The 57,671-nt window shown below is 70.9% G+C and carries 45 protein-coding genes and 1 pseudogene (1 of these 46 running past the window's edge); 27 read left to right on the forward strand and 19 right to left on the reverse strand.

The window, feature by feature from the left end:
• The first annotated feature begins 308 nt into the window (after window positions 1–308).
• From WBN91_RS11900 to WBN91_RS11910, 3 genes are read left to right on the forward strand one after another with little or no spacing between them, the layout of a single operon-like run.
• Window positions 309–1,499: an ABC transporter substrate-binding protein gene (locus WBN91_RS11900; protein WP_337724050.1), complete on the forward strand. Its 1,191-nt coding sequence runs from the start codon at window positions 309–311 to the stop codon at window positions 1,497–1,499.
• Complete coding sequence (locus WBN91_RS11905) at window positions 1,496–2,380, forward strand: carbohydrate ABC transporter permease (protein WP_337724049.1); 885 nt, start codon at window positions 1,496–1,498, stop codon at window positions 2,378–2,380. The genes WBN91_RS11900 and WBN91_RS11905 overlap by 4 nt, the downstream gene beginning before the upstream one ends.
• Entirely contained in the window at window positions 2,380–3,195 is an 816-nt protein-coding gene (locus WBN91_RS11910) for a carbohydrate ABC transporter permease (protein WP_337724048.1), read from the forward strand. The genes WBN91_RS11905 and WBN91_RS11910 overlap by 1 nt, the downstream gene beginning before the upstream one ends.
• A 144-nt stretch (window positions 3,196–3,339) precedes the next feature.
• Here the strand turns inward: WBN91_RS11910 and WBN91_RS11915 are convergent, their stop codons facing one another.
• Window positions 3,340–6,057 carry an AfsR/SARP family transcriptional regulator gene (locus tag WBN91_RS11915; RefSeq protein ID WP_337724047.1) on the reverse strand — a complete coding sequence of 906 codons (2,718 nt, stop codon included), beginning with the start codon at window positions 6,055–6,057 and terminating at the stop codon, window positions 3,340–3,342.
• 67 nt (window positions 6,058–6,124) lie between these two features.
• On the opposite strand from WBN91_RS11915, the gene WBN91_RS11920 reads away from it, so the two are divergent.
• Window positions 6,125–6,559 (forward strand): hypothetical protein, encoded by a 435-nt coding sequence (locus WBN91_RS11920; protein ID WP_337724046.1) that lies wholly within the window; start codon window positions 6,125–6,127, stop codon window positions 6,557–6,559.
• 22 nt (window positions 6,560–6,581) lie between these two features.
• Here the strand turns inward: WBN91_RS11920 and WBN91_RS11925 are convergent, their stop codons facing one another.
• Complete coding sequence (locus WBN91_RS11925) at window positions 6,582–7,487, reverse strand: SMP-30/gluconolactonase/LRE family protein (protein ID WP_337724045.1); 906 nt, start codon at window positions 7,485–7,487, stop codon at window positions 6,582–6,584.
• A 76-nt stretch (window positions 7,488–7,563) separates the two neighbouring features.
• On the opposite strand from WBN91_RS11925, the gene WBN91_RS11930 reads away from it, so the two are divergent.
• On the forward strand, window positions 7,564–8,013 hold the full coding sequence (locus tag WBN91_RS11930; protein ID WP_337724044.1) for an Lrp/AsnC family transcriptional regulator: 450 nt from the start codon (window positions 7,564–7,566) through the stop codon (window positions 8,011–8,013).
• 116 nt (window positions 8,014–8,129) lie between these two features.
• Here the strand turns inward: WBN91_RS11930 and WBN91_RS11935 are convergent, their stop codons facing one another.
• The 4 genes from WBN91_RS11935 to WBN91_RS11950 form a co-directional block, all read right to left on the reverse strand.
• The gene (locus WBN91_RS11935) at window positions 8,130–9,569 is read right to left on the reverse strand and encodes a PhoX family protein (protein WP_337724043.1); all 1,440 of its coding nucleotides are present in this window, start codon (window positions 9,567–9,569) and stop codon (window positions 8,130–8,132) included.
• Window positions 9,570–9,712: 143 nt separating this feature from the next.
• Window positions 9,713–10,687 carry an ATP-grasp domain-containing protein gene (locus tag WBN91_RS11940; RefSeq protein ID WP_337724042.1) on the reverse strand — a complete coding sequence of 325 codons (975 nt, stop codon included), beginning with the start codon at window positions 10,685–10,687 and terminating at the stop codon, window positions 9,713–9,715.
• Between the two features lie 92 nt (window positions 10,688–10,779).
• On the reverse strand, window positions 10,780–11,262 hold the full coding sequence (locus tag WBN91_RS11945) for a DUF1772 domain-containing protein (RefSeq protein ID WP_337724041.1): 483 nt from the start codon (window positions 11,260–11,262) through the stop codon (window positions 10,780–10,782).
• A gap of 34 nt (window positions 11,263–11,296) precedes the next feature.
• Entirely contained in the window at window positions 11,297–11,662 is a 366-nt protein-coding gene (locus tag WBN91_RS11950) for a hypothetical protein (protein ID WP_337724040.1), read from the reverse strand.
• Here WBN91_RS11950 and WBN91_RS11955 point away from each other — a divergent pair.
• On the forward strand, window positions 11,655–12,257 hold the full coding sequence (locus WBN91_RS11955) for a hypothetical protein (RefSeq protein ID WP_337724039.1): 603 nt from the start codon (window positions 11,655–11,657) through the stop codon (window positions 12,255–12,257). The genes WBN91_RS11950 and WBN91_RS11955 overlap by 8 nt on opposite strands.
• Before the next feature lie 46 nt (window positions 12,258–12,303).
• Window positions 12,304–12,933 carry a TetR/AcrR family transcriptional regulator gene (locus tag WBN91_RS11960; protein WP_337724038.1) on the forward strand — a complete coding sequence of 210 codons (630 nt, stop codon included), beginning with the start codon at window positions 12,304–12,306 and terminating at the stop codon, window positions 12,931–12,933.
• Window positions 12,934–12,937: 4 nt separating this feature from the next.
• On the opposite strand, the gene WBN91_RS11965 is transcribed toward WBN91_RS11960, so the two are convergent.
• Window positions 12,938–13,888, reverse strand: coding sequence for a cyclase family protein (locus tag WBN91_RS11965; RefSeq protein ID WP_337724037.1), 951 nt, complete (start codon window positions 13,886–13,888; stop codon window positions 12,938–12,940).
• A 149-nt stretch (window positions 13,889–14,037) separates the two neighbouring features.
• On the opposite strand from WBN91_RS11965, the gene WBN91_RS11970 reads away from it, so the two are divergent.
• The 5 genes from WBN91_RS11970 to WBN91_RS11990 all read left to right on the forward strand — a co-directional run bounded on the left by WBN91_RS11970 (window position 14,038) and on the right by WBN91_RS11990 (window position 21,137).
• Window positions 14,038–16,035, forward strand: a complete 1,998-nt coding sequence (locus WBN91_RS11970; protein WP_337724036.1) for a glycoside hydrolase family 31 protein — start codon at window positions 14,038–14,040, stop codon at window positions 16,033–16,035.
• A gap of 272 nt (window positions 16,036–16,307) precedes the next feature.
• Complete coding sequence (locus WBN91_RS11975) at window positions 16,308–17,549, forward strand: ABC transporter substrate-binding protein (protein ID WP_337724035.1); 1,242 nt, start codon at window positions 16,308–16,310, stop codon at window positions 17,547–17,549.
• Window positions 17,546–18,466: a carbohydrate ABC transporter permease gene (locus WBN91_RS11980; RefSeq protein ID WP_337724034.1), complete on the forward strand. Its 921-nt coding sequence runs from the start codon at window positions 17,546–17,548 to the stop codon at window positions 18,464–18,466. The genes WBN91_RS11975 and WBN91_RS11980 overlap by 4 nt, the downstream gene beginning before the upstream one ends.
• 12 nt (window positions 18,467–18,478) lie before the next feature.
• The gene (locus tag WBN91_RS11985; protein ID WP_337724033.1) at window positions 18,479–19,357 is read left to right on the forward strand and encodes a carbohydrate ABC transporter permease; all 879 of its coding nucleotides are present in this window, start codon (window positions 18,479–18,481) and stop codon (window positions 19,355–19,357) included.
• Window positions 19,358–19,517: 160 nt separating this feature from the next.
• Window positions 19,518–21,137 carry a carboxypeptidase-like regulatory domain-containing protein gene (locus WBN91_RS11990; RefSeq protein ID WP_337724032.1) on the forward strand — a complete coding sequence of 540 codons (1,620 nt, stop codon included), beginning with the start codon at window positions 19,518–19,520 and terminating at the stop codon, window positions 21,135–21,137.
• Window positions 21,138–21,203: 66 nt separating this feature from the next.
• Here the strand turns inward: WBN91_RS11990 and WBN91_RS11995 are convergent, their stop codons facing one another.
• Complete coding sequence (locus WBN91_RS11995) at window positions 21,204–21,404, reverse strand: hypothetical protein (RefSeq protein WP_337724055.1); 201 nt, start codon at window positions 21,402–21,404, stop codon at window positions 21,204–21,206.
• 224 nt (window positions 21,405–21,628) lie between these two features.
• Between WBN91_RS11995 and WBN91_RS12000 the strand changes: the two genes are divergently transcribed.
• Entirely contained in the window at window positions 21,629–22,609 is a 981-nt protein-coding gene (locus WBN91_RS12000; RefSeq protein ID WP_337729376.1) for a helix-turn-helix domain-containing protein, read from the forward strand.
• Between the two features lie 20 nt (window positions 22,610–22,629).
• Here WBN91_RS12000 and WBN91_RS12005 read toward each other — a convergent pair whose 3' ends face one another.
• From WBN91_RS12005 to WBN91_RS12020, 4 genes are all read right to left on the reverse strand, one after another.
• A complete protein-coding gene (locus WBN91_RS12005) occupies window positions 22,630–26,430 on the reverse strand; it encodes a S8 family serine peptidase (protein ID WP_337724031.1) in 3,801 nt (1,266 codons plus the stop codon).
• 184 nt (window positions 26,431–26,614) lie between these two features.
• The gene (locus WBN91_RS12010; RefSeq protein ID WP_337724030.1) at window positions 26,615–27,256 is read right to left on the reverse strand and encodes a lamin tail domain-containing protein; all 642 of its coding nucleotides are present in this window, start codon (window positions 27,254–27,256) and stop codon (window positions 26,615–26,617) included.
• 86 nt (window positions 27,257–27,342) lie between these two features.
• Window positions 27,343–27,693 carry a helix-turn-helix domain-containing protein gene (locus WBN91_RS12015; protein WP_337724029.1) on the reverse strand — a complete coding sequence of 117 codons (351 nt, stop codon included), beginning with the start codon at window positions 27,691–27,693 and terminating at the stop codon, window positions 27,343–27,345.
• Between the two features lie 117 nt (window positions 27,694–27,810).
• Window positions 27,811–28,305: a lamin tail domain-containing protein gene (locus WBN91_RS12020; RefSeq protein ID WP_337724028.1), complete on the reverse strand. Its 495-nt coding sequence runs from the start codon at window positions 28,303–28,305 to the stop codon at window positions 27,811–27,813.
• Window positions 28,306–28,649: 344 nt separating this feature from the next.
• Here WBN91_RS12020 and WBN91_RS12025 point away from each other — a divergent pair, with 344 nt between their 5' ends.
• Window positions 28,650–28,823 carry a CBS domain-containing protein gene (locus tag WBN91_RS12025; RefSeq protein ID WP_337724027.1) on the forward strand — a complete coding sequence of 58 codons (174 nt, stop codon included), beginning with the start codon at window positions 28,650–28,652 and terminating at the stop codon, window positions 28,821–28,823.
• 312 nt (window positions 28,824–29,135) lie between these two features.
• Window positions 29,136–30,617, forward strand: a complete 1,482-nt coding sequence (locus WBN91_RS12030; protein ID WP_337724026.1) for a non-reducing end alpha-L-arabinofuranosidase family hydrolase — start codon at window positions 29,136–29,138, stop codon at window positions 30,615–30,617.
• Window positions 30,618–30,682: 65 nt separating this feature from the next.
• Here the strand turns inward: WBN91_RS12030 and WBN91_RS12035 are convergent, their stop codons facing one another.
• Window positions 30,683–31,594 carry a LysR family transcriptional regulator gene (locus WBN91_RS12035; RefSeq protein ID WP_337724024.1) on the reverse strand — a complete coding sequence of 304 codons (912 nt, stop codon included), beginning with the start codon at window positions 31,592–31,594 and terminating at the stop codon, window positions 30,683–30,685.
• Between the two features lie 218 nt (window positions 31,595–31,812).
• Here WBN91_RS12035 and WBN91_RS12040 point away from each other — a divergent pair, with 218 nt between their 5' ends.
• Window positions 31,813–32,919 (forward strand): PrpF domain-containing protein, encoded by a 1,107-nt coding sequence (locus WBN91_RS12040; RefSeq protein WP_337724023.1) that lies wholly within the window; start codon window positions 31,813–31,815, stop codon window positions 32,917–32,919.
• 18 nt (window positions 32,920–32,937) lie between these two features.
• The gene (locus WBN91_RS12045; protein WP_337724022.1) at window positions 32,938–34,257 is read left to right on the forward strand and encodes an SLC13 family permease; all 1,320 of its coding nucleotides are present in this window, start codon (window positions 32,938–32,940) and stop codon (window positions 34,255–34,257) included.
• A gap of 5 nt (window positions 34,258–34,262) precedes the next feature.
• Here the strand turns inward: WBN91_RS12045 and WBN91_RS12050 are convergent, their stop codons facing one another.
• Window positions 34,263–35,639, reverse strand: coding sequence for a leucine-rich repeat protein (locus WBN91_RS12050; RefSeq protein ID WP_337724020.1), 1,377 nt, complete (start codon window positions 35,637–35,639; stop codon window positions 34,263–34,265).
• A gap of 90 nt (window positions 35,640–35,729) precedes the next feature.
• Here WBN91_RS12050 and WBN91_RS12055 point away from each other — a divergent pair, with 90 nt between their 5' ends.
• Complete coding sequence (locus WBN91_RS12055; RefSeq protein WP_337724019.1) at window positions 35,730–36,074, forward strand: L-rhamnose mutarotase; 345 nt, start codon at window positions 35,730–35,732, stop codon at window positions 36,072–36,074.
• A 143-nt stretch (window positions 36,075–36,217) separates the two neighbouring features.
• Here the strand turns inward: WBN91_RS12055 and WBN91_RS12060 are convergent, their stop codons facing one another.
• Window positions 36,218–39,316, reverse strand: a complete 3,099-nt coding sequence (locus WBN91_RS12060; protein ID WP_337724018.1) for an RICIN domain-containing protein — start codon at window positions 39,314–39,316, stop codon at window positions 36,218–36,220.
• A gap of 582 nt (window positions 39,317–39,898) precedes the next feature.
• On the opposite strand from WBN91_RS12060, the gene WBN91_RS12065 reads away from it, so the two are divergent.
• From WBN91_RS12065 to WBN91_RS12075, 3 genes are read left to right on the forward strand one after another with little or no spacing between them, the layout of a single operon-like run.
• Window positions 39,899–41,173 (forward strand): RICIN domain-containing protein, encoded by a 1,275-nt coding sequence (locus tag WBN91_RS12065; protein ID WP_337724017.1) that lies wholly within the window; start codon window positions 39,899–39,901, stop codon window positions 41,171–41,173.
• A gap of 40 nt (window positions 41,174–41,213) precedes the next feature.
• On the forward strand, window positions 41,214–43,277 hold the full coding sequence (locus WBN91_RS12070) for a family 43 glycosylhydrolase (RefSeq protein WP_337724016.1): 2,064 nt from the start codon (window positions 41,214–41,216) through the stop codon (window positions 43,275–43,277).
• 33 nt (window positions 43,278–43,310) lie between these two features.
• Window positions 43,311–45,221, forward strand: a complete 1,911-nt coding sequence (locus WBN91_RS12075; RefSeq protein ID WP_337724014.1) for an alpha-L-fucosidase — start codon at window positions 43,311–43,313, stop codon at window positions 45,219–45,221.
• 58 nt (window positions 45,222–45,279) lie between these two features.
• Here WBN91_RS12075 and WBN91_RS12080 read toward each other — a convergent pair whose 3' ends face one another.
• Window positions 45,280–46,731 carry a glycoside hydrolase family 43 protein gene (locus WBN91_RS12080; protein WP_337724013.1) on the reverse strand — a complete coding sequence of 484 codons (1,452 nt, stop codon included), beginning with the start codon at window positions 46,729–46,731 and terminating at the stop codon, window positions 45,280–45,282.
• A 17-nt stretch (window positions 46,732–46,748) separates the two neighbouring features.
• Complete coding sequence (locus tag WBN91_RS12085) at window positions 46,749–48,146, reverse strand: family 43 glycosylhydrolase (RefSeq protein ID WP_337724012.1); 1,398 nt, start codon at window positions 48,144–48,146, stop codon at window positions 46,749–46,751.
• 404 nt (window positions 48,147–48,550) lie between these two features.
• On the opposite strand from WBN91_RS12085, the gene WBN91_RS12090 reads away from it, so the two are divergent.
• Window positions 48,551–50,041 carry a cellulase family glycosylhydrolase gene (locus WBN91_RS12090; RefSeq protein ID WP_337724011.1) on the forward strand — a complete coding sequence of 497 codons (1,491 nt, stop codon included), beginning with the start codon at window positions 48,551–48,553 and terminating at the stop codon, window positions 50,039–50,041.
• A 74-nt stretch (window positions 50,042–50,115) separates the two neighbouring features.
• On the opposite strand, the gene WBN91_RS12095 is transcribed toward WBN91_RS12090, so the two are convergent.
• On the reverse strand, window positions 50,116–51,840 hold the full coding sequence (locus tag WBN91_RS12095; RefSeq protein WP_337724010.1) for a cellulase family glycosylhydrolase: 1,725 nt from the start codon (window positions 51,838–51,840) through the stop codon (window positions 50,116–50,118).
• A gap of 140 nt (window positions 51,841–51,980) precedes the next feature.
• Here WBN91_RS12095 and WBN91_RS39155 point away from each other — a divergent pair.
• Together WBN91_RS39155 and WBN91_RS12100 are read left to right on the forward strand one after the other, a co-directional pair.
• Window positions 51,981–52,373: pseudogene (locus tag WBN91_RS39155) on the forward strand (universal stress protein); the annotation flags it as partial.
• Window positions 52,374–52,476: 103 nt separating this feature from the next.
• The gene (locus WBN91_RS12100; RefSeq protein ID WP_337724009.1) at window positions 52,477–52,614 is read left to right on the forward strand and encodes a hypothetical protein; all 138 of its coding nucleotides are present in this window, start codon (window positions 52,477–52,479) and stop codon (window positions 52,612–52,614) included.
• A gap of 130 nt (window positions 52,615–52,744) precedes the next feature.
• Here WBN91_RS12100 and WBN91_RS12105 read toward each other — a convergent pair whose 3' ends face one another.
• Window positions 52,745–53,404 carry a response regulator transcription factor gene (locus WBN91_RS12105; RefSeq protein ID WP_337724008.1) on the reverse strand — a complete coding sequence of 220 codons (660 nt, stop codon included), beginning with the start codon at window positions 53,402–53,404 and terminating at the stop codon, window positions 52,745–52,747.
• A 305-nt stretch (window positions 53,405–53,709) separates the two neighbouring features.
• Here WBN91_RS12105 and WBN91_RS12110 point away from each other — a divergent pair, with 305 nt between their 5' ends.
• From WBN91_RS12110 to WBN91_RS12120, 3 genes are all read left to right on the forward strand, one after another.
• Entirely contained in the window at window positions 53,710–54,045 is a 336-nt protein-coding gene (locus WBN91_RS12110) for an ArsR/SmtB family transcription factor (protein WP_337724007.1), read from the forward strand.
• Window positions 54,042–55,643 (forward strand): SulP family inorganic anion transporter, encoded by a 1,602-nt coding sequence (locus WBN91_RS12115; protein ID WP_337724006.1) that lies wholly within the window; start codon window positions 54,042–54,044, stop codon window positions 55,641–55,643. Before WBN91_RS12110 ends, WBN91_RS12115 begins: the two co-directional genes overlap by 4 nt.
• 121 nt (window positions 55,644–55,764) lie before the next feature.
• Window positions 55,765–57,671, forward strand: the 5' portion of a protein-coding gene (locus WBN91_RS12120) for an NACHT domain-containing protein (protein ID WP_337724005.1). It continues 529 nt past the right edge of the window; the window shows 1,907 of its 2,436 coding nt (coding positions 1–1,907); it begins with the start codon at window positions 55,765–55,767; its stop codon lies beyond the right edge, outside the window.

A 57,671-nucleotide genomic window follows, 5' to 3' on the forward strand; every position in this document is an offset into this window, starting at 1 on the left:
ATCTGTGGTAGCCCTTCGGGCAGGCCATACGGGGATGACACAAGCAAGAAGCCCAAGTTGCGCTGTGTCCTCCTCGGCGGACTGCCCACTCGCCGGCTCCGCCGAACCGCGCTGCGCGCGGAGAAGGACTTGTTGGGCCGTCTGGGCGGTTTTCGAGTGATCATGGGTTTGGCCGGGAACCGAGTCGGTGATGCGGCTCCGGGGAGGCGGTCGTGCGCTGGTTACTGATCGGCTCGGTTCTGGCCTTGGTCGCGGGCTGTGGTGGGTTAGGAGCTACGCCGGCCGATGCGCCCAACACCCTGGTGACGATGGGTTTCGGGTTACCCGACGAGCACGCCACCGCCAGGGTCGCGGTGTTCCGATCGGCCAACCCGACCGTAGACGTCCGGATCAACGAAGGTGCCTTCGACGAGCAGCAGTTCCTCTCCGCCGTAGCTGCCGGAGACCCTCCCGACCTCGTCTACGCCGAGCGCCGCAAGCTCGGCAGTTACGCGGCACGGGGAGCGGTGGTGAGCCTCGACGATTGCGTCCGTGAGCACGGCGTCGACCTCACCGAGTTCCGCGAAGCCGCGTTGCGCCAGGTCACCCACAACGGCCAGGTCTACGGACTGCCGGACTTCGCCACCGTCCGCGTCCTGATCCTGAACAACCCCGTCCTGCGCGCCGCCGGCATCGACGCACTGTCCACAACGGACTGGAGCGCACTCGCCGACATCACGGCCAAGCTCACCCGCCCCCGTCACATCGCCTTCGACCCCAAGGTACCGGAGTTCCTGCCCCTCTGGGCCAAGGCGAACGGCGTGGACCTCATCGCTACCAGGTTGGATGACCCGCGTGTCGTGGAGGCGGTTCGTTTCACCACCGATCTTGTACGTGCACAAGGCGGCTGGGCGGCGTTCAAGGCGTTGCGTGACACCTTTGACCAGTTCGGTGCCCAGAACGCCTACGTGACCGGACAAGTCGCCGCGATGCCGATGGAAGCGTGGTACCTCAACACCCTCGCTACCAACTCGCCCGACGCGGACGTGACCATCGCGCCCTTCACCGACCGCCGAGGCGAGCCGCTGACCGAGTCCTCCGGCCAAGCCTGGGCGATCCCGAAAGGCGCGCGCCACCCGGACCTGGCGTGTCGGTTCCTCGTCACGATGACCGCTGCCGACACCTGGGTGACGGCGGCGACGGCACGGAGGGATGCGCTTGCGGCCAAGGGCAAACCATACGGCGGGACGTTCACCGGGAACCGGGTGGCGGACGAGAGGATCTTCCGTGACGTCTTCGACCCGAAGGGGAACCGCATCCTGGAACGCGGTGTTCCCCAGCTACTCGCCTTGCAGGACAAGGCGTTCGCGCTCCCGCCCAGCCCTGCGGCCAGTGAACTGGTTCGGGCGTGGGAGGGCGGGGTGAACCGGGTGCTGACGGGGCGGCAGAGTCCGGAGGACGCGATGGCGCAGGCCCAGAGGGAAGCCGAGAAGGCGCTGCACAGGGTGGGGTCGCGGTGAAAGGCCGGGCTGGGTGGCTGTTCCTGTTGCCGTGGATCGTCGGGTTCCTGGCCTTCACGGCCGGGCCGATGGTGTTCAGCCTGTGGCTGTCCCTTCACCACTACGACATGCTCAAACCACCCCAGTACATCGGCCTCGACAACTACCGCGAAGCCCTGACCGACGAACGGGTCGCGACCGCCCTGGGGAACACGCTCTTCTTCACCGCCCTCCACGTACCCGCCCAGGTCGTCCTCGCCCTGGCCCTCGCAGGGCTCCTGCGCCGCGCCGGACGGGCGGCGGGGTTCTTCCGGACGGTGGTGTACCTGCCGGTGATGACGCCGCCGGTGGCGCTGGCGGCGTTGTTCCTGTTGTTGCTCAACGGGCAGAACGGGGCGGTCAACGCGTTTCTGGGCTGGTTCGGGTTCACCGGGCCGAACTGGACGACCGACCCGGTGTGGATCAAGCCCGGCCTGGTGGTGATGAGTCTGTGGACCGTGGGCAGCACGGCGGTGCTCTACCTGGCGGCGCTGACCCGTGTGCCGCTGGAGCGCTACGAAGCCGCGCGGCTGGACGGGGCTAGCCCGTGGCGGCAGTTCTGGCACATCACGCTGCCGGGTATCAGCGGGACGGTGTACTTCACGGTGGTGGTCAACACGATCGCCTCGCTTCAGGTGTTCACCGAGGCGTACACGATGTTCTTCGGTGCGCGTGGTCAGCAGTCCGGTGAGGGGGACGCGGCGCTGTTCTACGTGATCCACCTGTTCCGCGAGGCCTTCGAATCGCTGCGGATGGGGTACGCCTCGGCGTTGGCGTGGGGGTTGTTCGTGGTGATCGCGCTGGTCACGGCGGTGCAGGTGCGGTTGTCGCGGCGGTACGTGCACTACGAGGGCGAGCGGTGATGAAACGGGTCGCGGTGTGGTCGGGGTTGCTCGTCGTCGCGCTGGCGTTCGGGTACCCGTTCTGGTGGCTGGTCAGTGCTTCGCTGAAGGACCGGGCGCACGTGTTCGACAACGCGTTGCTGCCCACGCCGTTCTCCCCGGGCAACTATGTCGAGGTCTGGCACGCCGTGCCGCTGCCGACGTGGATCTTCAACAGCGTCGCGGTGGGGGTCGCGGCGGCGTTGGCGGCGACGGCGGGGAGCGCGGTCGTGGCGTTCGGGTTCGCGATGTTCCGGTTCCGCGGGCGTGACCTGCTGTTCGGGGTGGTGCTGGCGACGATGATGCTGCCCGGCGCGGTGACGATGGTGCCGGTGTACTTGGAGTGGCACGCGTTGGGGCTGGCGACCACCCAGATCCCGTTGTGGGCGCAGAACCTGTTCGGGTCGGCGTTCTACATCTTCCTGCTGCGCCAGTTCTTCCTGGCCCTGCCGCGCGAGGTGTTCGACGCGGCCCGGGTGGACGGGGCGAGCGCGTGGCGGCTGTTCACGAGCATGGCGGTGCCGCTGGCCCGACCGGGGTTGATCGTGGTGTTCGTGTTCGAGCTCAAGGCGGCGTGGACGGACCTGATCAAGCCGCTGATCTACCTGCGAGACCCGGACCTCTACACCCTGCCGCGCGGGCTGAAGACCGTGCTGGACCGGTTCGGCGAGGGCGGTGAGGCGCAGTGGGAGCTGGTGCTGGCGGCGAGCACCGTGGCCACCGTGCCGATGATCGCGTTGTTCCTGGTGGCGCAGCGGCACTTCGTGCGGGGCACGGTCACGCAGCACGTCGAGTGACAGCGTCCGCGCGGCAGGCCGGGCGTGGCCTCCGGCCCCCGTCTCCATTGTCCCACGGAGGTACGACAATCCTGGGCGGCGGAGGTCGCCAGTGGGGTGGGTCGCCGGTGGGGTAGTGGGGTAGGTCGCCAGTGGGGTAAGTCGTCAGTGGGGGAGGTCGTCGAGTTGGCGGCGGACGCGGGAGGCGTCCAGGTCGCGTTCCTGGCGGCGGTAGAGCTCCAGGGCCTCCAGCCACACCGTTCGCGCTTGCTCGACCTCGCCGAGCGCCAAGTGGGGGTGGCCCAGGGCGTCTAGGTTGTTCGCGCACTCGTAGGTGTCGTCTACGTTTCGACGCAGTGCCAGGGCTTCCTGGTAGTGCTGGATGGATCGGCGGTGGTCGCCGCTGCGGTGCTCGATGTAGCCCAGGCTGTCGAGAGTCGTGGCCACGCCGCGGGGGTTGCGGTGGCTTCGGTGCAGCTCCAGGGCCGCCTCGCAGTGGTCGCGGGCGGTGGCGTAGTCGCCCAGGCGGGAGTGCAGCCAGCCCACGTCGTTGAGCGCGTCGGCCTCCCACACCGGCTGGTCGAGCGACCGGTGCAGGCGCAGGGCCTCGGTGGCGTGCTCCAACGCCGTGCGCTCGTCGCCGGACTGGGCCCACGTCCAGGCGAGGGTGCGGTGGACGTGGGCCATTTCGGTGGGCACGTCGTGCCGGGCGGCCAGTTCCAGCGCCTGGTGCAGGTGGGTGACGGCGTCCTCGTGCCGGGGCAGGTCGGCCAGCGCGCTGCCGAGGAACCGGTGCGCGAGGATGCCGGCCAGCGGGTCGTCCAGGTGCGCGGCGGCCTCCAGCGCCGGGTACCACACGTCGAGCCGGACCTGGAGGTGGCCGCGCAGCTGGTGGTAGGCCGTCACCGCCCACGCCAGCGCCCAGACCGACTCGTGCCAGCCGTGGGCGATCGCGGTCTGCTGGGCGGCGAGCAGGTTCGCGTGCTCGGTGTCGAACCACGTCATGGCCGCCGCGTCGTCGGGCAGCAGCGACGGCGGGACCTCGGGCGCGCCGAACGGGTTGGACGCCCGGTGCGGGTAGACCAGCCGGTCGGCGGCGATCGCGGTGCGGGTGTAGAAGTCCACCACCCGGCGCAGGCCGGGCTCGCGGTCCTCGGCGAGGCCGGCGGCGAAGCGGCGGACCAGGTCGTGCAGGCGGTAGCGGCCGGCGGCGTCCCGGGTGAGCAGGGACGCCTGCTCCAGGTCGGACAGCACCGCCTCCGCGTCCGGCGCGGGCAGCCCGAGCAGGCTCGCCGCCGCGGGCAGCCCGGTGTCCGCGCCGGGAGCTGTGCCCAGCAGGGCGAACGCCCGCGCCCGGTCGGGCGGCAGCGCGTCGAGCGACCACGACAGCACGGCGGGCAGGCTTGCGGTCGGGTCGGTGTCGTCCAGCGCGCCCAGCCCCAGACCGCGCAGCTCGGCGGCCAGGTCGGCCAGGGCCAGCCCGGGGTGGGTCTGGGCGTGGCTCGCGACGATGCCCAGCGCCAGCGGGAACCCGCCGCACAGCCGGACCAGCTCGGCGGTGGCCGGGTCGTCGACCCGGTCCGCGCCCAGGCGGGAGGTGAGCAGGGCGCGGGCGTCGGCGTCGCTGAGCACGTCCAGCGCCAGGTGGTGCGCCCCGTGCCCGGTGACCAGGCCGCGCAGGTGGCTGCGGCTGGTCACCAGCACCGTGCACGACCCGCCGCCGGGCAGCAGCGGCACGACTTGGTCGGCGTCGCGGGCGTTGTCGGCGACCACCAGCATCCGCCGGTCGGTCACCAGGCTGCGGAACAGGGCGGCCTGGGCGTGCGGGTCGACCGGGACCCGCCCGGCCTCCACCCCGAGGGCCTGGAGGAACCCGCGCAGGGCGACACCGGGGTGCATCGGCTCGCCGTCGGGGCTGAAGCCGCGCAGGTCCACGAACAGCTGCCCGTCGGGGAACCGGTCGGCGTTGCGGTGCGCCCAGTGCAGGGCGAGCCACGTCTTGCCGATGCCGCCGCTGCCCGCGATCGCGCTGATCACCGTCGTGCTGCCGGGTTCGGCGGCGTCCAGGGTGGCGGTCAGGGCGGCCAGCTCGGCGTCGCGGCCGGTGAAGTGGCGTGGCGCGGCGGGCAGCTGGCGGGGGACGGCCGTGGCGCCGCGCGCCGGGGCGGCCAGGGTCGGCGCGGTGAGGGTCGGGTCGGCGTCGAGGATGCGTTTGTGCAGCTCACGCAGTGCGGGACCGGGTTCGGTGCCGAGTTCGTCGACCATCCGGTCGCGCAGGTCCAGGTAGTGGGTGAGGGCGTCGGCGGACCGGCCGGCGCGGTGCAGCGCGAGCAGGTGCTGACCGGCGACCCGCTCGTCCAACGGGTGCTCCGCCGCCAGCGCGGCCAGCTCCGCCACCAGGGCCACGCCCTCGCCGGCCGCGAGCCGGGCGTCCAGCAGGTCCAGCCGGGCGGCCAGCCGCTCCAGCCGCCACCGGTCGCGCACGGTCTCGACCCACTCGCCGTCCAGCCCGGCCAGCGGCTCGCCCCGCCACAGCGCGAGGGCCTCGGTCAACGCCGCCGCGGTCGGCGACCCGGCCCGCAACGCCCGGAACCGGTGCAGGTCCACCGCCCGCTCGTCGACCAGCAGCACGTACCCGCCGGGCCGCCGGACGATCTCCGCGCCCAGCCGGCGCAGCCGGGACAGGTAGGTGTGCAGGGTGGACCGCTGCCGGTGCGGCACCCGCTCGCCCCACACCCGCCCGACCAGCACGTCGGTCGCCACGAGGTGCCCGGCGTCCACGGCCAGGGCCGCCAGCACGCACCGCTGCCGGGCCGGCCCGAGGTCCACCTCCCGCCCGTCGACTCGCAGGGTGACCTCGCCCAACAGCGTCAACTCCACCATCGCGCTCCACTGTAGAGGTTTGGCGATATGCGCCCCTTGCGAGGGTTCCGCGTGTTATTGAGTGCAGGTGGACGACAGTTCTTCGAGCAGTCACGACTCCTCGGCCGACGACGACTTCGACGACTTCGACGATTACGACGACTACGACCACGACGTCGAGGAGGAGGACGACGGCTACGACCCCCACTTCCACCACCGGTCCAGGCGACGGCGGGGGCTGGACCTCGTGGACGCGCCGGGGTGGGTGAAGGCCTGCGTGTGGATCGGCATGCTCACCGCGGTCGCCGGGTTGGGCGTGTTCTTCCTGGAGCTGATCACCGCGATGGGCACCTTCGGGGACAACCTCGACGACCCCGGTCCGTTCGGCACCAGCGGCCCGCAGCGGGTCCGGGATGCCGGACCGGACCCGTCGAAGATCGGGCTGGCCTTCGGGCTGTTCTTCGTCGGGTTCGTGCTCGCGATGATCGGCAACCTCGGCAACGCCTCGACCCGCCGGCGCTGACGAACGGGCGCTGAAGGGCAACCTATCGAGCGGGTGCGTAGACCGGACGGGCTCCGTTGACGTTGAACAGCAACGAGTACACCGACGTCGTGGCGGTGATGAACAGCCGGTTGCGCTTGGGACCGCCGAAGCACACGTTGGACACCACCTCCGGCACGCCGATCTTGCCGAGCAAGGTGCCGTCCGGGTGGATGCAGTGCACGCCGTCGCCGGCCGCCGCCCAGATCCGGCCCTGCTCGTCGAGGCGGATGCCGTCGAACTGGCCGGCCGTGCACCGCGCCACCTCGTCGCCGCCGCGCAGCTCCGCGCCGTCGACGTCGAACGCCCGGATGTGGTTGCGCCGGGTGTCCACGATGTAGAGCCGGGTGCCGTCGGGGGAGAAGGCCAGCCCGTTGGGGCGCTCGAAGTCGTCGGCGACGACCCGGACGTCCCCGGTCGCCGGGTCCACCCGGTAGACGTGGCACGCCCCGATCTCCGACTCGGCCCGGACGCCCTCGTAGTCGCTGAGGATGCCGTAGGGCGGGTCGGTGAACCAGACGCCGCCGTCGTCGGCGACCACGACGTCGTTGGGGCTGTTGAACCTCTTGCCGTCGACGCGGTCGGCGAGGACGGTGGTCGAGCCGTCGTGCTCGGTGCGCACGACCCGCCGGTTGCCCTGCTCGCACGTGATCACCCGGCCCTGGGCGTCGAGCGTGCGGCCGTTGGCGTAGTTCGCCGGGGCGCGGAACACGCCGACGTGCCCGGTGGTCTCGTCCCAGCGCAGGACGCGGTCGTTGGGGATGTCGCTGAACAGCAGGTACCGGCCGGCGGGGACGTAGGCGGGACCCTCGGTCCACTTGTTGCCGGTGTGCAGGCGCTCCAGCAGGTCGTCACCGAAGATCAGCAGCCGCTCGTCGAACGACTCCACCTTGGTCGGGATGACGTCCACAACTTCCCCCTCTTCGCCGAACGATGTCTGGCGTGAAGCCTATACTGCTTGATGACATCCGGCGGAGAGGGTTGAGATGGACGACACGGACCGTGCGGTGCTCGCGCTGCTGCGGGAGGACGCGACCCTGTCCTACGCCGCGCTGGGGGCGCAGGTGGGGCTGTCGGCGGCGGCGGCGCACGAGCGGGTGCGCAAGCTGCGGGAGCGCGGGGTGATCCGGCGGACCACGGTCGAGATCGACCCGGTCGCCCTCGGGCTGGACGTGCTGGCGTTCGTGCTGGTGGATTCCTCGGCGTGGGTCGGGTCGCCCGCGACGGCGGACGCGCTGCGGGCGTTGCCGGCGGTGGAGGAGGCGCACATCGTGGCCGGGCAGGCGTCCTTGCTGCTGAAGGTGCGCACGGCCGGCACGCGGGAGTTGCAGGGGGTGCTGCGGGAGGTGCACGAGATCGCGGGGGTGTCCGGTACGAACGCGATCGTGGTGTTGGAGACGTGCTTCGAGCGGTCGGCGGACCCGGGGTGGGCCTGAGGTGGTCCCGCGCGGGCGCCACGCACGGGATCACCTCGGGGGACGTGCGGGGCGGGGCGGTGCGCACGCGGGCACCGCTCGGGTTGTTCTGTGTCGTCCCGGTCCGCCCGACGCCGTCACACGCCGATCCGGCCCCACGGCCCCCAGATCGCGAACGTCATCCCGCGCGACGCCTGGATGTTGACGAACAGGGTGTGCCCGTCCGGGCTGAAGGTGGACCCGGCGAACTCGTCGTTGAACCGGGGCGTGCCGGAGCTGCTCACGAGGCGGTTGAGGGCGATGTCGAACAGTTGCCCGTCGCGGGTCAGGCCGCGCAGGTAGTTGTCGTTGACGCCGTCCTCGCAGACCACGAGGGTGCCGCGCTTGCTGGTGGTGACGTTGTCGGGGAAGTCCAGCACGTCCGGGCCGGGGGACTGGTAGAGCAGGGTCAGCACGCCCGAAGCCGTGTCGTAGCCCCAGATCTGGCCGGTGCCGTTGCCGTAGCCGTTGACCGTGTCCGGGCCGGTCTCGGCGGCGCCGCCACCTTGCGTCGAGGTGAAGTACACGACCCCGCGGTCGTAGGCCGAACCCTCCAGCCGGGAGAACAGCGCCGCGCCCTGCGCCTGGCCCTGCGCGGCGACGTGGTTGAGCGCCGTGTCGTTGGTGGTGGGCGCGGGCTGGCCGGGCGTGTACGGGAAGGTCGGGGCGGGGTCCTCGATGTCGACCCACTCCGTCTCGTAGCTGGTGCCCGCCGGCTGCGCGGCCTCCAGGTGGGCGTTGGGGACGCCCTTGACCTTCAGCATCTGCAACCGGCCGTCGTTGTCCAGCCGGCCGCTGGTCATGGGGTGGTGGCGCGGCCGGTAGCGGTAGAAGCCCGAGGCGAAGCCGAAGTTGTCCTCGGTCAGGTACAGGTGGCCGCCCCTCGGGTCGAAGGCCACCGACTCGTGCGCGAACCGGCCCGCCGCCGTGATCGGCTCCCGGTCGGACTCCCGGTCCGCGGGCACCTCGAAGACGAACCCGTGCCGCTGGGTCAGGGCCACGTTGGACGCGCCGGTGAAGTCCGGGCCGACGTCCGGGCCGTTGACCGTCTCCTCGCAGGAGATCCAGGAACCCCAAGGCATCTGGCCGCCCGAGCAGTTCATCATGGTGCCGTTGAGGCTGGTGCGGGCGCGCCGGACTTCGCCGTACCGGCTCACCTCGACGGTGGTGCAGCCGGCCTGCGCGGCGGTGTCGTAGGCCTTCCCCGGGTCGCCGAACGCCTTGCCCGGTCCGTTGAGCTCGTGGTTGCGCACGAGCAGGTAGTTGCCGTTCCCGGCGCGGAAGGCCCCCATGCCGTCGTGGCGTCCGGGCAGGACGGTCTTGTCGTCCAGCACGACCGGGAACTCCGTGTCGTGGAACGACCGGTACTGGAACCCCTCGGGCAACCACAGCCGCACCGTCCCGTCCCGCAGGTCGGCCACGGGTCCCAGGACGTTGGCCCGGCCGGGCTCGGCGGCGGCCCGGTTCAGGAACCCGGCGAACGGCCCACCCAACAACGCCCCGGCCACCGCGCCACGCAAAACGGTCCGACGATCCATCGCCGCATCGTCCGCCCACCCCCGAGACCCCGCAACCGGAGGCACCTCCCGGTCGGCGCGGGTCGGGCGACCTGAAACCCGTGTTGGACGCTCGCGCAGTTCCGGGGCCGAAAACTTCGCGAGCGTCCAACAGAAACAAGTACCTACCCCCGGAGGCGGACGGCGGTGGTGTAGGCGCGGTGGAGTTCGCGGGACATCGTCTTGCCGGCGGCGGCGAACAGTTCCTGGTAGAGGGCGGGGCCGGTGTTGACGTCGACGATCATCGGGCGGCCCTCGTGGCAGATGACGTCGAAACCGATCAGCGGCAGGTCGAAGGCGCGGCGGGCGGTGTGGAGGAGGGTGAGGTGGGACGGGGGCACGTCGTGGTACTGCACGCTGCCGCCGCCGCGTCCGGCGTCGTAGACCTTCCACGCCGTGTCGTTCCACCGGGCGTGGCGGTCGGCGTCCTTGCGGAAGCCGTAGGCGACCTCGTCACCGACGAACGTCACGCCCAGCCAGTCGTGCGGGCTGTTGGGGTAGAAGCGTTCCAGCAGGAAACTGCGCCCGGACCCCGCCTGCGACACCCCGCGCACCCGCGTCTCGGTCGTCTCCGAGTCGATGTAGCCGACGATGTCGCGCAAGGTCGTGAAGCTGTCGATAAACGTGACACCCCAACCGAAACACCCCCGCCGCGGCTTGAGCACCGCACATCCCCACTCGGCGAGCACGTGCTCGGCGGCGTCGATGTTGCGGGCGCTGACCAGGATGCTGTCGGGCACGGCCACGCCCGCGCGGTCCAAGGTCAGGTAGGCCCAGTGCTTGTCGAACGCGAGGGCGATCTGTTCGGGATCGGGGATGACGACCGTGTCGCGTGTGAGCGTGAGCAACGCGTCCAGGTCGTAGCTGCCGGGTTTGCGCGCGAAGTCGACGTGCCACAGGTAGACGTCCAGGTCGCTCAGGCAGACGTCCTCGCGGTAGACCCGGCCTCGACGGATGTGGGTGTCGCGGAAGTCCAGCCCGTGGACGACGTCCCACCCAGGTGTCTCCTCCAGCAGCCGCAGGAGCTTCGAGTGCTCGTCGGGCGCGATGACACCCCCGCCTGTCCCCGTGGCGGGGAGGAACGTCCCCACTGCCGGCATCGTCACCTGCCTCCGAGGGGACGGTACCGAGACGGCGGTGGGGAGAGCCGGGCGCGGGACGTCCGGACGCCCAAGTGCACCTGAAAGTGTGGCTACCGCACCATTGCCTGCTCGCGGGCGGACTGCAAGGTTCGGGTGGCGATGATGATCAGCAGGAAGGCGATGAAGGCGGTCACGGTGCGTGCGACGTTGAACATCTCCCACCGCTGGAGTTGGGCGGCGTAGTCGGCCGGTGGCGTGGAGACCGCCCACACCTTGATCCGGCCGTTGATCGGCACGTTGCCCAGGCGAGTGATCAGGAACGAGGCCACGGCCAAGGCGCCGGCCGTGCCCGCCAAGCGCCTGCGGGTGCCCCGGGTGAGGACGGCGAGGGTCAGCGAACTCAGCGCGGCCAGCGCCATCGTGGTCTGCATGACGGGGCCGTTCATCTGCATGAGCGCCGAGTGGAAGGTCAGGCGCACGTCGAGGGGCACCACGTTGAACGTCGTGGCCACGTTGACCGCGCCGTAGCCGAAGGCGCCGGCGAGCAGGCCGGTGGACAGCAGGGCGAGACCGGTGACGAACCGGACCGGCATGGGGATCTCCTTGTGTGGGGCGGGTCAGCCAGGTTCAGGGTGTGGCGGGTTCGGCCGCCGCGGTGGCGAGGTCGGCGAGCATGCGGAGCCCGGCGCGCACGAGCGCGGCGAGTTCGTCGTGCAGGCTGAAACCCGGGACGACGAACGGGAGGTCGCCCGCGTCGGTCCCGGCCACGACCGGCACGCCGGCGCGGGCCAGTTCGCCCACGAACGCCAAGCGGTGGTCGAGCAAGGCGTGCCGTTGGGCGGTTTCCTCCGGTGTCCAGTCGGCCTTGACGACGTTCTCCAGCGCCCACCGCCAGCTCTCGACCACCGCCGCGGGCACGTACTTCAGGCGGTCGTCGTCCAGCACCACCTCGTCGGGCCGGTCCAGCACCCGGTAGACGACGAGGGTGGGCACGATCCGTCGTGAGCGGGACGGCGTCGGGGCAGTGCCCGGCGAACGGGATCCGCTGCCGGCGGGCTTCGTCGGCGATCACGCCGTGCAGGTCCGCGGGCAGCCGCGAGTAGACCTTCACGAAGTCGGCCCTCTCGCGCTTGGCTTCCCGGACCGCGTCCCGGGCCTGCGCCTCGGTGGCGACCTCGACGAAGGTCGCGGGGTCGCCGAGGGTCGGGGCCCCGTCGACGATCCGGCCGGCGACGACCGATCGCGGCCCGAGCAGCTCGCCGCGGTCGACCCGGTCCCGCCACCCGCGCAGCAGCGGGGAACCGGACATCTCGCGCACCGACGTGACCCCGTTGACCAGGTACAGCGGTGGGGAGATCCGCTCGTCGGGGAGGCTGTGGACGTGGGCGTCCCACAACCCGGGGATCACGAACTTCCCGTCCAGCGCCAGGACTTCCGCCCCGGCCGGCACGGGCACCGCGTCCCGGGGTCCGATCGCGACGATGCGGTCCCGGTCGACCAGGACGGTCGCGTCGCGCCGGGGCGGGTCGCCGGTGGCGTCGACGACGGTGACGCCGGTCAACGCGAGGACGCCGACTGGCGCTGTTAACTCTGACACGCCGTCAAACTTAACGATCCCTGCTAGACTTGACAAGGTGTCAGAGATAACGCCTCCTCGTCGCCGGCGACGGCGCTCCGACGCCGACCGCAGCGCCGGCGCGATCCTGTCGGCCGCGAAGGAAGTCCTGGGCGCCCAACCCACGGCGAGCGTCGAGGACGTCGCGGCGGCGGCGGGGGTGAGCCGGCAGACCGTCTACGCCCACTTCAAGACCCGGGAGGACCTCGTCGGCGCGGTGCTCGACGCGATCACCGGCGAGGCGGTCGCCGAGATGGAGGGCGCGCGCCTCGACGAGGGCTCCGCGGCCGGGGCGCTGCTCCGCCTCCTCGACGTGAGCGGGCGCACCGCGCAGCGCTACCCGTTGCTGTTGGGGGCCGCCACCGTCCGGGCTGCCACCACCGCCGACGACGACCACGCCCGGCACCGACCCGTGGCCGACCACCTCGACCGGGTGCTCGCCCGCGGCCGGCGGTCGGGGGAGTTCGCGGACGACGTTCCCGCCGGGTGGCTCGCGGGCGCGATCATCGCCCTCGGGCACGCCGCCGGTGAAGCCGTGCACGCGGGCCGGCTGTCACCGGCGGACGCCGCCGACGCGCTCGCCAGGAGCGCCCTGCGGCTGTGCGGCGTCGACCCGGCCGCGATCAGCGACCTCGTCGCGGGGGTCTGATCCTTTAGAACGTGGCGATCGGGTTGACCGGGCTGCCGGACGTGCCGGCGAGGCGGACCGGCGCGACCGCGAGCTGGAAGTCCCACTGGCGCAGTTCGGCGGCTGTCGCCGCGCACGTCTCCAGGTCGCAGTTGTCGAGCAGCCACAGGCCCATCGCGACCAGGCCCACGGCGTGCACCGGCATCAGCACGTCGTCGTACCCCGAGGGCTGGACGTCCTGAGGGGTGTCGGCGCCGATCAGCGCGACCTCCCGGTCCCGCAGCCACGGCAGGCAGGACGCGTGCCACCCGGCCTGCGTGGCACCGCCGGTGGCACCGCCCTCGTGTCGGACGCGGCCGTGGCCGGTCCGCAGGAGCACCGCGTCGCCGCGCTGGACCCGAACCCCCTGGCGGCGTTCGGCCTCCTCCAGGTCCTCGGGGAACACGCCCTGCCCCGGCTCCAACCACGGCACGTCGCGGACCTTCGCGATGTCCAGCAGGACGCCACGCGTGACGATCCCGTTCGCCGCCGCCGTGACGGCCGCCCACGTCGATCCCGTCGCGGTGTCGACTAGCGAGTGCGAACGGCCGTTGTACATCCTGCCGTCCCAGAAGATGTGGCACGGCGAGTCGACGTGGGTGACGGTGTTGCCGTGGAAGGTGAGGCCGAGCCGCTCGGTGGAGAAGCCCCACCGCCGGTCGTTGCGGAAGCCGGGCAGCGGCATGTTCTCGGCGCCGGGCATGTCGGCGGCGCACGGGCACGTCGTCGTCGACCGCTCCATCTCCGCCGGCACGGCGATCTCCCACGCGCACGACACGCTCCTGCCGTGGCGCACGGCCCGTGCCGCCGCCAGCCGGACGTCGTCGGTGATGTGGTTCAAGGTGCCGAGCTGGTCGTCGTCGCCCCACCGACCCCAGTTCGACAGCGTGTCGAAGTACCCGAGCACGTCGTCCTGCGTGGGCAGCCCTGTGGTCACCCCAGCAGGTTAGGGCACCGCACACGCGGGCCGTGCGACATCATCCGGTCAAGCGCTTGTTCGCCTCGGCAGCCCCTTGAACGCCTCAGGGTTGGTCAACTAGCCTCCCTCCAGTCGAAGCGCTTCGATACACCGCTCGGGGAGACGCGATGCCCGCTTTCGTTCGTGACACCGGTGGCTTGGAGCTGCGCACGCCGCACGAGGTCCTGTGGATCGAGCCGTGGGGACCGGATGCGGTGCGCGTCCGCGCCGCCGTGCACGCGATCGACACCGACCTGCCCGGCGTCCTCGACCCGGTCGCCCCGCTGTCGCCGGAGGTCGAGCAGGTCGTCTCGGAGGACGGCTCGGCCCGGCTGGTCAACGGCAAGATCGCCGTCGAGGTGGACCCGGGCGGCTGGATCCGGTTCCGGCACGCCGTGACCGGTCGTGAACTGCTCGCCGAGACGCAGCCGTACATCGGCTACAGCGGACCGCGGGTCTTCTCGCCGCGCGCCGACGGCGGCTACCAGCTCCGGCAGCACTTCGCCGCCTACGACGACGAGCGGATCTTCGGACTCGGGCAGAACCCCAACGGGCAGCTGGACCAGAAGGGCGTGGTCGTCGACCTCGTCCAGGCGAACACCACCGCCCCGATCCCGTTCCTGCACTCCTCGCGCGGCTACGGCCTGTTGTGGCACAACCCGGCGTTGGGCCGCGTGGAGCTGGGCGCCGACACCACCCGCTGGATCGCCGACTCCACCACCCAGCTCGACTACTGGATCATCGCGGGCGACACCCCGGCCGACATCATGGCCGGCTACGCCGACGCCACCGGACACCCGCCGTTGCTGCCCGAGTGGGCCAGCGGGTTCTGGCAGTCGAAGCTGCGCTACCGCGACCAGGAGGAGTTGCTCGCCGTCGCCCGCGAGTACGCCCGGCGCGACCTGCCGCTGTCGGTCATCGTCTGCGACTTCTTCCACTGGCCCCACATGGGCGACTGGCGTTTCGAGCCCGACGAGTGGCCCGACCCGGCGGGGATGGTGGCCGAGCTGTCGGAAATGGGCGTGCAGCTCGCCGTCTCGGTGTGGCCGACCGTGGAGCCGAGCAGCGACAACCACGACGCGTTGCGCACGAACGGGTGGCTGGTCGGCGACGCCCACGGCGGACTGCTCACCGCGCACCTGCCGTCCCGCGAGCCCGGACCGGCCTACCAGCCGATGGCCCACTACGACGCCACCCACCCCGCCGCGCGCCGGTTCCTGTGGGAGCAGCTGAACGAGCACTACCACGCGCACGGGATCAGCCTGTTCTGGTTCGACGCCTGCGAACCGGACGTGCCGCCGCACCTGGCCGCCCGCGCGGTCTACGCCGCCGGACCGGGCGCGCAGGTGGCCAACCTCTACCCGGTGCTGCACGCCAAGGGCGTGGCCGACGGTCTGCGGTCGGTCGGCGAGGACCGCCCGCTGACGCTGATCCGCAGCGCCTGGGCGGGCAGCCAGCGCCACGGCGCCGCGCTGTGGTCCGGCGACATCCCCACCACCTTCGCCTCGCTGACCAAGCAGGTCCGGGCCGGCCTGAACGTGGCGCTGAGCGGCATCCCGTGGTGGAACACCGACATCGGCGGCTTCCAGGGCGGCGACCCGGACGACCCGGCCTACCGGGAGGTCCTGGTCCGCTGGTTCCAGTACGGCACGTTCAGCCCGATCATGCGGCTGCACGGCGACCGCGCGCCGAACCAGCCCTTCAGCACCTCGATGAGCGGCGGGGCCAACGAGGTGTGGTCCTACGGCGAGGAGGCCTACGAGATCCTGGTCGCCCACCTGCGGCTGCGTGAACGCCTGCGCCCGTACCTGGCCGAGCTGTCCGAGGCCGCCCACCGCACCGGCGCCCCGCCGATGCGCCCGCTGTTCTTCGACTTCCCCGGCGACGAGCGGGCCTGGACCGTGGACGACCAGTTCCTGCTCGGGCCGGACGTGCTGGTCGCCCCGGTCACCGAGGCCGGCGCGCGTTCCCGGTCGGTGTACCTGCCGGCGGGCACCCGGTGGCGCGATGCGGAAACCGGTGCGGTCCACGACGGCGGCACGGCGGTCGAGGCGTCCGCGCCGCTCGCGCGGATCCCCGTCTTCGTTCGGGAAGGCGCTGCGGTCGCCGAAGCGTTCACCGCGTGATTGATTTGCGGACGGCAAATGGAACCCTTTTCTTTGTAACCGCTTACATCGCGCAATGAGTCGCCGCTGACCTGGTCCGATGTGCCTCTACCTGCGCAAACGCCAACACCCCTGAAGTGGTGGGTTACCGGTTCGTTACTTGACGGTGTCGCCTGGACACGGCTGTCATGTGAAGCGCCAACCCCGACCGGACCCGATCCGGTCGCATTCGTCGGAAAGCCCGGTGTTCCCAGTGGGTGTCCGGCGTGCCCAAAAACGGAAGGGGCCGGAAAATGAGACGAACCGGGCCACTGGTCGGCGCGGGTCTGCTGGTGGCGAGCCTGGTCGCGGGCTGCGGTGGCGTGGGCGACGGCAAGACCAGGATCGCCATCGGGCTGTTCGGCAACTTCGGCTACCAGCAGCTGTTCGAGGAGTACGAGCGCACCCACCCCGACATCGACATCACCGACCGGACCGCCTCCTACTCCGACCACCACAAGAACCTCGCCGCGCACCTGGCCACCAACAACGGCGCTGCGGACATCGAGGCCGTGGACACCGGCTACATCAACCAGTTCAAGCAGAACCCCGAGCGGTTCGTCGCGCTCGACCAGGGGCTCAAGGACCAGTGGCTGGACTGGAAGTGGGAGGCGTCGCTGGGCAAGGACGGCACCCAGATCGGGTACGGGACCGACGTCGGCGGGCTGGCCATCTGCTACCGGCGCGACCTGTTCGAGAAGGCCGGCCTGCCCGCCGAGCGGGACGCGGTGAGCGCGCTGTGGCCGACGTGGGAGAAGTTCTTCGAGACCGGCAGGCGGTTCCAGGCCTCCGCGCCGCAGGGCGCCAAGTTCTTCGACGGCGGACCGACCGTGCTCAACGCGATCGTCGGCCAGGCGCCCGTGGGCTACTACGACAAGTCCGACCGGATCGTCGTCGGTGAGAACGCCGACATCCGCGCCGGGTGGAACCTCGTCACCGGGGCGGTCGCGGACGGGCTGTCGGCGGGCCTGCTGTTCAGCACCCCGCAGTGGAACACCGGCATCAAGCAGGGCCAGTTCGCCACGATGGCCTGCCCCGCCTGGCAGATGGCCAAGATCAAGGACCAGGCGCCGGACACCAAGGGCCTGTGGGACCTGGCCGCGGTGCCCGGCGGCGGCGGCAACTGGGGCGGCTCCTACCTCACGGTGCCCAAGCAGGGCAAGAACGTCGAGAAGGCGCACGAGCTGGCCAAGTGGCTCACCGCGCCGGAACAGCAGGCCAAGGTGTTCGCCAACGCGGGCCTGCTGCCGTCCACGCCCAAGCTCTACGGCGAGCAGTCCATCAACCAGATGACGTCGGAGTTCTTCAACAACGCGCCCGTCGGCAAGGTGTTCATCGAGGCCGCGCGCTCCCTGAAGCCGCAGTACCAGGGACCCAAGGCCGGTGACATCCAGACCGAGCTCGGCAACGCCATGCAGCGCGTCGAGCAGGGCAAGCAGGGCGCCGACGAGTCGTGGGCGCAGTTCGTCGGCGACGCCGGGCGGCTCGCCGGATGAGCGGGGACTGGCGCGAACGCCGCCACCGGTGGGACACCAGGTACGCGCCGTACGCCTACATCGCGCCGTACTTCCTGCTGTTCGCGGCGTTCGGCCTGTTCCCCCTCCTCTACACCGCGTGGGTGTCGTTGCAGGACCGCGACCTGCTCGCCGGCGACGCGGCGACGTGGGTCGGGCTGGACAACTACGTCCGGCTGCTCACCGAGGACCCGTACTTCTGGAACGCGATGGGCAACACGCTCAGCCTGTGGTTGCTCACGACTGTGCCGCAGATCATGTTCGCGCTGGGCATCGCGCAGCTGCTCAACCGGCGCATCCGCACCCGCACGGTGTTCCGGATGGGCGTGCTGCTGCCCAACATCACCTCCGTCGCGGCGGTGACGATCATCTTCGCGCAGCTGTTCGGCCGCGACTTCGGTCTGGTCAACTGGGGGCTGGAGCTGTTCGGCGCGGGCCGGGTGGACTGGCAGGCGGGCACGGCCAGCTCCCACACCGCCATCGCGGCGATGGTGGTGTGGCGGTGGACCGGCTACCACGCGCTGATCTTCCTGGCGTCCATGCAGGCCGTGCCGACCTCGGTGTACGAGGCGGCCCGGCTGGACGGCGCGAGCCAGTGGCAGCAGTTCTGGCGGATCACCGTGCCGATGCTGCGCCCGCAGATCATCTTCTCCACGGTGATCGCCACGACCGGCAACATGCGGCTGCTGGCCGAGCCGCTGCTGTTCAACCCCGGCACCGCGGCGGCCACGGGCGGGTCGGACCGGCAGTTCCAGACCGCCGCGCTCTACCTCTACGAGCAGGGCTTCGCGAAGTACGACTTCGGCTACGCCTCGGCGATCGCGTGGCTGCTGGTCATCGCGACCGTGCTGGTCACCGGCCTGAGCTACCTCGCGGCGCGCCGCATCCGGACGGACTGAAAGGGGCCCGCCATGACCACCCTGCTCGACCGCCCACCGGCCGTCGCGGCGCCGGTCAAGCGCCGCCGCCGCGCCGTGCCGCTGCCCGGCCCGTGGACCTACGCCGCGCTCATCGCGGTGCTCGCCGGGTCGGCGTTCCCGGTGTACTGGTCGCTGGTCGTGTCCTCGCAGACCTCCGACAAGGTGGACCAGGTGCCGCCGGTGCTGGTGCCCGGTGGCCACCTGTTCGCCAACATCGCCCGCGTCTTCGACACCACCGAGTTCGCCTTGGCGCTGGTGAACTCGCTGGTCGTCTCGGGCACCATCACGCTGTCGGTGGTCTTCTTCTCCACGCTGGCCGGTTTCGCCTTCGCCAAGCTCCGCTTCCGGGGCCGCAACGCGCTGCTGCTGCTGGTGATCGCCACCCAGGCCATCCCGACCGAACTGGGCGTCATCCCGCTGTACATGATGATGAGCGACCTGGGCTGGGCCGGCGAGCTGCACTCGGTGATCGTGCCGGGCCTGGTGACGGCGTTCGGCGTGTTCTTCATGCGGCAGTACTTCGAGCGCGCGGTGCCCGACGAGCTCCTCGAAGCCGGCCGCATGGACGGGTGCAGCTCCCTGCGCCTGTACTGGCACGTGGTGCTGCCCGCCGCCCGTCCCGCGGCGGCCGTGCTGGGGCTGTTCACGTTCATGCAGGCGTGGAACGACTTCTTCTGGCCGCTGGTCGTGCTGGTGCCGGAGAACCCGACCGTGCAGACCGCACTGTCCACTTTGGCCAGTGGGTACACGACCGACTACACCCTCGTCCTGACCGCGGCCACCATCGGCACGGTGCCGGTGCTGGCGGTGTTCCTGGCGTTCGGCCGCCAGATCGTCGGTGGGATCATGCAAGGAGCGCTCAAGGGCTGATCGGATGGCTGTCGTCCGCCCGAGAATTGCGGGGCGGGCGGGGTCGTTCGGCCCGGGTGCTCGCCGCCTTCCGCCCCTACGGTGGGTGTCGCGCCCCGGGACGCCCTGAGGTGGTGGCCTGCCGCGGTGCCTGTCCGCGACACCGATGCAGGAGGCGGAGATGGCACGATTACGGTTGCCGGGTGTCGTGGCGGCGATGCTCGCGTTGAGCCTGGGGGTCCCCGCGGGGCCCGCTCAGGCGCAGGACCCGCCGACCTCCGCGTCGACCACGACCACCACTTCCACCACGACTACCGCGACCACCACGCCGTCGATTCCGGCGGAGGCGGTCGAGCCGTACTTCGACCTGCGGGTCACGGCGGCGTTCGACCGGCCCGTGTACGAGGCCGACGAGATCATCACCGCCCGCGCGACGGTGACCAACGTGGGAACCGACGCCGAGCAGCGCATCCGGGTGATCTCGGAGGGGAACTTCTCCACCAGCGAGTGGCGGGACTTCGGCGGACCCGGCGTGACGAGCTTCGACCTCGAACCCGGCGAGTCAGTGTCGGGCTCCGCCACCGGGTACGCGACGACGGCCGCGACCACCCTCAGCCTGCTCGTCAAGGTCCAGGCCGGCCGGGGCGACGACGCGAACCCCGCCGACAACCAGGTCACCATCACCGTGCCCATCACGGTCGTGCGCGGCGACCTCACCGGCACCGCCTACCGCGACGCCGACCTGGACGGCGTGGTCGACGGCGGCGAGACGCTGCCGGACACCGAGGTGACCGCGACCGGCGGTCGCCCGTACGAGACGCACCGGACCCGCACCGACGCCCAGGGCCGCTTCGCGTTCCGCGACTTGCCGCGCGGCCCGTACTCGGTGAGCGTGGCCGACGACGAGGCCTGGCTCCACGGTGTGGTCTCCGCCGACGTGGGCACCGGCAGCACGCCGGATCTCGTCGTCCGGGGCCTCCGCCGGCTCTCGACGGTGGTCGCCACCACGGTTTCCTTCGACCAGGACACCCGTCGGCAGGGCGACACGGCGCGGTTGACGGTCAGCCTGACCAACAGCGGACCGACCCTGTCGGGCATCGTCGCCGTGTCCTACACCGACGGTGGCTCGGTGGGGGTGGACTTGGGCGAGCTGTCCACCGGCACGACGCTGCCCACCGGGCAGACCCGGGTGTTCACGGCCCAGGTCCCGATCGACGCGACGATGGCGGACAGCGGTTACCTCCGCGTGCGGATGTCGATCGTGTCGCGTGAGATCCCCATCGGCAACATCGACCGGGAGGTGCTGCTGCGCGTGACCGGCGCGCGGGCGCCGCGGGTGGTCGGGCGCGTGGCCGAGTCGCCGGCCGGCAACCTCAAACCGGACCCGCGTGCGCCGTTGCCGAACGCGGTCGTGTACCTCCGCGACCAGATCAGCGGCGCGGTGGTGGAGCGCACGACCACTGATGCCGCGGGGCACTTCGAGTTCACCGACGTCCCGGCCGGCCTGTACCACTTCGGTGCGGTGGGGCCGTGGCGGGTCCTGGTGGGCCGCCACTTCCCCGTCCGGGGAAGCGAGGACCCGGCGGTCACGTCACACCTGGTCGTGGTCGTGCGAGGCCCCGACCAGCCCGACCCGGGCTACCCGCCGGCGGATCCGGCACCACCCGCGGCCGGACCGGAGTCCCCGGACGGGGCACTGGCCGCCACCGGCACCGACCCGACGTGGCTCGCGCTGGGCGGACTGCTCGCCCTGGCCATCGGGGGCGCACTGCTCTTCACGACCCGCCGCCGCACCACCTGACCCCCGGAGACGCCTGACCCCGGAACACCCACCGCGCGTTCCGGGGTCAGGTGCGAAGGTCCCGCGTCAGCGCAGCCAGGCGTTGTCGTGGACCTGTGGGATGGCGGCCCACCTGCGGCCCAGGCCCCAGGTGTCGCCGGCGCTGGTCCAGGCGAGGGCGATCAGGGTGAGGGCGTAGACGATGTGGTAGTCGACGATCGGGTTGGTGGACATGGTCGGCTCGCCTGCGGAGTTCAGCTGGGCGCGGGCGTTCTCCAGGGCCGCCACGGGGTGATCGCCGCCCGGCCTTGAGCGGCCCCTGCCCGAGCTCGTGCGGGTGCAGTACTGTCGCCGCGGCCCGAGCCGTGGTGCCGCGCCCGGTGGTGCCGCATCCGGTGGTGCCGCATCCGGTGGTGCCGCACTCCGGTGCTGACGGCTGTCGCCGTGGCCGAGCCGGAGCGGGGGTGATGAGGTGCGGGAACAGCGGGCGGTGGGTGGCCCGGGGCGTCGGGATGGCTGAGTTCGACCTCGCGCCCTTCGACGTCGAGGTGTACCGGGCGTTGCTGGACCGGCCGGGGTCGGCCGCGGAGTTGGCCGAGCGGCTGGGTGTGGGCCCAGGGCGTCTGCGGCCGGTGTTGCGCCGGCTGGTGACGGGGGAGTTGGCGACCCGGTCGAGCGGTCGGCCCGTCGTGTTCGGCGCGGTGCGGCCGGAGATCGCGCTGGGTGGGCTGGTGGTGCGCGGGGAGCGGCGGCTGGAGTGGGTGCGGGCGCTCCAGGTGGAGTTGGAGGAACGGCACCGGCGCGCGGTGCGGGGCACCGACCCGGGTGAACTGCTGGAGGTGGTGCGCGGCGCGGACGCCATCGCCGGGCGGGCCGGGCAGGTGATGCGGTCGGCGCGGCGCGAGGTGCGGTTCGTGGACAAGCCGCCGTACGCGGAGCCGCCGTCGGTGCTGCACCCGGTCGAACGCGAGTTGCTCGACCGCGGTGTGCGGTTCCGGGGCGTCTACGACCGGTCCGCGCTGGAGTTGCACGGCCTGGAGGAGGACCTCGAACCGGGGCTCGCGCTGGGCGAACAGGCCCGGGTGGTGGCGGTCGCGCCGCTGAAGATGATCCTGGCCGACGACCACACCGGCCTGATCCCGCTCGACGCGGCCGAACCCGACCTGCGGACCGCGCTGGTCGTGCGCCCCTGCACGCTGCTCGACGCGTTGGGCGCGTTGTTCGAGGTGCTGTGGCAGCAGGCCCTGCCACTCCGGCTGCACGACCACACCGCACTGTCCACACAGGACGCCAGGTTGCTGGGGCTGCTCACCACCGGGATGCCGGACCGGGCCATCGCCAAGCAGCTGGGCCTGAGCTACCGCACGTTCCAGCGGCGGCTGCACGACCTGATGGACGCCCTCGGCGCGCAGACCCGCTTCCAGGCGGGCCTGCGCGCCGCGGCGCGGGGGTGGGTGCGCGTGCCCTTCCCCGAGGGCACCGCGGACGGGTGAGGTCCGGCCGCCGGGGGACCTCACCCGCCGCGGTAGGCCCGCTCTACGGTCTGCACCACCGTGTTGCCGCGGGTGTCGCGGGCTTCGGTGCGCAGCCACACGTCACCGGACACCTTCGGCGCGGCCACCGACCACCTGCCGGTGTCCAAGGCCTTGGTCGACAGGTCGGTCCACGTGGTGCCGTCGGTGGAGTACGCGATCCGCAGCCACAGCACCGGCCCCGCGCCGCGCGCCCCGGTGTGCGAGGCCGCCGCCACCTCGAACGTGTCGCCGGTCAGCGTGTTCGTGGCGTCCAGCGGCAACCGGTGGTCCACCTGGATCAGCGGTTGGAACGAGCACCGGTCGCCGGCCTGGCAGGAGAAGCCGATCGGCGGCGGGCTGTCCGACCGCGCCGAGGTGAAGGTCCAGGTCGTGGCCACGCGCCGGGCGTGGGCGAACAGCAGGGTGCTGGGCGCGCCGAGCTTGCCCGCGCCGGCCATCGCGTCCACGACCTCCAGCCGGTACTTGGCGCTGCCCGGGTCCAGCGGGAACCGGGGGAAGCGGGCGAACGGATCCTCCACCGGCGCGATCTCCCGCTCGCCCTGGAACAACCGGGCCGTGGTGGTCGCGAAGTACTTCGAGTTGTCCTGTGGGCTGACGTAGTGCTCGCCGTCGGTCCACTGGAGGGCGGGGGTGAACAGGTCGCCCTCCCGGCAGTGCGAGCACAGCACCCGCCACCGCCCCGCCGCCCCGGGCAGCCGCGCCGGGTGGTCGGCCGGGAGCTCCACGGCCGCCGACCGCACGGGGGCGCGGAACCAGTGCTCGTCGGGGCGGACCGCGCGTCCCGGCCGGTAGACGGTGAACTGGTTCATCGACAGCGAGGCCTGCGTGCCGGCGGAGACGTTGGTGACCCGCTTCCACACGGTCTGGTCGTCGGCCGGGCCGGTGTACTCGGTCCACGTGCCGGCCGCCGGGATGCGCGCGCCCTGCACGAACTGGGTCTTCCACAGCTCCTCGGGGAAGGCGAACCAGGTCTTCTGCGCGGTGAGCCCCGGCTGGTCGGCGTGGTAGGTGGTCTTCGTGGCCACCAGGTCCCCGGGCGCGAACCGGCGGACGTGGTCGCCGGGGATCCCGTTGCGGTCGACCACGGAGAGGTTGAACATCGCCTCGGGCGCGGGCCGGACGGTCACGACCACCTCGCCTGGGCCGGTGCGCAGCGCCTCGCCCTCGGCCCGGGACAGTGAGAACACCGGCAGCGGCTGGTTGCGCAGCGGTCCGACCGGGAGAGCGCCGGGCACGTCGACGTAGGCCACGACCGCCGCCGCGCCGGCCTGTGCCGCCGTGCGCGCCGCGCTCGTCACGGCCTGGGTGACCGCCGCGACCGGGTCGGTTGTGCCGGTCGGCGCGGGCACCCGCACCAGCACGGCCTTGCCGCGGATGTCCTCGCCGGCGGCGACGGTGAGCCGGTGTTCGCCCGGCCAGGTGGCGGTCACCGACCCGACGTCGTAGGCGGGGGAGAAGCGGGTGCCGTCGGAGGCGGTGAAGTCCACGGCGGTCGTGCCGAGCACGGCGTAGTCCTGCAACGAGATCGCACCGGTCTTCGTCGCCGGCGCGGGCGTCACGCGGACCTCCCAGTCCGTGGTGCCGGCGCTGAGACCGACCTCGGCCGTGGTGCCGGACCGCTGCGCGGTCGCGGGCAGGACGCGGCGCAGCGCGACGGTCCGGTCCCGCTGGTCGGTGCGCGTGGTCGTGCCCAGGGCCACCGGGACGGCGGCGCGGGCGTCGAGGGTGACGGTGGTCGGTCCATCGACGCGGATCTCGGCGGCGCTGAGCCCGGTCCAGCGCCGGGACGTCAGGCCGGTCTCGGTCGCCCAGCCCAGCGCCGAGTAGGCGCCCCGGGGCAGCATCACGCGGCCGGCGCCCTCGACCAGGTCGACCCGGTGCTCCACCTCGTCGAGGAACGGGTCGTTGTGGTTGGTCGCGCCCAGGGTGTCGTCGAGGAGGTGGACGGCGGCGCGCTGGGCGGGCGCGCCGGTCGAGTCGAGCACCCGCACGGACACCGGGACCAGCGGCGCGGGGTGGTAGGTGCTGACCGGGGTGCGGACGGTGCCGCCGCCGGGGGTGGTGGCGACGAGGGTGCCGCCGTAGACGCCGAACGGCCCCTCGTCGGGGTCCACGGCCACGGTCGCGTCCCCGGTCGACCCGGCGGGCACGGTCACGGCGGTCGCGCCCAGCCGCACGCTGTCGGCGTCGGGTTTGCTGCCGTCCCACGACTGCACGCCCAGCGCCAGGTCGGCCCGCACGGTCGAGTCGCCGTCGTTGCGGAAGGTCACCGTGCGGCGGGTCGGCTCGGTGCCCTCGACCCGGCCGAAGCTCGCCGACGCCGGGCCGGTCTCGCGCTGGGTGACCGCCCGTGCCACGTCGAGTCGGCCCGCGCCCTGCTCGTACCACTTGTGCCCGACGTCCTTGGCGGTCGAGGCGAGGGTGTCCTTGAGGGCCTGGCCGGTCCAGTCCGGGTGTTGCTGGGCCAGCAGGGCCGCCGCGCCGGTGACGTGCGGGGTGGCCATCGAGGTGCCCGAGGCGGCCGTGTGGTGGTCGTCCACGGGTGTGCCGAGGGAGGTGCCGGCGGCGCGTGCGGCCACGATGTCCACGCCGGGCGCGACGATCTCGGGTTTGACCAGGGCGTCGCGCAGGCGCGGGCCACGGCTGCTGAACCAGGCCAGCTTGTCGTCACGGTCCACGGCGCCCACGGTCAGGGCGCGCGCGGCGGCGCCGGGCGTGGTGACGGTCCGGTCGCCGGAGCCGGAGTTGCCCGCCGCCACTACGAACAGCGTGCCGGTGCGCTCGGACAGCGTGTCCACCAGCTCGCTCAGCGGGTCCGAGCCATCGGTGACGCCCGCGCCGAGGCTGAGGTTCACCACGTCCGCGCCCTGCGCCACGGCCCACTCGATACCGGCCATGACCTGCGACTCGTCCCCCGAGCCGTCCCGGTCGAACACCTTGGCCGACAACAGGGTCGCGCCGGGCGCGACACCCCGGTACCGGCCGCCGGAGGACGCGCCCGTGCCGGCGATGGTGGAGGCGACGTGCGTGCCGTGGCCGTGCCGGTCGACGGTGTCGCCGTCCGCGGTGAAGTCGGCCGCGGCGGCGACCCGCCCCGCGAGGTCGGGGTGCTCGGCGTCGACGCCGGTGTCGACCACCGCCACCTTCACCCCGCTGCCGTCCAGGCCCAGCCGCCACGCGGCGGGCGCGCCGACCTGGGCGGTGCTGCGGTCCAGCAGCGGCGTGACCTTGCGGTCCAACGACAGCTTGGCCACGCCGGCGTCGCCGTCCTTGAGCGACTGCCAGACCTCCGGGGCGTTCGCCTTCGGCACCCGCGCGCCGACCGCGCCCGAGAGTCTGGTGTGGACGGTCAGCTCCAGCGGGCGGCCGTCGGGCTCCGCGATCACCGGGATGGCCGGGGTCTCGCGGTCGCCGCGCCCGTCGGCGGCCAGGGCGGTGATGTCGAACAGCGCGGGGTCCAGCGTGCCCGCGTCGATCAGGGGCAGCGCGTCGGAGGGCTGGACGAACACGCCCCGCTCGGTCGTGGTGGTGAGGAACGCCGGCTGCGACCCGTCGACGCGGGGCGCGGGCTCGACCCGGGCGGTCGCCGGGTCGCCCTCGTGGACCACGACGTCGCCGGTGATCAGGGTGATGCGCTCGGTGGTCGTGGCGGCGGCGGGTTCGGCGGTCGTCGCGCCGGCGCCCGGTGGGGCGCCGGCGGGCAGGAGCGCGGCGACGACCAGGGCCACGGCGGACGTCGCGCGGCGGCGACCCGGCGTGGTGTGGCGGCAACCGGACATGGTGTCCTCCTCGGCTGGCAGGGAATCCGAGGATGGGTCGCCGGTCGCGTCCGGGGAACGGTTGTGGGCGGCGGCAAGTCGCCGCCGGCGACTCGCCGCCACACGCCACGGGCCCCGGCCGCAGCTCGCGCGGTCGGGGCCCTCGGCATCCGGTCCTCGTGCGGCCCGCCGGGACCGGACGTGCCTAGTTCAGCTCACCCGGGGTGGCGACGTGCAGGTCGAAGTCCACCCGGTTCTGGTCGGTGTCGGTGCTCAGCACGTCCCGCGCGGAGGAGACGTACATCAGCGGGTCGACGTTGAGGTTGGTCATCGGCCGCGCGGGCTGGCCCTCGCGGGCGGCGGTGGTCGGGATGGCGCTGGAGAACGCCACGCCGTCGACCTTCGCCCCGGTGGCGGTGAAGATCGCGACGCCGCCGTTGTCGGGGATGTCGACGGTCTTCGGGTCGAGCGGCACCTGGGTCACCCAGCCGGGCGCGGTCCCGCTGAAGTTCTCGCCGGCCAGCAGCAGCAGGTCGCCCTGCTGACCGCGGGCCTCCAGGGTGATGCCCTCGGGGAACGACACGGTCTGGTACTGGCCGTTGGCCTGGTAGATCCGGATCTCGAAGTCCTCCGCGAGGGAGATCGGCCGCGTGGAGAGGTTGCGGATCTCGATGAACTCGTCCCGCTCACCGTTGGGTCCGCGGGTGGCCACCTCGTTGACCACCAGGGACGAGGACACCATCGGCGTGACGCCCTCGGTGTCCTCCGGTGCGGCTTGGGCGAAGCCGGTGGCCACCGCGGCGGCGACCACCGCACACACGGCGGCAACGGTCAGGATACGACGCATGACATTCCTTCCAGAACTGTTCTGCGTATTTCGGGAATCTCCGGGACCTCTGCGGCGGATTCTCGGTCTCGTTCCCCGTGGCACTCTCAGTGTTGGTTGTCGTTGCGTTCCCGGGAAGGGGGCCAAACCCGGTGGCGGTGGTCGGCGGCCGGTCGCGCGGCCTGTTCCCGGCGGACTCTTCGGGTGAATGCCGCCGCGCGTTCCAGTTCGTGGGCGGGCACCTCCAGGACCCGGCTGAGCCAGCGCCGCCAGTACGGCCCGGGAATGCGTTTGCCGCGTTCCCACCGCGCCACCTCGTCGCGGGTGAGGCTGCAATTGCCCGAGGCCGCGGTCAGCCGCGCGGCCAGTCCGTACTGGCTCAGGCCACGACCGTGGCGCAGTTTCGGCAGGATGTCGCTGATCGGTTCGACGTTCCACGTCCTATCGCTTTCAGGCACGACGAGGCCTTCCTCCCGCGACGGACCCGCGTGCGCGCCACTGCGGGGCGCGCCGTGGCGGACGTCGGCGGGGCGTTCGGTTGTCGGCGGTAGGCGCGCGCCGGTGGGCCGGGCGGGTCAGGCCCCGTGCGGAGCGCAGGTGAAATCGACCAGGTTGTGGTCGGTGTCCGTGCTGGACCCGTCGCGGGACGGCGCTGTCCCGTCGTCGCAGGCGAGGGCGGCCTCGCGCTCCCGGCACGGCGACCCGGTCGCGGTGGCGACGCGGTCGACCGGCGAGCCGCGCCGGTCCAGCAGCGCCACCCCGTCACCCGCCACCCCGGGCACCGCGACCCCCGACCGCGGGTGGTCCAGCCCCGCGATCAGCAGGTGGGCGCCCGGCGGCAGGGCGGTGCCCGCGCCCAGCTCCACCAGGACGGTCCGCGACGAGCCCGAGCACGACACCACCGACCACCCGGCCAGGTCCACCTCCCTCGACGAGGGGTTGTGCAGGTCCACGTACCCGGACCCGCCCGCGGTCGACAGCGCGTGCACTCGAACGGGCGGGCTGCCCGGCCCGACGACCGCCGCGCACACCAGCGGCACCACGACGATCCGACGACTGACGGTAATCACCGCTCCTATTCTGGTGTGCTTTCCGTGACCGCGCAGGGGGCCAGAGCGGCTTTCCCGCCGGCGACGATTCACAGCGGCCCGGACGTGATTGTTCCGCTGATCGGGCGATCCTTCCGCGCGAGTTCCGTGAATGGCCGACCGTGAATTGCGTGATGAACGTCTCGCGGTGGTGCGCCGGGGCTGGGCATCTCGTCACGGGGAACGCTCGACCAACGGCCCTGCCGGGTGAGGACCTAAGGCCGCGTCGGCGGTCGGGTGGGGCGTTCCAGCGTCGGGGTGGCTTTCAGCGCCAGGGAGGTGCCCGATGCGTGCACGTGATGTCATGACCACCGCCCGTCCTCGGCGTGGACCCGGACGCCCCGATCGGCGTCATCGCGCGGATCATGGTGGCGGACCGCGTGCGCTGGGTGCCCGTTGTGGACGGTGCTGAACTGGTCGGCGTGGTCACCAGGCGGGACGTCGTCCGCATCTTGGCCCGTGGCGCCGAATCGGACCGCACGACTTTGATCAACCCCTGACAAAAGATCCGCCGGTCACCGGGCCTTCGCGTGGCCCAGCGTCTCAAGTGGGACATCTGCCAGAAAGGTGCCCGTAACATCTTGACGGCGTCGTTGTTATCGTTCACAGTTCGCGTGGCGCATCCAGACGCACCGCTGGTTGGACCCCCTGTCGCCCCATATCCCTGTATTCCTGCCCGGATAGTGACGCTCGGTTGTTGTTAGCGCTAACAGAAAAGTTGCGAGAGTCATTGCCCGTGCGTGGGGCGTCGGCGTCCGCGCCGCTGCGGCCCGCCCAGGTCGGCGGACCCGAGTGATGAAAGGAACGATGCTATGTCGGTTGGGTTTGCGCGCACCGCGAGGTGGCGTCGCAGGTGGCGGTCGGGGTTGGCCGCCGTGGCGGTCGCCGCGGTGACCGGCGGGGTGCTCACAGTGGCCCAGGCGCCGGCGTCGGCGGCCACGGTGGACACCACCGCCTGGTACGTGCTGGTGAACCGCAGCAGCGGCAAGGCGCTCGACGTCAACGGCGCGTCCACCGCCGACGGCGCCAACATCATCCAGTGGACCCGCACGAACGCCAACAACCAGCAGTTCCAGTTCGTCGACGCCGGTGGCGGCTACTACCGGCTGCGTGCCCGGCACTCCAACAAGGTCCTCGACGTCACCAACTTCTCGTCGGCCGACGGCGCGCGGATCCAGCAGTGGACGGACCTCAACGGCACCAACCAGCAGTTCCGCCTCGTCGACTCCGACGGCGGCTACGTCCGACTGCTCAACCGCAACAGCGGCAAGGCCGTCGAGGTGCAGGGCGCCTCGTCCGCAGACGGCGCCGCCGTCGTGCAGTGGGGCGACTGGAACGGCAACAACCAGCAGTGGCAACTGGTCCGGGTCGGCGGGGGCACCGGCACGTGCACGCTGCCGTCGACCTACCGCTGGACGTCGACCGGCCCGCTGGCCAACCCGAAGGCCGGATGGGTCTCGCTCAAGGACTTCACCTCGGTCGTCCACAACGGCAAGAACCTCGTCTACGCCACCACGCACGACACCGGCGATGCCTGGAAGTCGACCAGCTTCAGCCCGTTCACGAACTGGTCTGACATGGCGAGCGCCACCCAGAACTCGATGCCCTTCAACGCCGTCGCGCCGACCCTGATCTACTTCGCCCCGAAGAACATCTGGGTGCTCGCCTACCAGTGGGGCTGGCCGGACACCTTCTCCTACCGCACTTCGACCGATCCCACCAACCCCAACAGCTGGTCCGCGCAGCAGACCCTGTTCACGGGCACCCTCCCCCAGGGGGCACCCCTCGACCAGACCCTCATCGCCGACGACCAGAACATGTACATGTTCTTCGCCGACGACCTCGGCAACATCTTCCGCGCCAGCATGCCCCTCGGGAACTTCCCGGGCAGCTTCGGCGCCGGCTACACGAAGATCATGAGCGACACGCCGGAAAGGCTGTTCGAGGCGGTCGAGGTCTACAAGGTCAAGGACCAGAACCAGTACCTCATGATCGTCGAGGCGCAGAGCTCGAGCGGACGCTACTTCCGCTCCTTCACCTCCAGCAGCCTCAACGGCACCTGGACCCCGCAGGCCGACACCGTGACCAACCCGTTCGCGGGCAAGGCCAACAGCGGCGCCACCTGGACCAACGACATCAGCCACGGCGACATCGTGCGCACCAACCCCGACCAGACCAAGACCATCGACCCCTGCAACATGCAGCTCCTCTACCAGGGACGTGACCCCCGCTCGGACGGCATGGACTACGGCCTCCTGCCCTACAAGCCGGGTGTGCTGACCCTGCAACGCTGAGACGCGAGTCAGGACAGAGCCGGCACGGGCGGGCTCGGCGCGGTGCCGAGCCCGCCCCCGCGCGTTCAGACCCTGGTCTGGTACTCGCGGGCCACGTCGACCAGGAGCTGGTGCATGGCCAGTTCGGCGGGGGCGCGGAGCCGGTCCTGGCGGTGCGCCAACAGGACGCGGCGGGCGGGCACGTCCGTGCCGAGGGCCAGGACGCGGACGTCCGGGTTCGGGTTGCGGACCGCGGTCCGCGGCGCGAGGGCGACTCCCAACCCGACGCTGACCATAGCCTGCGCCTCCTGGTAGTCGTTGGCCTCGAACGCGATCTTCGGGGTGAACCCGGCCGCGCGGCAGCTGCGTTCGAGCACCTCGGCCACGGGGTGGTCGTGGGCGCGGACGATCCAGTCCTCGTCGGCCAGTTCGGACATGGTGGTGAACCGCTTGCGGGCCAGCCGGTGGTCGGCGGCGACGATGAGCACGGTGGGATCGTCCAGCAGCGGGGTCAGGGAGATGTCCTCGACGTCGACCCGGTTCCACGCGTAGTCCCACAGCAGCGCGATGCCGACCGTGCCGTTCTCCAGCAGCTCGACGAGCTCGTCGAACCGGGTGCTGCGCACGTCCAGGCGGAGATCGGGGTACTGGCGGCGGAACCGGCTGACGACTTCGGGCAGCAGGGCGCTGGCGACGGTCGGGAACACGCCCAGGGCGATGGTGCCGCGGCGCAGCCCCGCGAGTTCGGCCAGGTCGGCCTCGGCGGCGCTGAGCCTGCGGAGGATCTGACGGGCGTGGCCTGCCAGCACCGCCCCCGCCTCGGTCGGGCGGACACCCCGGGCCTGCCGGTGCAGCAGGGGTTGGCCGGCTTCCACTTCGAGCCGGCGCAGCTGCTGCGAGACCGCGGACGCGGTGTAGCCGAGCTGTTCCGCGGCGGCGGTCATCGACCCCGTGTCCACCACGGCGGCGAGCAGCGCCAAGCGTCGGACGTCCAGCATGGCACTCCTCGTGCGAAAAATTCCGATGCCGTCAGTTCACCGATCGGTGACTTCCGTGCAGTCTAGCTTCACGCTCGGCCCAAACCGGTAGCTGCGCACCTGTCCCGAGGGCCAGATCGAGGGGCGCGTGATGGGCCATTTGAGCGTGAAGCACTGCTTCATGGGTATCTAGTTTTCCGTCATTGTGTTCACGCTGGACGCGGGGCACGGTGGCCGCCATGCGAGAGATACCGGCGACCTGGATGCGTGGTGGCACGAGCAAGTGCTGGGTGTTCGAGCGCGACGTGCTCACGGTGCCCGGCCGCACCGTCGACGAGGTGCTGCTGCGCCTGTACGGAAGTCCCGACCCGCGCCAGGTCGACGGCGTCGGCGGGGCGACCTCCACCACCAGCAAGGCCGTCGTGCTCACCCGCGGCGAGCGGCCGGACGTGGACGTCGACTACACGTTCGCCCAGATCGGCATCGCCGACGATCGGGTGGACTGGACGAGCAACTGCGGCAACTGCTCGGCGGTCGTCGGGCCCTACGCGCTGCGGCGCGGCTGGGTGGCGCCCACCGGCGACGTGACCACGGTGCGGATCAACAACACCAACACCGGTCAGTTGATCGTCGTCGACGTGCCGACGCCCGCGGGCCGCGTGACCGAGCAGGGCGCGGACCGCATCCCCGGTGTGGCCCAGCCCGGACTCGGGGTGCACCTGTGGTTCGTCGAACCGGCCGGCCGGACCACCGGGGCGTTGCTGCCCACGGGCAACGCGGTCGACACCGTGGACGGGGTGCGCGTCACGCTGCTGGACGCCGGCGCGCCCGTCGTCCTGGTCCCCGCCGACGAGGTCGGCGCGGACGGCGAGGCGTCCCCGGCCGCGCTCGACGCCCGCGCGGACTTGCTCGCGCGGCTCGACCGTGTCCGCCGGGTCGCGGCGGTCCGCATGGGTCTCGCCGCCGACCCCGCCGACGCCGCCCGGGCCACCCCGAAGCTCGCCCTGGTCAGCGCGGGCCGTCCCGGACGTTCGGACGTGACCGTGCGGATGCTGTCGATGGGCCGGACCCACCCCGCGCTGGCCATCACCGGCAGCGTCGCGCTCACCGCCGCCGCCCACACGACGGGTACGGTGCTGTCCGAGTTCACCGCCGGCGGACTGGAGGTGCTGCGCCTGGACACTCCGGCCGGAGTCGTGACCACCCGCGCGGGGACCCGGGACGGGCGGTTCGCGATCGGGGTCACCCGGACCACGCGTCGCATCGGCGACGCGACGCTCGTGCTGCCCGACGACGAGCCGCTCGAGCCCACGCCCACGACCCTGGCCGCGTCGTCGGCCGCCTGACCCCCGCAGAGGACAATGATGTCATCACATGTGATCGCGATCCTGGTCCTGGCCGGCATGTTCGCCGTGGCCACCGTGCTGCCCATCAACATCGGCATCCTCGCGCTGGTCGCGTCGTTCCTGGTCGGCACGCTAGTGTTCGGCCTGGAGGACAAGGAGATCTTCGAGGGATTCCCGGTCTCCCTGTTCATCACCGTCGTCGGAGTCACCTACCTGTTCTCCGTCGCCAAGCTGAACGGCACCATCGACTTGTTGGTGCAGGGCGGGATCAAGCTCGTGCGGGGCCGCGCGATCCTCGTGCCGTGGGTGCTGTTCGCCGTCGCGGCCACCCTGACCGCGCTGGGCACCTTCACCCCGGCGGCCGTCGCGCTGCTGGTGCCGATCGGGATGAGCTTCGCCTTCACCTACCGCATCAGCCCGCTGATGATCGGCATGATGGTGATCTGCGGCGCCCACGCCGGCGCGTTCTCCCCGATGGCGGTGTCCGGCGCGCTCGTGTACGGGATCGTGCTGAAGTCCGGTCTGACGATCTCCCACGCCGCGTTGTTCTTCGCCAGCATGGGCTTCAACCTCCTGCTCGCCGCCGGCACCTACGTGCTGCTGCGCCGGCGTGGTGAGGAGAGCTTCGTCGAGCACCCCGACGACACCGCGACCGGCGGCGCGTCCAGCGGTGGTGGGCCGGCCCGCGGCGTGTCCGGTGGGGGCGGGGTCGCCACCGCGCTCAAGCCCAAGACGGCCACGGTGACCTGGCACCAGCGCGCCACGCTCGCCGCGCTGGTCGTGCTCGTGGTCGGCGCACTGGCCTTCCACCTCCAGATCGGCTTCCTGGCGCTGGCCGCCGGCGCCGTGCTGGCCGTGCTCGACCGCGAGAACCTGGGCAAGGCCGTCGACGGCATCAGCTGGCCGACGATCCTGCTGGTCGCGGGCATGGTGACCTACGTGGGCGTGCTGGAGCACTCCGGCACCATCGACTGGGTCGCCCACGGCGCGGTCGGCCTGGGCGCCCCGCTGCTGGTGGCGCTCGTGCTGTGCGTCCTGGTCGGCGTCACCTCGGCGTTCGCCTCGTCGACGGCGATCCTCACCGCCACCATCCCGATGGCGATCCCGTTGCTGCTCACCGGCTCCCTGCCGGTCGTCGGGGTCGTCGCCGCGATGGCCATCTCCACCACCATCGTGGACGTCTCACCGTTCTCCACCAACGGGGCACTGGTCCTGGCCAACGCCCGCGGCGTCGACCGCACCCGCTTCTACCGCCAGGTCATCTCCTACACCTGCGTGATCGTCGCCCTCGGGCCGGTCGCGGCGTGGGCGGCGCTCGTCCTACCGGGGTCGTTCTGAGCCGGTCACGGCCGGGGTCGGACCGCTAGTCCCGGGTTGCCCGACGGCGTGAAGCTCGCCCACGCCGTCGGGTCGCCCGTGTGGTAGATCGTCGCCTTCGGGCTTTCCGCGAAGACGTCGGCCTCCTGCCTCGGTGGCGTGGCACCCAAGTACACCTCGGTGAGGGCCGGGTTGCCGCGGATCGCGCCCGGCCCGAGCCGGGTGACGCTCGGGATGACCACTGTGGTCAGGTTCGGGTTGTTGGTGATGGCGTTGTGCCAGACCGCGGTCAGGCGGGGTGCGTGCAGCAGGCGCAGGTTGGCGAAGCCGGTGACCGCGTTCTTGTCCATCTCGGTGAGGGCGGGCAGGCGCAGGCTGACGAGCTTGTGGTTCAGGTCGAAGCAGTTGATGCCCAGGTACTCCAGTTCGGGCAGGTTGACCGCGACCAGCTCGTGGCTGTCGTTCAACGCGTTGCGGCCGAGCCGACGCAGGTGCGGTGCCGTGAAGTACTGGAGGCGGGAGGCGTCGTCGAACGCGAAGTCGTCGACCTGGGTGGCGTTCGGCAGGTTCACCTTGACCAGGTACTGGTTGCGGCGGAAGGCGTCGTGCGCGATCGTCACGGCGCTGGGCAGGTACAGGACGCTCAGCTTGGCGTAGGGGCCGTGGCCGAACGCCATGACGCCGATCGACCGGGCACCGCGCAGGCTCACCTCGCCGAAGTTGTGGTTGCTGAACGCGCCGTCCGGCACGGAGTCCAGGTCGTCCAGGACGAGCTGCTTGACCCAGGTGTCCCACCAGCCGTTGTGCCACAGGTACGGGAACTTCCCGCCGCGGGCCTGCTGACCCGCGCACGGCAGCCCGGAAGCGGGGGTGCACTCGCGTCCACCTTGGATACTGCGCAGGTTGTAGACGTGGAGCCGGGTGAGGGTGGTCAGGCCCAGGTCGCGGTGGACGTTCTGGAGCGCGGCGAGGTCACCGTCGGAGAGCGCCGTGCCGCCGATGAGGTACAGCGCGATCCCGGTGGCCTTGGCCAGGTCCGGTTTGCGTTCGGCCAGGCGGGCTTTGAGGGCGTTGGCGGTGACGTCGTACTGGAACGCCACGGTTCCCGCGGGCAGTCGGTGGTCGCCGGGCTTGCTCGGCCGGTAGCTGTAGCCGTCGGCGCGGCTGAGGTCGGGGTCGTTGGCGAACACCGGGTCCGGGCCGGGATCGGCGGTCCGGTCCTCGCGAGGCTGCGACGATGTGGTCGTGGTGGTGACCGTGGTGGTGGTCGTCGTCGTGGTGGTCGGTGCGGCGACGGGGGAGTCGCGGGTGGTGTCGACGGCGGCGGCTGGGGGCTGCGGGGAGTTCCCGCCCGCGGTGAGGACGACCGCTCCGGCGCCCGCGACGGCGAGAACGATTACCACGGCGAGGATGATGTGTCGCTTCATAGCGGATGTGAACGCTAACATCCAGTGGTCGTGTCAACAAGGTCGACTTCGTCCCAGGAGAACCGCATGAACCGCCCCCAGCGCTACGGCATGGTGATCCGGTTGCGCCCCGAGCGCCGCGAGGAGTACCTGCGGCTGCACTCGGCCGTGTGGCCGGCTGTCGAGAAGACGTTGCTCGACGCCAACGTGCGCAACTTCTCCATCTTCCTGCACGGTGACCTGCTGTTCGGCTACTACGAGTACATCGGCGAGGACCACGACGCCGACCAGGTCCGCATCGCCGCCGACCCGGAAACCCAGCGGTGGTGGACCTTCACCGACCCGTGCCAGGAGTCGCTGGCCCCGGAGGGTTCCGGCCACTGGTGGGCCCCGATGCGGGAAGTCTGGCACCTGGACGACCCCGCTTCCTGACCGGACCCTCGCCGAGCCGACTCTCGCCGAACCGAGCCGACCCCCAACGAGCCGAGCACGAAGGCGGGGCACCCAGGAGAACCCCGGGTGCCGCGCCCCCTCCGGTCAGCTCACCCGGGAACCCCGGTGCCGCGCCCCTCCGGTCAGCTCACCCGGACGATCTGCCACTGCTGGCCGGCCGCGCCCGTGTCGGTGGTCTGCACGATTCCGGCTCCCGCCGCCGTGGATGACCCGGACACCGCGAGAACCTTGCCGCTGTTGACGTTCCTCAACTTGCTGTACCCGTTCCCGGCGTCGACCAGCTGCCAGCGCTGGTTGGCGCTGTCACGGTCGGCCCACTGCACGACGGCCGCGTTGTCCGCCGTGGAAGCTTCGTAGACGTCGATCAGCTTCCCACTGCGCCGGCTGGAGATCTCGAACGCGCCTCCGCTCACGGGCTCGAACCTCCAGTTCTGGTTGTCGGCGTTGCCATAAGCCCACTGGATGAGCCGAGCACCGTCCGAAGTGGACCCGGAGGTCACGTCCACGGCCAGCCCGCTGTTCCGGTTCACGATCTTGTAGTAACCGTTGCGCGCGAAGCCCACGCTGGAGAAGGCGTCCAGCGCGCACACGGACCCGGTGGCCGCCGGGTTCTTCGTGCCCTTGCACACGACCTTGATCGTGTGCGACCCGACAGGCAGATCCGTCTTGCGGAACAGCACGACCTGCTTCGTCACGGAAGCCGCGTAGGCGTCGATGTCGGCCTGCACGAGCGTGCCGTCGACGTAGACGTCCACCTTGCCCATGTTGGGTTGCGTCATGCCGAGGTACTGGACGCCGGTGCCCGTGAACGTGTACTCGGCGGAAGCGCCCGCCTGGACGGTGTAGCTCTCGGAGCCGTGGAAGTCCCGGCTGTCGGTCCAGTTGTTCCACGCGCCCGCGTACCGCACGGCGGCGTTCTTGTCGTCGACGTGGGTCCACTGCTGCCGCACGACCGACGCCGACTCCGGGGACCGGTTGCCCTGGGCGTCCACGACATAGAGCTTGTAGTCGCCGGGCGTCTCGGGGATGGCGATGGTGGTCGCGGTGCCGCTCGTCCTGGTCATCGTCGGGCCTGGGGTGAAGCTGGTCGTGCCGGACGGGGCCAGCCAGACCGTCTTGGTCGCGTCTCCGGCGGTCCTGATCGGGATCGACGACGCGCCGGTGTCGTTGAAGGTCGAGGCGGGCAGCACCCGGTTCGGGGCGGACGCGCCGCCGGGCGCGAGGTCCCGGTACGCCGGTTCCAGGCCGGAGTCCACGGTGATCCGGTAGGCCGCCGACGGCCAGACCTTGTCCGGGTACACGCGCACGTCCTCGATGGTGCTGCTCGGGACGTTCTTGTTCGCGATCTCGCCGACCGTGCCGTAGGTGTTGGTGATGCGCAGGTCGTGCTGGCGGCCCCAGGTGCCCGAGTTGATCGCGTAGGCCACATCGGGGGAGATGTCCAGCACGTTGTCATGGTGGTTGATGTACGCCGAGCCCTCGTCGGGGTGGATCCCGTACTTGTGCCCGGCGGGAACGCCCTGGAAGTAGTTGTTGCTGATGGTGGAGGTGGGCTGGCTTCCGAGCGTGTAGATGGGGGCCGAGTCGCCGAGGCGCTGCATGACGTCGACGATGTGGTTGTAGCTGACGTTGTTGTTCCTGGCCGTGGTGGTCGGCGTGTTCGGCACGATGGAGTTCGTGGAACCGTCGAAGTTCCACCAACCCCACCCGACCGTGATGCCGTTCCACGGCGCCTTCTCGATCAGGTTGTGCTGCACCGAGAGCGTGTCGACGAAGTAGGCCGACACGGCGCTGCTGCCGTTGAACAGCACCGCGCTGTCGTGCAGGTAGTTGTTCTTGATCTCGATGTTCTTGGAGACGCCCTCGACCGAGGCGGGGTACTTCTCGTTGTTCGTGGTGGTGTGGTCGCCGATGTAGATGTGCTGCGGGTGCCCGACGTTGACGGCCGACCCGGCGATGTCGTCGGTGCGGTTGCCGATCAACTTCGTGTCCCGGACGTCGTTGTTCAGCGTGATGCCGTCCGCGCCGGTGTGCTGCACCTTGTTGCGCTCCAGCACGATGCCGTGCGCGTTCTCCAGCTGCACGGCTCCCGGCGGCAGCTCGATGTTGCGGTAGAAGTAGGCGTGGAAGTTCTTCTTCCCGTAGAACCGGTCGCCGCCGTTGCCCTGCTGGGCCTGCTTGAAGGACGAACCGGCGACGTCGAACAGGTTCCAGTCCGAGTGCCGGACCGTGATGCCGCTGAAGGTCAGGTCGTGGACGTGGCTTGACGTGGAGGTCCCGGCGATCTTGAGCACGGTGGACACGTTGTTCGGCGCCCAGACCGACGCGGTCGCCATGTCCTCGGTGTCGGCCTTGTAGTAGTAGAGCGTCTGGTTGGCGCGATCGAAGTGGAACTCGCCCGGGGTGTCCAGGAACTCGCGGGCGTTCATGATCTTCTGGGTGCCGGTGGACTGGAAGTCGCCGTTGTACGCGCCCTGGGCGATGGCCGCGCCGGGCTGCTGGAACAGTGCGACGCGGTTGGCGCCATCGGGGGTCGTGGTGATCTGCCGGACGCCCACGATGGCCGTGGTCCAGGTCGTGGCCGTCTCGATCTCGACGTCGCCCTGGTTCGCCGCGATGGCGGGCACGTCGGACAGGGCGTACCGGGACCCGTCGCATTCCGACCCGGACTCCCACGCCCAGGGCGCCTGCCCGGCGGTGACGGTGTAGGTGCCCTGGCAGCCGAGGGAGGTGACCGTCTTGGCGGCCATGTGTGCGCGCTTGTCGTTGACGTAGAGCGCGCGCAGCTTGTTGGGGCGGCTGAGCGGGGCCTTCCAGACGTTCCCGCTGTGCTGGGTCCACCCGGTCACCCGGACGCCGCCGTCGAGGACCGGCGTCTCACCGGGGTGGGCGGAATAGATCACGCGGTGACCGTTCGTTCCCGAATCGATCGTTCCGAATTCGATCGTGCTGGTCACCGGGTAGGTCCCGCCGCGCAGGTACACCTGGATGTCGCCGGTCATGCTCGTGTTGACCGTGCGGACGACGTCCCGCGCGCGCTGCACCGTCCGGAACGGGGCGGTGATCGTCCCGGCGTTGGTGTCGCTGCCGGACGGGGACACGTAGTAGGTCGCCTGGGTCGCGGCTGCCGCGGGCTGCGCGGGACCGGCGAGCGCGAGCGCGGACAACGTCAGGGCCAGGGACGCCGACAGCGTTCGCCGGGCCGGGAGGGGGGAGACCACGCCGGTTCCTCTCGTCGATCTTCGTCGATCGGACAGCCGTCGAAACATAAGACGTATGACGTCCGATGTCAACGGTAGGCCCGAGAGTCGGGGCAGCTGGGGGGTGCGTGAACCTGTGGCGCGACAGGCAGCGTCCACAGTGGACCGCACCGGGGGTGCGAGTGCGGTCGCTGGCACCGTAGCGCAACTTTTTCGGGGTCGGCAAGAGTCGTTCGGGTGCTGTCCACCATTCGCCAGGCCGCAGTTGTTATCGCTCACATGATCGGATGCCGACTTGTGCCAGCCAAGCGAGACAAGCGCTCAAACGGGGCTTGGGCATTGACCCGATGACTGTTAGCGTTAACGCACTCCACCTCGCCCACGGCGCCCAGTGCGCCGTGTCGAGCGCGCCTGAACCTTCGAGTCCGCAAAGGACACACACCCGAACACCGCCGATTGGGAGTGATCACCATCGAGACTTCACGCGTTGACCGGACGGACGCCTTGGCGTGGCCGGTGCATCAGGTGCGGAAACGTCGTGCTGGAAGCCGAAGTGTTCTTCGTGGCGTCCTGGGCGTCGGTTTGCTCGCGGGGTCCCTGGTGGTGGGAGCGCCGTCAGCGAGCGCCGCGAACCCGATCATCCCGGACCGCTTCGTGGCGGACCCGTCCGCGCACGTGTTCAACGGGCGGGTGCACCTCTACCTGACCGACGACCAGACCAACAGCGGCACCTATTGGGACTCCAAGTCGTGGCGGTCCTACTCGTCGTCGAACCTGGTGGACTGGACCGACCACGGCGACATCTTCTCGATCTCGGGCTTCTCCTGGGCGAGCCGGTACGCGTGGGCGCCGGGCGCTACCGAGCGGAACGGCCGCTACTACCTCTACCTGCCCGTGGACCGGACCAAGATCGGTGTGGCGGTCTCGTCGTCGCCGACCGGTCCGTTCACCGACGCGCGGGGCAGCGCGCTGGTGGACAAGGCGCGGGACACCAACGTGGGTGACGAGCCCATCGACCCGATGATCTTCACCGACGACGACGGCTCGTCCTACATGTACTTCGGCACCCGTGTCCCGAAGGTGGTGCGGTTGGGCGCGGACATGACGTCCACGGCCGGGCCGATCACCAACGTCGGCCTGACCGGCGCGACCAAGTACGGCGAGGCGCCGCACCTGCACAAGGTCGGCGGCACCTACTACTTCTCGTACTCGACCGGCTGGCCGGGCCAGATCCACTACGCCACCGGCACGTCACCCCTCGGCCCCTTCACCTACCGCGGTGTGCTGCTGGACTACGTCAACGTCAACACCAACCACCACTCGCTCTTCGAGTACCAGGGGCAGTGGTACGTCGCCTACCACAAGAACGCGCTCGAAGGCGGCAGCGGCTACAAGAGGTCGGTCGTGATGGACAAGGTCTTCCACAACCCCGACGGCACGATCCGCACGGTGGTGCAGACCGCGGGCGGTGTGGGTCCGTTCGCCACCTACACCGCGCAGCACAGCGGTCTGCGCCTGGACACCTCGGGGTCGGCGGTCCAACAGGCGACCGCGTCGACCGCGGAGTCCCAGCACTGGCAGCTGCGCGCGAAGCCGGGCGGCTACGTCGAGGTGATCAACCGGGCCTCCGGGTCGTGCCTGGACGTCTCCGGCAGTTCGACCGCGAACGGCGCGAACGTGGTGCAGTGGCGTTGCCACGGCGGCACCAACCAGCAGTGGACCGTGCGCACCATCGACTCGACCACCGTGTCACTGGTCAACCGCGCCAGCGGCAAGTGCCTCGACGTCCCCTCCGCCGCCACCGCCACCGGGACCCGGCTCATCCAGTGGACCTGCACCGGCAGCGCGAACCAGCGTTGGCGCCAGACGTCCGTGTGACGAATCGCCTGGGGGAAACCGCCATTGCACATGATTCCCGATGAAGGGCGCGATCGTGGACATCACCAGGCGACAGCTCGGCCGGCTCGCCGCGGTCGGCACCGGGGCGCTCGCCCTGCCCGGCCTGCTGCCACCGGGCCTCGCGGCGGCCTCGTTCACCTCGGCGACGTGGGGTGACCAGGGCGACGGAACCTACGCCAACCCGATCATCCCGGCCGACCTCAGCGACTGGGACTGCATCCGGGTCGGCACCGACTACTACGGCATCACCAGCACGTTCGGGTACTCGCCCGGCATGGCCGTCCTGCACTCCAAGGACCTGGTCAACTGGCGGACGATCGGCAGCGCGGTCGACGACGTCACCCGCATCGGGCCGGAGCTGAACTGGGACCGGATGAACCGCTACGGCCGGGGCGTGTGGGCCGGGTCCATCCGCCACCACGCCGGGCGGTACTGGGTGTACTTCAACACGCCCGACGAGGGCTTCTTCATGACGTCGGCCCCGTCGCCGACCGGTCCGTGGGAGCCGCTGCACTCCCTGTGGCGTACCACCGGGTGGAACGACGTGTGCCCGTTCTGGGACGACGACGGCCAGGGCTACCTGGTCACCACGCACTATGCGGACGCCTACAAGGTGCACGTGTTCAAGCTGTCCGCGGACGGCAAGTCGCTGGTGGGTCCGTCGACGGTCATCCACCAGTCGCGGGGCAGCGAGGCCAACAAGCTCTACAAGATCGACGGCACCTACTACCACCTGTTCAGCGAGGTGAAGTCCGAGGGCCGCGTGGTCATGATGAACCGCGGCCCCAGCCTCTACGGCCCGTTCGAGACCAGGCAGTTGCAGCACGTCTCGCCCTCGGTGGACCGCGAACCCAACCAGGGCGGGCTGGTGCAGGCGCCGGACGGCGGATGGCACTGGGTGACCCACCACGGCACCGGCAAGTGGGAGGGCCGCGTGCTGTCCCTGCTGCCGGTGACCTGGGTGGACGGCTGGCCGATCCTGGGCGAGGTCGGCGCGGACGGCATCGGGAACGCGGTGTGGACGGGCCGGGTGCCCGCCGGCGGCACGCCCGGCCTGCCGGTCGACGCGCTGCCCCCGGTGGTGACCAGCGACCTGTTCACCGACACCCGCCTCAAACCGCAGTGGGAGTGGCACTACCAGCCGCGCGCGGACCGGTGGTCGCTGACCGAACGCCCCGGTTTCCTGCGGTTGAAGGCGTTCGCGCCGCTGGTGGCCGACAACCTGACCAAGGCCGGGAACACGCTCACCCAACGCGTGCTGCGCACGGCGGGCGGCGCGACGGTCACGGTCCGCCTCGAACTGGCCGGTCTCGCGGACGGCCAGCACGCCGGGTTGTGCCACTACGCGGCGACCTACGCCGGGTTGGGCGTCCGGCGTTCGGGGACCACGACCACGATCGCGCACAACGTCGGCGGCAGCGTGACCACCGGCCCGGTGATCACGCAGAACGCGGTGTGGATCCGCACCACCTGGGACGTCAACGGGGTGAGCCGGTTCTCCTACAGCCTCGACGGGAGCACGTTCACCGCGTTCGGCGGCACCTACCAGCTCACGTGGGGCGGTTACCGCGGTGACCGGGTCGGCCTCTACACCTACAACCCCAACGGCACCGGCTACGTCGACTTCGACTCGGTGCAGTACACCATCGCACCCACCCGGGCATACAAGTGCGTCAGCGTGCGCAGTGGCAAGGTCGCCGACGTCTCCGGTGGGTCGAAAGCGGACGGGGCCGCTGTGATCCAGTGGCCCGACACCGGCGGAACCAACCAGAAGTGGACCTTCCAGTCCACAGTGGACGGCTACTGCACCATCACGTGCTTGCCCAGTGGCAAGGTGCTCGACGTGGCGGGGTCGTCGTTGGCGGACGGCGCGTGGGTCGTGCAGGCCACCGGTGATGGCCGGGCGAGCCAGCAGTGGCAGTTGCGCCCGCAACCCGGTGGCGTGTTCACCGTGGTCAACCGCCACAGCGGCAAGGTCCTCGACGTGAGCGGGGGCAGCACCGCCGACGGTGTCGCGCTGATCCAGTACCGCGACACCGGCGGAACCAACCAGCGGTGGACCTTCCACCGCGTCACCTCATAGGAGCGGTGACCGACATTGGCACACACATCCGGAGTGACCCGCCGGGGTTTCCTGGCGGCCACCGGCATCGCGGCGGCATCGGCCGCGGTGCCGGGCCTGACCGGGCACTCGGCGGCTTTCGCCGACACCCAGACCGACCTGGCGAACCTGGTCAACCTGCGGTTCGGCATGTTCAACCACTTCAACCTCGGCACGTTCACCAACGAGGAGTGGGCGGCGGGCGGCCAGAGCCCGCTGAAATTCGCGCCGCCGTCCGTGGACTGCGCGCAGTGGGCGGCAGCCGCTGCCGCCGCGAAGATGAGCTACGGCGTGCTCACCACCAAGCACCACGACGGGTTCTCCTTGTGGCCCACGGCGTTCGGCACCCAGAACGTGGCCTACTCGGGCTACAAGCAGGACGTCGTGCGCCAGTACGTCGACGCGTTCCGCGCCCGCGGCCTGCGGGTCGGGCTGTACTACTCGGTGTGGGACCGCACGCACACCGTCCAGGCGTACGGCGGCTACCACGTCAAGGATCCGTACGAGGCCATCGAGCCGGGTGACATGAGAGTGGTGCTCGGCCAGATCCGCGAACTGCTGACGAACTACGGCACCATCGACGTGTTCATCACCGACGGCTACGCCTGGCAGATGGGTCAGCAGCAGATCTCCTACCAGGAAGTGCGCAACCTGGTGAAGTCGCTGCAACCGAACTGCGTGCTGGTCGACCACGGTGCCCTGGTGCAGCCGTGGCTCGGCGACGCGATCTACTTCGAGGCCCCGCTGGGCATCCGGGCGCCGGCGGGGAACACGTTCGCGGGCATGCAGGGCGAGACGATCAGCCGGGGCTGGTTCTGGCACCCGCACACGGCGACGGAGGCGCCGCGCAGCGTCGACGCGATAGTGGCCGACCTCAGGGACCTGGAGCCCAAGTACACCTCGTACCTGCTGAACTGCCCACCCAACCGGAACGGCCGGCTCGACACCAACATCGTCGACCGGCTCGCGCAGGTCGGCGCGGCCTGGAGCCCGAACCCGTCACGCCCGCCGCTGCCGGCCCAGCCGCTGCGGGTCGAGTGGCCGGTGAACGCGGTGGCGGCCTACGCGTCCTCCTACAACCCCGGGGAGTTCGCGTACCACGCGATCGACAACCGCAGCGACCGCGACTTCGAGACGTGCTGGTCGACTTGGGGCGGGGGCCGCACGCTGCCGCAGACCATCACCATCGACCTGGGCGGGGTGTGGAGCAACGTCTCCACGCTGGAATACCTGCCGAAGCAGTGGAACCGCACGAATTCGACCGATGGGGACATCACCGCGGCCACCATCGCCACCAGCACCGACGGCGTCACCTTCACCACGGTGGCCACCGTGAACTGGGCGGCGAACGCGCGGCTCAAGCTCGCCGAGTGGGCCAACCGCGACGTCGGCTTCGTGCGCATCACCGTCACCGCCGCTTCGGGTGGGTACGCCAACATCAACGGCGTGCACATCGGGGGCCGCAGCGCCCGTCCCCAGCTGGTCTCGCGGTTCCCGGTGGCGAACACGGTCTACCGCATCGAGTCCCGGAACAGCGGGAAGGTGCTCGACGTGCGGTCGGGCGGCACGGCGAACAACACCCCGGTGGCGCAGTGGCAGTGGCTGAACCACCCGTGGCAGAAGTGGACCTTCATCTCCACCGGGGACGGCTACTTCAAGATCCGCGACCAGAACAGCGGCAAGCTGCTGGAGGTCGGCGGCCGGAACCGGTTCAACGGCGGGACCATGAACATCTGGGGCGACGCCAACGTCCACCAGCAGCACTGGGCCGTGACACCGACCGGTGACGGGCACTACCTGCTCACCAACCGGCTCAGCCAACGGGTGCTGGAGGTCCCCGACGCGTCCACCGCGAACGGCACCGTCCTCGACCAGTGGGACCACAACGGTGGCGGCCACCAGCAGTGGCGGCTGATCCCGTCCTGACGGACCCGGACACGCGAAGAGGGGGTGGGCACAGCGCCCACCCCCTCTTCGCGTTCGGTCAGCTCGTCACGGTGAAGGTGGCGTCGCTGCGGGCGATCGACGTGGTGATCGGGTCGAGCCTCAGCTGGTAGGCGTAGTGGCGGAGGTAGCGGTCGGGGTGGTTGTAGGACTGGAAGGAGGCCGACGACGACGATGCCAACCCAGCCACCTGGCGGAAGGTCGCGTCCGCCGCGAACTGGGCCGTGCCGTCATAAGGTGCGAGCACGAAGTCGTAGTTGATGTGCCGGAGGTAGTAGCCGGGGTAGTTGACCGACTGGATCGACACGGCCGAGGAGTCGGCCAGGCCGGGCACGATCCGGAACTGGGAGTCCTGGATCGGGCTCACGCCGGCGTCGATGCGCACGTCGAAGTCGGCGTGCCGGATGTAGCGGTCCGGGAAGTTGAAGGACTGGAGGCGGTTGATCGGCCGGGACACGCCGTACTTGCCCAGGACGCGGCTCTCCTCGGCGGCCGTGAGGCTCATGATGCCGCCGTGGCGCTTGCGGTTGGTGCCGACCGAGTAGTCCGACACGGTCCGGAAGTTGCTGGTGCTGCCGAGGTTGGTGGACGTGATCGGCATGTACCCGCGGCCGGTCTTGAACTGGTCCAGCCACAGCGCCCACTCGGTGCGCCCGTTGAACGGCATCCACATCGGACCCTCGACGACGTTGCCGCCGGTGGCGCCGTTGGAGATGCCCATGTGCGACAGGTCGCCGATCCGCGTCCACGAACCGAGGAGCGAGTTGGCGGCCTCGATGGTGATCTGTCCGTCGGCGGAGGCCCGGTAGTAGCGGAAGCCGCCGACGCTGGTGGGCGACTCGACGATCTGGGTGTCGATGATGTTCTGCCCGCCGGGCCGGTCGATGTAGAGCTGCGGAGCGCTGAACGTCACGAAGTCCCGCGTCCGCACGTAGTAGATCCGGTGCTTCTTGACGCCGTTGAGGGTCGTGTTCGTCGCCCAGTAGAGGATGTAGTCACCGCTGGCCGGGTCGTAGATCGCTTCGGGCGCCCACGCGCTGCCCGCGCCCGTGATGGAGCCGGCCACGTTGAGCATCCGGGGCGCGGACCAGTTCACCAGGTCCCTGGACTCCCAGACGACCAGCGAGGTGCTGCCGCGGTGGACCGCGTCGTCCCACGACCCGCCACTGGCGATGCGCAGGTCGGTCGCGACGATCCAGTACCGGTCACCGCTGGGGGAGCGGACGATCGCGGGGTCGCGCACGCCCTTGGTGCCCACAGTGGACAGCAGCACCGGGGCGCCCTGGTTCAGGTCGGTCCAGTGCAGGCCGTCCTTGCTGTGCGCGAAGTAGATCTGCTCCCCGATCGCGGTCTCACCGGTGAAGTGCACCATGAGGTAGCCGGTGGACGGGTCGGCGGCCGACGCCCGGTCCACGGCGACCAGGACGTGGGCGGTGAGCAACAGCAACGCCGTGAGCAGGGTCGCACCTATGCGCGACAGGGTTCGTTGCACGGTCTTTCTCCTCCGATTCACAGGGTGGGGACAACCGGGGCGATGGTGCCGTCGGCGTTGAAGACCATGCGGTCGACGGTGACCTCGCGGTTCGTGCCACTGCCCCCAGGCACGGCGAAGCGGTGGTAGGCGATGTGCCAGGTGTCCGTTCCCGGCACTTGGACCACGGAGTGGTGGCCCGGTCCCTTGATGCTGAGGTCCAGGCGCTTCTGGAGCACCACACCGCGTTTGGTCCACGGGCCGACCGGTGAGGGACCGGTGGCGTAGGCGACCTGGTAGTTCTCGTCGCGGGTGTCGTTCTCCGACCACATGAAGTAGTAGGTGCCGTTGCGCTTGAGCACGAACGACGCCTCGCGGAACCCGGTCGTGGTGATGGTGCGGACGGCTGCGGGGTCGAAGGACACCATGTCGGCGTTCAACGGCACCACGTGCGCGGCGCCGTTGCCCCAGTACAGGTAGGACTGGCCGTTGTCGTCGGTGAACACCATCGGGTCGATGGCCTGCCCCGGGTAGGTGCCGCCCCGGACCAGCGGTGCGCCCAGGGCGTCGCGGAACGGCCCGGTGGGGGAGTCGGACACGGCGACACCGAGGTGCTTGCGGGTGTCACCCGAGGCCGCGCCGCCGCTGAAGTACAGGTAGTAGCGGCCGTTCTTGGCCACGACCGCCGGCGCCCACGCCGAGTTGTCCGCCCAGGACACGTCCGGCCGGTGGTCGAGGATGACGCCGTGGTCGGTCCAGTTCACCAGGTCGGTCGAGGAGAAAGCCTTGTAGTAGGGGGCGGCCCAGCCCTCGTAGCCGTCCGTGGTCGGGTACAGGTAGTACCGACCGTTGAAGTGGGCGATGTGCGGGTCGGCGAACAGCCCTGGGATGACCGGTCCCTTGGTGGTCTTCGGCGTCCAGGGCGCGGTGAGCCGGAAGGAACTGTCCGCGCGGAACCGGTCGGTGTTCTCGTAGACGTCCAGCCACAGCTCGAAGTTCTTGTGCCGCAACCGCCGGTCGGGGTAGTTGAACGACACCAGGGACACCGAGCCCGCCACCGAACCGTCCACGGGGCAGAACGTCGCGTCCTCGCGGAACGTCGGTGTGCCGGTGTTGGCCTCCAAGCGGATGCGGTAGTCGTAGTGCCGGAGGAACATCCCGTTGGCCGCTTGGAAGGAATAGCACGTCGGTGACGCCAGGCCGTTGACGACGGTGAAGGTGGCGTCGGACTTGATCTGCGCCGAGCTGCCCGAGGTCACGGCGTCGAGCCGGCCCAGGTAGTCGGCGTGGCGGAGGTACCGGCCGGGGTAGTTCACCGCCTCCAGGGATCGTGCCCCGGTGGGCAGGGTGGCCGCGGACGCCGGGACGGCGGGCAGGGTGAACGTCGAGGCCAGGACGAGGGAGGACACCGCGAGCAGCCGTGCTCGTCGGTTCATGATGTGCTCCGATCTCCGTTGAGCGGGGCGACAGTCGTGGGAATCTCGAAGTGAGCGCTAACATCGCGGGCTGACTACTTGCCTACTTGCTCCCTTGTTCGCTTGTCTCAGCAGGTCGGATCGGGGCTACGCAATTGTTAGCGCTAACTTTCGGCGGGTTGAATGAGAACATGACCTCGACTCGGGCGTCAATGGGTCACGTGGGCGATCGAGTGCGTTCGACGAACGGGAGCGCGCATTCGTCGAATCGATTCGACAGCCGCTGACCATTGCCAGCGCTCACTTCTGATCAATAGGCTGGGGAGCTGTGTCGAACCGCTTCGACACGAGCTGTCGTCGTGCGCCGGGGGTCGGTCCTCCGCTCAGCGCTTGACGTCGATCTTCCACGAACACGAGGAGTGCAGATGCGACATCGTCAGGCAGTGCTCGCCGTCGGTGCCGCCGGCGCGCTGGTTCTGGCCGGCCTCGCGACGACGACCCTTCCCGCCTCGGCGGCGGCGGGCTGCTCGGTCACGTACACGGTCCAGAGCCAATGGCCGGGCGGCTTCACCGCGGACGTGGCGATCACCAACCTCGGCGATCCGGTGTCGAGCTGGACGGCGGAGTTCGACTTCCCGAAGACCGACCAGAAGGTCAACCAGGGGTGGAGTGCCACCTGGACCCAGTCCGGCACGCGGGTGTCGGTGGCGAGCATGAACTGGAACGGGTCGCTGGGCACGGGGGCGTCCACGTCCGTCGGGTTCGTGGGCTCGTGGGGTGAGGCGAACCCGGTGCCGACGTCGTTCAAGCTCAACGGGACCGCCTGCACCGGCACCATCCCGACGACGACCACCACCACCACGACCAGCACCCCGCCGGTCGACGAACCGGCGCCGGAGCTGCGCGTCTCCGGCAACGCGCTGGTCACCGCAGACAACGAGCCGTACCGGTTACTGGGTGTGAGCCGTTCCAGCAGCGAGTTCGCGTGCGTGCAGGGCAAGGGCATGTGGGACGGCGGTCCGGTGGACCAGGCGTCCGTGGACGCCATGAAGACCTGGAACATCCACGCGGTGCGGATCCCGTTGAACGAGGAGTGCTGGCTGGGCGTCCACGGCTCGCCCGGCGGCGCCACCTACCAGCAGGCCGTCAAGGACTACGTGGACCTGTTGGTGGACAACGGGATCAACGTGATCCTCGACCTGCACTGGACCTGGGGCGCGTACACCAACAGCCCGGACTGGCACTGCAAGGACGAGCACGCGGTGTGCCAGAAGCCCATGCCGGACGCGCGGTACGCCCCGCAGTTCTGGAGCAGCGTCGCCACCACGTTCAAGGGCAACGACGCCGTGGTCTTCGACCTCTTCAACGAGCCGTACCCGGAGATGGCCGCCGACTGGAACAAGGCGGTGGGCTGGCAGTGCTGGCGTGACGGCGGCACCTGCACCGGCCTGCCCTACGAGACCGCGGGCATGCAGGACCTGGTGGACGCGGTGCGCGCCACCGGTGCGACCAACGTCCTGATGCTGGGCGGCCTGGAGTGGGCGAACGACATGCGGGAGTGGCTGACGCACAAGCCGGTCGACCCGCGGAACAACATCGCCGCCTCCTGGCACGCCTACAGCTTCAACGCCTGCGCCACCGAGTCCTGCTGGGACACCCAGATCGCCCCGCTCGCCCAGCAGGTCCCGATCGTGCTGGGTGAGTTCGGCCAGGACAACTGCGGCTTCGACTACATGGGCCGGTTGATGGACTGGGCCGACGCGCACGACATCAGCTACCTCGCGTGGACCTGGACCCCGTGGGGCTGCACCACCGGCGCGGTGCTGATCAAGGACTGGGCCGGCACCCCCGAGCCCGGCATCGGCGAGGGCTTCAAGGCGCACCTGCTCACCCAGGACCCCTACGCCACCCGCTGATCCCCACCCCACTCGCTGACCCGTCGACCACTGAGCCGCCCCGACCTGATCGTGGTCGGGGCGGCTCGGCGTGGTCAGGAGGTCGTGCCGGTCACCGTGGTGCCGGTCCTGGTCACGTGGTAGGTGATGGCGGCGCCGCTCCAGAAGTCGAACGTGAGCGTCACCGGGGCGCCGTCGGTGAGGGCGTTGAGGAAGGCCGGGGTCAGCACCAGCGTGCCGTCGGCGTACTTCGGGTAGAAGGTCTGGTGGAACTCCTGGTACGGGGTCCAGGTGGCGGTGCCGGCGTTGCTGCCGTCCGCGTAGCGGGCCTGCATGGTGGCCAGCACGTCACCGTGGAACCGGGTGGGGATGGCGAAGGCGTCCGTGGTGCCGGTGGCGTCGGACTGGACGGGCAGGTCGTGGGTGATCACGTCGATCGGCCACGGCACGCCCGCGGAGAACCGGGCCTGGAGGGTGGCGTTGACGCCGTGGGCGCGGTCGCCGACCAGCCTGGTCAGCGCGGCGGCCTTGATCGTGAGCCGGTCGCCGGACACGGTGTAGTCGCGGCCGGCGACCAGTCGGGTGTCGCCGTGCCACAGCCCCCGGAACACGGTGCCGTTGCGTTCGAGGGTGAGGGAGTGGTCGGTGATCGGCGCGGACTTCGGCACGAACACCTGGTCGGAGGACGCCGTGCCGGACCGGGTCCGCCAACTCGCCCGGATCAGCTCGATCAGGTCCTTCTCACGCCACTGGAGGGTCTCGCGGTGGATGAAGGAGCCGGCGTCCCACAGGGCGGTGGTGACACCGCTGATCCGGGCCTGGTGACCGAGCAGTTCGAAGTACTTGTGCATCTCGCCGCGCTGCACCGGGGCCGCGGGCTTCGTGTAGTCCGGGTAGGACAGCAGGCCGTACTCGCCGAGGTAGACCGGGATGCCCCTGGCCCCGAAGTTGTCGCGGATCCGCGCGAAGGTGTCCAGGAGGTCCTTGCGGCTGGTCTCCTCGAACCGGGTGAAGCCCGCGATGTTCACGCTGAACGGCCAGAACCCGTAGAAGTGGACGGTCGCGGCCAGCTGGGGGTCGCGCAGCCGTTCGATGGTGGCGAGCAGGTCCTCCATGAGGGTCTGGCTCGGGGTGGTGCCCAGGGTCGGCAGGACGAGCACGCGGGTTGCGTTGCCGCCGCCGGAGCCGCGCACGAGGGTGTGGAAGGACGTGTTCAGCTCGTCCAGGAACTGCTTCTTCTGGGCGTCGGTGGCGTTGTCGAACTGCGGCTCGTTGACGCTCTCGAACAGCAGGCGGCGCGGCGCGTCGCGGAACGTCGTGGCGATCTGCTGCCACGTCGAGTCGAACCGCGCGCGGACGGCGTCGTGGTCGTCGGCCATCTTCGAGATCCACTGCCACGAGTCGTGGTGCACGTTGAGCACCACGTAGTGCCCGGCGGCCAGCGCGGCCTCCACGACCTCCTCGACGCGGGCCAGGTAGGCCGGGTCGATGGTGTAGGGGGCGGTGGTGGACTGGGCGTTGCTCCAGGTCACCGGGATGCGGACGCTGCGGAAGCCCTTCGCGCGGATCGCGTCGAACAGCGCCTTGGTGGCGGGCGGGTTGCCCCAGGCGGTCTCGTTCGGGATGGCGTCCAGGGAGTTGCCCAGGTTCCAGCTGGGTTGCATCGCCGCCATCACGCCCTGCGCGGTGCCGGGGACGTGGCTCGCGGCGGGTTCGGGCTCGGCCGACGCGGGACCGGTGGCCAGACCCGCCGCGGTGAGCAACGCCAGCCCCAGGGCCGCCCAGCGGCGGCTTCTCCCGGTCCGGTGTGCTTCGGTCATCTTCCATCCTTCCGTCGAAGCGCTTCACCAACCGTCGACGACGACTTCGGGTGTGTCAACCTGTTGCCGCCAAACGAGATCGCTTGCGGCGGCGCGATGGTCCGATGATCCTGCGGCCGGTCCGAAGTCTAAGCGCTTCGATGCAGTGTGGCCGGGACCTAGGGCACCGGCGGGAGGAGGCCAAGCGCACTGCCGTGGCTGACTGGCGGCGCGGAGGCTCGTCGGTATGGACGCCGCAGAAGCGGTGCTGGGCGGCGTCTCCGGCCGATCGCCCGGCCCGCGCGGCGGGAGGCTCGGAGCAGACGAATCGAGGAGGAGAGATCGACCAGACCGTCGTCGTGGGTGTGGACGGGTCGCCGGCGAGTCGTGTCGCGGTGCGGTGGGCCGTGGAGGAGGGCGAGCGGCGTGGGTGTGCGGTGGAGGTCGTGCACGTTGCTGGCCGACGGCCGAGTCGTCGTGGTGCGCGAGCTGGTCCGGCCGACGAGGCGACCGTGGAGACCGCGTTGCGGGAGGTGGCGGTCGGCCGGGAGACGTTCCCGCGGATCATCCGCAAGTGCGTGCGCGGGTCGTCGGCCGCCGAGGTGCTGGAGGAGCAGTCGCGCGGCGCTGCTGGTCGTCGCCGCCCACACCGGCGGCGTGCTGCGCCGGATCGTCCTGGGCAGCACCACCGCGCACTGCGTGCGGCACGCGACCGCGCCGGTCGTGGTCCTGCCCCCGCCGGCGGCTTCGGAGGCGCCGCACAACGGCGCACGGGTCGGGGAGGGCGCGCGATGAGGGCTCGGGACGTCATGACCCGGGGGCCGGCGTGGTCGGGGTGCGGTTTCCGGATGCCGGCCACGGCTGAACACGGGGCTGTGGCCGGGTTCCCTTGGCGGAGGGAACCCGGCCACACCACCCGGACCGACTAGCCGTCTTCCGACGTCGACGGGTGGGGCTTGCGGAGTTTGGTGGCCATGACGGCGGCTTGGGTGCGGCGTTCGAGGCCGAGCTTGGCCAGCAGGTGGGAGACGTAGTTCTTGACCGTCTTCTCGGCCAGGAACATCTGCTCGGCGATCTGCCGGTTGGTCAGGCCCTGGCCGATGAGGTCGAGGACGGTGCGCTCCTGGTCGGTCAGCGTCCGGACCGGGTCGCCCTCCTCGCGCTCCCGGCGGATGCGGTTGAGCAGGGCCGTGGTGGAGCGGGCGTCCAGCAGCGAGCCGCCGCCGGCGACCGTGCGCACGGCGTTGACCAGGTCGTTGCCCACGATGCGCTTGAGGACGAAGCCCGAGGCGCCGGCCATGATGGCGTCGAAGAGGGCTTCGTCGTCGGTGAACGAGGTGAGCATCAGGCAGTTCAGCTCGGGCAGGCGGGAGCGCAGCTCGCGGCACAGCTCGATGCCGTTGCCGTCGGGCAGCCGCACGTCGAGCACCGCGACCTCCGCGCCGCTGCCCGGCACCCGCGTCAGCGCCTCGGCGACCGAGCCGGCCTCGCCGACCACCTCCAGGTCGTCGGAGCTGTTGAGCAGTTCCCTGACCCCGACGCGGACCACCTCGTGGTCGTCGACCAGGAACACCTTCGCCGTCACCGCACCCACCTCTGCCGCATGGACCCGACTCTCCCCGGCCGGACGTGTCACCGAACAGGGTAGAAGGTCCCTGGTGCGGGGGCTGGGCGCGCGAGCCGGGATCGGGCGCCTCCGGGCCGCCTGTTCCGGTGCTCGGCGCGCCGCAGCCCGAGCGCCGCAGGGCCGGCCCCGCCTCCTCGGGGAGGCGGGGCGTCGGCGCGTCCGGTGGAGTCGCACGACTCTGCTCCGCCGTGTGGTACCAGCGCGGCCCGCGCGGGGTTGTAGAGTTGAAGAAGTTTTCAACTCCACAACTGTCGGAGGTGGGCGTGCCCCTCCCGCTGCACGAGGCCAAGGCCGAGTTCTTCCGGATCCTCGGGCACCCCGTGCGGATCAGGGTGCTGGAGTTGCTCCAGGACGGACCCAAGCCGGTGCGCGACCTGCTCGCCGACATCGGGATCGAGGCGTCCAGCCTGTCGGCGCAGCTGGCGGTGCTGCGCCGGTCGGGGGTGGTGCGGGCCAACCGGGAGGGCACGACCGTCGTCTACGCCCTGACCAGCGACGACGTCGGCGAGCTGCTGCGGGTGGCGCGGAAGGTGCTGACCGGGCTGCTCGACGGGCAGAACGAGTTGCTCGCGATGCTGCGCGCCGAGGAGCGGGCGTGACGGGGTTCCTGCCGGTCCGGGCGGACTGGGTCGGCGCGACCCGCCGGGACCTGCTCGCCGGGGTGACGGTGGCGGTGGTGGCGTTGCCGCTCGCGCTGGGCTTCGGGGTCGCGTCGGGGCTCGGTGCGGCGTCCGGGCTGGTCACCGCGGTGGTGGCGGGTGCGTTGGCGGCGGTGTTCGGGGGTTCCAGCCTCCAGGTGTCCGGGCCGACCGGTGCCATGACGGTGGTGTTGGTGCCGATCGTGGCCCGGTACGGCGTGGACGGGGTGCTCACGGTCGGGCTGCTCGCGGGTGTGCTCTTGGTGGTGCTCGCGGTCGCACGGGCCGGGCGTTACATGCGGTACGTGCCCGTGCCGGTGGTGGAGGGTTTCACCATCGGTATCGCGGCCGTGATCGCGTTGCAGCAGGTCCCGGCCGCGTTGGGTGTTCCCGCGCCTGCGGAGGACCACGTGGTGCGGGCGGTTGTCGCGGCGGTGTCCGAGTTCGCGGCGGCGCCGCGTTGGGAGGCCGTCGCGCTGGCCGGCGGGGTCGCCTTGGTGGTGCTGGCAGGTGCGCGGTGGCGGCCTGGGGTGCCGTTCTCGTTGCCCGCGGTGGTCGTGGGCACGTTGGCTGCGCAGTGGCTCCCGGTGGCGCGTATCGGCGAGTTGCCGGCTTCGCTGCCTGCGCCTTCGTTCGGGTTCCTGGACTTGGGGGCGGTGTGGTCGCTGCTGCCTTCGGCGGTGGCGGTGGCCGCGTTGGCGGCGTTGGAGAGCTTGCTGTCGGCGGCGGTGGCGGACGGGATGAGCGTCAACCAGCGGCACGACCCGGATCGCGAGCTGTTCGGGCAGGGTCTCGCGAACCTGGTGGTACCGCTGTTCGGCGGGGTGCCCGCCACGGCGGCCATCGCGCGCACCGCGGTCAACGTGCGTTCCGGCGCGACTTCGCGGCTGGCGGCCCTGACCCACGCACTGGTGCTGCTGGTGATCGTGCTGGTCGCCGCGCCGTGGGTGGCGCAGGTGCCGCTCGCGGTGCTGGCCGGTGTCCTGCTGGCCACGGCGGTCCGGATGATCGAGGTCGGTTCCGTGCGCGCGTTGGTGCGCTCGGGACGTTCCGATGCGGCCGTGCTCGCGCTGACCGCCGTGGCCACGCTCGCGCTGGACCTGGTCACCGCCGTGATCGTCGGCCTGGTCTTGGCGGGGGTATTCGCGCTGCGGGCGGTTTCCCGGACGGCACGGCTGGAGGAGGTGCCGCTGGAGCCCGGCGACCACCGCGAGGAGGAACGGGCACTGCTGGCTCAACACATCGTCGCCTACCGCCTGGACGGGCCACTGCTGTTCGCCGCCGCCCACCGATTCCTGCTGGAGCTGACCGAGATCGCGCCCGTGTCGGTGGTGATCCTCCGGATGTCCCGCGTGTCCGCGATCGACGCCACGGGCGTGCACGTGCTCCGCGACGCCGTGCGCCGCTTGGAACACCGGGGCATCACGGTCCTGATGTCCGGCGTGCGCGAGGAACACCGTCGCGCACTGGCCACACTGGACGTCCACACCTTCGACCACACCCCAGACGCCATCAACCACGCCCGTGCCCTGCTGGAGGAACGCGACCTCCTGCCCTGACCACAAGTCTCGGCGGAGCCGCAGTTCTGCGTTGCAGTCCGGGTGGATCTCGGTTCTCGTGTGCGCGGGGATGTGCCGTGGCCGGTGGGCGCGGCGACGGAGATCGTGGTGGAGGACTGCGTTGGTCGGTGCCGTGCGGGTGGACCAGGTCGGCGTCGCCTCCGGTTCCGGGCAGGTGTACCAGGCCGGGCGGGACCTCCGCGTCCATCGCGGCTCGGCGCCGTCCGGCAGTCGGGGGCACGGGCGGCTGGTCTGCGCCTGGCTGCTGCGGCGGTACCGGCGGCGGGTGGCCGCCGCGGCCGGGAAGCTGCCGGTCGTGTTCGGCCCGGACGTGGACCTGCACGTCAGCCAGGTCTACCTGCCGCTCAAGGCCGTCGCGCCGGGAGGCGGTGCCGACGGCGACGTCCAGGACCGGATCCGCCGGGCTCGGCAGGTGGTGGTCCTCGGCGATCCCGGAGCGGGCAAGTCGGTGCTGCTGCGGCACACCGTGCTCGGGTGGGCGGACTCCGGTGGACGAAGGCAGGTGCCCGTCGTCCTGGACCTGCGCCGCTGCAACGGCACCACCGAGTCGTTGGAACGGTTGATCGTCGAGCAGTTCGACCGCGACGGCTTCCCGCGGGCCGGGCGGTTCGTCGAGCGGAAGCTGCGCGACGGGACCCTGACGGTGCTCTTCGACGGCTTGGACGAGGTCAACGCCGCGGACCGGCACCGGGTGTCGGGGATGCTGCGCGATTTCGCGCGCAGGCACCACCAGGCCCCGGTCGTGGTGACCTGCCGGACGGCGGTCTACGACGGCGACCTGCTGCCGGAGATCGGGGTGGAGGTCCGCGTGCTGGAGTGGGACGAGCGCCTGATCGGGCGGTTCCTGCGCCGGTGGCCGGGGCTGGGCGACCGGGCGGAGGACCTGCTGGACGCCTTGCGCGCCAACCCGGGGATGATGCGCTTGGCGGGGTCGCCGCTGCTGTTGACCATGATCGCCTACCTGTACGGCACCCACGCGAGCGAGCACGACGTCCTGCCCGCCTCGCGGGCGACGTTCTACCGGGAGGCGACGCGCGCCCTGCTCGGCCGGCTCAAGCGCACGACCACCCGGTTCCCCGGTCCGGTCAAGAGCGAGGTGCTCAAGCACCTGGCCCTGATCGCGCACGACGCCGGCAGCGCCGACCGGCTGACCATCCCGTACGCGGTGGCCGTGGCGGAAGTCGGCGCCCTGTTGCCCCGGCTGTCCGTGGACGCCTCGCATGCGCACGAGGTGCTCGAGGAGATCGTGGAACGCAGCGGCCTGCTGCTGCGGGTCGACGGTGGCGAGCGGTACCAGTTCGCGCACCTGACCCTCCAGGAGTACCTGGCCGCCGAGGCGCTGCTCGCCGACGCCGGCGCGGTGCTGCGCAGGTTCCGCCGCGCACCGGCCGAGTGGCGCGAGACCCTGCTGCTGTGGTGCGGCCTGACCACGGTCGACGTGACACCGCTCGTCGCGGCTGTGGCCGAGGGAGACCCCCTCCTGGCGTTCGAGTGCCTGGCGCACGCACGGGTCGTCGCCGCGTCCCTCGACCGGTCCGTCACCTCGACCGCGCGCGCCATGCTGTCCGAAGGCAGCCGCCCCGGGACCGGTCACGCCGTGGTGCGGGCGTTCGCGACCGTCGCCGCCGTCCCCAGCGCACGCGGGCGCGGCGAGTTCCGCTTCCTGGTGGATGCCGCGCGGCGGGGCGACTTCTGGGCCCACGAGGCCGCCTGCGCGGCGCTGGCGGCCACCAGGCGACCGGACGCAGCGGACGTGCTGTTCGAGGTCGGGGCCTTCCACCACCTGGTCGGCATGGGCGACGCGGCCGTGCCGGTCCTGACCCGCGCCGCCGGGGCGGGGTCGACCCGGGCCGTCGCCGCCCTGCGCGACATCGCCACCCCGGCCGCCGCCACCGCTCTGGCCGGCCTGATCTGGGACGAGCGGAAGACGGCGTGGCACGCGGCCTGGTGCCTGGCCGAACTGGTGACCGACGAGGATGTCGAGGTGGCGCTGGGCGGTGTCGTCCC

Source organism: Saccharothrix sp. CCNWYY140, assembly GCF_037401995.1.
GTDB lineage: Bacteria > Actinomycetota > Actinomycetes > Mycobacteriales > Pseudonocardiaceae > Actinosynnema.

What these genes read in the sequence shown, in the direction of transcription:
- WBN91_RS12090 (WP_337724011.1), top strand. Translation starts at nt 48,551, where the DNA reads ATGCGACATCGTCAGGCAGTGCTCGCCGTCGGTGCCGCCGGCGCGCTG.
- WBN91_RS12030 (WP_337724026.1), top strand. Translation starts at nt 29,136, where the DNA reads ATGTCGGTTGGGTTTGCGCGCACCGCGAGGTGGCGTCGCAGGTGGCGG.
- WBN91_RS12035 (WP_337724024.1), bottom strand. Translation starts at nt 31,594, where the DNA reads ATGCTGGACGTCCGACGCTTGGCGCTGCTCGCCGCCGTGGTGGACACG.
- WBN91_RS11940 (WP_337724042.1), bottom strand. Translation starts at nt 10,687, where the DNA reads ATGCCGGCAGTGGGGACGTTCCTCCCCGCCACGGGGACAGGCGGGGGT.
- WBN91_RS12095 (WP_337724010.1), bottom strand. Translation starts at nt 51,840, where the DNA reads ATGACCGAAGCACACCGGACCGGGAGAAGCCGCCGCTGGGCGGCCCTG.
- WBN91_RS11990 (WP_337724032.1), top strand. Translation starts at nt 19,518, where the DNA reads ATGGCACGATTACGGTTGCCGGGTGTCGTGGCGGCGATGCTCGCGTTG.
- WBN91_RS11910 (WP_337724048.1), top strand. Translation starts at nt 2,380, where the DNA reads ATGAAACGGGTCGCGGTGTGGTCGGGGTTGCTCGTCGTCGCGCTGGCG.
- WBN91_RS12040 (WP_337724023.1), top strand. Translation starts at nt 31,813, where the DNA reads ATGCGAGAGATACCGGCGACCTGGATGCGTGGTGGCACGAGCAAGTGC.
- WBN91_RS12045 (WP_337724022.1), top strand. Translation starts at nt 32,938, where the DNA reads ATGTCATCACATGTGATCGCGATCCTGGTCCTGGCCGGCATGTTCGCC.
- WBN91_RS11980 (WP_337724034.1), top strand. Translation starts at nt 17,546, where the DNA reads ATGAGCGGGGACTGGCGCGAACGCCGCCACCGGTGGGACACCAGGTAC.
- WBN91_RS11970 (WP_337724036.1), top strand. Translation starts at nt 14,038, where the DNA reads ATGCCCGCTTTCGTTCGTGACACCGGTGGCTTGGAGCTGCGCACGCCG.
- WBN91_RS12005 (WP_337724031.1), bottom strand. Translation starts at nt 26,430, where the DNA reads ATGTCCGGTTGCCGCCACACCACGCCGGGTCGCCGCCGCGCGACGTCC.
- WBN91_RS12000 (WP_337729376.1), top strand. Translation starts at nt 21,629, where the DNA reads ATGGCTGAGTTCGACCTCGCGCCCTTCGACGTCGAGGTGTACCGGGCG.
- WBN91_RS11985 (WP_337724033.1), top strand. Translation starts at nt 18,479, where the DNA reads ATGACCACCCTGCTCGACCGCCCACCGGCCGTCGCGGCGCCGGTCAAG.
- WBN91_RS11935 (WP_337724043.1), bottom strand. Translation starts at nt 9,569, where the DNA reads ATGGATCGTCGGACCGTTTTGCGTGGCGCGGTGGCCGGGGCGTTGTTG.
- WBN91_RS12070 (WP_337724016.1), top strand. Translation starts at nt 41,214, where the DNA reads ATGAAGGGCGCGATCGTGGACATCACCAGGCGACAGCTCGGCCGGCTC.
- WBN91_RS11900 (WP_337724050.1), top strand. Translation starts at nt 309, where the DNA reads ATGGGTTTCGGGTTACCCGACGAGCACGCCACCGCCAGGGTCGCGGTG.
- WBN91_RS11930 (WP_337724044.1), top strand. Translation starts at nt 7,564, where the DNA reads ATGGACGACACGGACCGTGCGGTGCTCGCGCTGCTGCGGGAGGACGCG.
- WBN91_RS11975 (WP_337724035.1), top strand. Translation starts at nt 16,308, where the DNA reads ATGAGACGAACCGGGCCACTGGTCGGCGCGGGTCTGCTGGTGGCGAGC.
- WBN91_RS12085 (WP_337724012.1), bottom strand. Translation starts at nt 48,146, where the DNA reads ATGAACCGACGAGCACGGCTGCTCGCGGTGTCCTCCCTCGTCCTGGCC.
- WBN91_RS12010 (WP_337724030.1), bottom strand. Translation starts at nt 27,256, where the DNA reads ATGCGTCGTATCCTGACCGTTGCCGCCGTGTGTGCGGTGGTCGCCGCC.
- WBN91_RS11945 (WP_337724041.1), bottom strand. Translation starts at nt 11,262, where the DNA reads ATGCCGGTCCGGTTCGTCACCGGTCTCGCCCTGCTGTCCACCGGCCTG.
- WBN91_RS12055 (WP_337724019.1), top strand. Translation starts at nt 35,730, where the DNA reads ATGAACCGCCCCCAGCGCTACGGCATGGTGATCCGGTTGCGCCCCGAG.
- WBN91_RS11915 (WP_337724047.1), bottom strand. Translation starts at nt 6,057, where the DNA reads ATGGTGGAGTTGACGCTGTTGGGCGAGGTCACCCTGCGAGTCGACGGG.